At 74.0% G+C, this 54,955-nt stretch carries 54 protein-coding genes and 1 pseudogene (1 of these 55 running past the window's edge); 39 read left to right on the forward strand and 16 right to left on the reverse strand.

The features are described from left to right. From ACZ7JA_RS19870 to ACZ7JA_RS19885, 4 genes are all read left to right on the forward strand, one after another. Window positions 1-1,866, forward strand: partial view of an SDR family NAD(P)-dependent oxidoreductase gene (locus ACZ7JA_RS19870; protein WP_470809486.1) — the 3' end only. 12,261 nt of this gene lie to the left of the window's left edge; 1,866 of the gene's 14,127 nt are visible here — the last part of the coding sequence; its start codon lies off the left edge, out of view; its stop codon occupies window positions 1,864-1,866. A 33-nt stretch (window positions 1,867-1,899) separates the two neighbouring features. Continuing rightward, window positions 1,900-4,872 carry a thioester reductase domain-containing protein gene (locus ACZ7JA_RS19875; protein WP_470809488.1) on the forward strand — a complete coding sequence of 991 codons (2,973 nt, stop codon included), beginning with the start codon at window positions 1,900-1,902 and terminating at the stop codon, window positions 4,870-4,872. Beyond that, window positions 4,869-6,008, forward strand: coding sequence for an alpha/beta hydrolase (locus ACZ7JA_RS19880; RefSeq protein ID WP_470809490.1), 1,140 nt, complete (start codon window positions 4,869-4,871; stop codon window positions 6,006-6,008). The genes ACZ7JA_RS19875 and ACZ7JA_RS19880 overlap by 4 nt, the downstream gene beginning before the upstream one ends. A 96-nt stretch (window positions 6,009-6,104) precedes the next feature. Beyond that, window positions 6,105-6,956, forward strand: a complete 852-nt coding sequence (locus tag ACZ7JA_RS19885) for an alpha/beta fold hydrolase (RefSeq protein WP_351661021.1) — start codon at window positions 6,105-6,107, stop codon at window positions 6,954-6,956. A 36-nt stretch (window positions 6,957-6,992) separates the two neighbouring features. Here ACZ7JA_RS19885 and ACZ7JA_RS19890 read toward each other — a convergent pair whose 3' ends face one another. After that, a complete protein-coding gene (locus ACZ7JA_RS19890; protein WP_470809493.1) occupies window positions 6,993-7,514 on the reverse strand; it encodes a DUF4232 domain-containing protein in 522 nt (173 codons plus the stop codon). A gap of 130 nt (window positions 7,515-7,644) precedes the next feature. After that, complete coding sequence (locus ACZ7JA_RS19895; RefSeq protein ID WP_351661027.1) at window positions 7,645-9,294, reverse strand: alpha/beta hydrolase; 1,650 nt, start codon at window positions 9,292-9,294, stop codon at window positions 7,645-7,647. Window positions 9,295-9,603: 309 nt separating this feature from the next. Here ACZ7JA_RS19895 and ACZ7JA_RS19900 point away from each other — a divergent pair, with 309 nt between their 5' ends. After that, a complete protein-coding gene (locus ACZ7JA_RS19900) occupies window positions 9,604-10,266 on the forward strand; it encodes a chaplin (RefSeq protein WP_351661030.1) in 663 nt (220 codons plus the stop codon). Between the two features lie 211 nt (window positions 10,267-10,477). After that, the gene (locus ACZ7JA_RS19905; RefSeq protein WP_351661033.1) at window positions 10,478-11,332 is read left to right on the forward strand and encodes a GNAT family N-acetyltransferase; all 855 of its coding nucleotides are present in this window, start codon (window positions 10,478-10,480) and stop codon (window positions 11,330-11,332) included. 595 nt (window positions 11,333-11,927) lie between these two features. Here ACZ7JA_RS19905 and ACZ7JA_RS19910 read toward each other — a convergent pair. Continuing rightward, on the reverse strand, window positions 11,928-12,410 hold the full coding sequence (locus ACZ7JA_RS19910; protein ID WP_351661035.1) for a nucleoside deaminase: 483 nt from the start codon (window positions 12,408-12,410) through the stop codon (window positions 11,928-11,930). 115 nt (window positions 12,411-12,525) lie between these two features. On the opposite strand from ACZ7JA_RS19910, the gene ACZ7JA_RS19915 reads away from it, so the two are divergent. Next, window positions 12,526-13,308, forward strand: a complete 783-nt coding sequence (locus ACZ7JA_RS19915; RefSeq protein WP_389452689.1) for a GNAT family N-acetyltransferase — start codon at window positions 12,526-12,528, stop codon at window positions 13,306-13,308. 54 nt (window positions 13,309-13,362) lie between these two features. Here ACZ7JA_RS19915 and ACZ7JA_RS19920 read toward each other — a convergent pair whose 3' ends face one another. After that, window positions 13,363-13,626: a GlsB/YeaQ/YmgE family stress response membrane protein gene (locus ACZ7JA_RS19920; protein ID WP_351661041.1), complete on the reverse strand. Its 264-nt coding sequence runs from the start codon at window positions 13,624-13,626 to the stop codon at window positions 13,363-13,365. A 213-nt stretch (window positions 13,627-13,839) separates the two neighbouring features. Here ACZ7JA_RS19920 and ACZ7JA_RS19925 point away from each other — a divergent pair, with 213 nt between their 5' ends. The 9 genes and pseudogenes from ACZ7JA_RS19925 to ACZ7JA_RS19965 all read left to right on the forward strand — a co-directional run bounded on the left by ACZ7JA_RS19925 (window position 13,840) and on the right by ACZ7JA_RS19965 (window position 19,223). Continuing rightward, a complete protein-coding gene (locus tag ACZ7JA_RS19925; protein WP_470809497.1) occupies window positions 13,840-15,288 on the forward strand; it encodes a hydrolase in 1,449 nt (482 codons plus the stop codon). Window positions 15,289-15,400: 112 nt separating this feature from the next. Beyond that, entirely contained in the window at window positions 15,401-15,721 is a 321-nt protein-coding gene (locus tag ACZ7JA_RS19930) for a gas vesicle protein GvpO (RefSeq protein WP_351661046.1), read from the forward strand. Window positions 15,722-15,757: 36 nt separating this feature from the next. Further along, window positions 15,758-16,303: a gas vesicle protein GvpJ gene (gene gvpJ / locus ACZ7JA_RS19935; protein ID WP_351661049.1), complete on the forward strand. Its 546-nt coding sequence runs from the start codon at window positions 15,758-15,760 to the stop codon at window positions 16,301-16,303. 2 nt (window positions 16,304-16,305) lie between these two features. Beyond that, entirely contained in the window at window positions 16,306-17,052 is a 747-nt protein-coding gene (locus ACZ7JA_RS19940; protein ID WP_470809500.1) for a GvpL/GvpF family gas vesicle protein, read from the forward strand. A gap of 4 nt (window positions 17,053-17,056) precedes the next feature. Beyond that, a pseudogene (locus ACZ7JA_RS19945) lies at window positions 17,057-17,323 on the forward strand (gas vesicle protein GvpG); the annotation flags it as partial. 139 nt (window positions 17,324-17,462) lie between these two features. Beyond that, window positions 17,463-17,819, forward strand: coding sequence for a gas vesicle protein (locus tag ACZ7JA_RS19950; RefSeq protein WP_403679510.1), 357 nt, complete (start codon window positions 17,463-17,465; stop codon window positions 17,817-17,819). Continuing rightward, window positions 17,816-18,700, forward strand: a complete 885-nt coding sequence (locus tag ACZ7JA_RS19955) for a GvpL/GvpF family gas vesicle protein (protein ID WP_470809502.1) — start codon at window positions 17,816-17,818, stop codon at window positions 18,698-18,700. Before ACZ7JA_RS19950 ends, ACZ7JA_RS19955 begins: the two co-directional genes overlap by 4 nt. Then, window positions 18,697-18,939: a gas vesicle protein gene (locus ACZ7JA_RS19960; RefSeq protein ID WP_351661059.1), complete on the forward strand. Its 243-nt coding sequence runs from the start codon at window positions 18,697-18,699 to the stop codon at window positions 18,937-18,939. Before ACZ7JA_RS19955 ends, ACZ7JA_RS19960 begins: the two co-directional genes overlap by 4 nt. After that, entirely contained in the window at window positions 18,936-19,223 is a 288-nt protein-coding gene (locus tag ACZ7JA_RS19965) for a gas vesicle protein K (protein ID WP_351661062.1), read from the forward strand. Before ACZ7JA_RS19960 ends, ACZ7JA_RS19965 begins: the two co-directional genes overlap by 4 nt. Before the next feature lie 23 nt (window positions 19,224-19,246). Here ACZ7JA_RS19965 and ACZ7JA_RS19970 read toward each other — a convergent pair whose 3' ends face one another. Next, window positions 19,247-21,973: a glycoside hydrolase family 2 protein gene (locus tag ACZ7JA_RS19970; RefSeq protein ID WP_470809505.1), complete on the reverse strand. Its 2,727-nt coding sequence runs from the start codon at window positions 21,971-21,973 to the stop codon at window positions 19,247-19,249. A gap of 250 nt (window positions 21,974-22,223) precedes the next feature. Here ACZ7JA_RS19970 and ACZ7JA_RS19975 point away from each other — a divergent pair, with 250 nt between their 5' ends. Next, window positions 22,224-23,669 (forward strand): APC family permease, encoded by a 1,446-nt coding sequence (locus tag ACZ7JA_RS19975; protein WP_470809507.1) that lies wholly within the window; start codon window positions 22,224-22,226, stop codon window positions 23,667-23,669. A gap of 167 nt (window positions 23,670-23,836) precedes the next feature. Here the strand turns inward: ACZ7JA_RS19975 and ACZ7JA_RS19980 are convergent, their stop codons facing one another. From ACZ7JA_RS19980 to ACZ7JA_RS19990, 3 genes are all read right to left on the reverse strand, one after another. Then, window positions 23,837-24,274 carry an SPW repeat protein gene (locus tag ACZ7JA_RS19980; RefSeq protein ID WP_351661071.1) on the reverse strand — a complete coding sequence of 146 codons (438 nt, stop codon included), beginning with the start codon at window positions 24,272-24,274 and terminating at the stop codon, window positions 23,837-23,839. A gap of 148 nt (window positions 24,275-24,422) precedes the next feature. Next, complete coding sequence (locus ACZ7JA_RS19985) at window positions 24,423-25,799, reverse strand: cryptochrome/photolyase family protein (protein WP_470809509.1); 1,377 nt, start codon at window positions 25,797-25,799, stop codon at window positions 24,423-24,425. A gap of 84 nt (window positions 25,800-25,883) precedes the next feature. Further along, window positions 25,884-27,407, reverse strand: coding sequence for an SDR family oxidoreductase (locus ACZ7JA_RS19990; protein ID WP_470809511.1), 1,524 nt, complete (start codon window positions 27,405-27,407; stop codon window positions 25,884-25,886). Window positions 27,408-27,627: 220 nt separating this feature from the next. Between ACZ7JA_RS19990 and ACZ7JA_RS19995 the strand changes: the two genes are divergently transcribed. From ACZ7JA_RS19995 to ACZ7JA_RS20020, 6 genes are all read left to right on the forward strand, one after another. Beyond that, the gene (locus ACZ7JA_RS19995) at window positions 27,628-27,795 is read left to right on the forward strand and encodes a hypothetical protein (protein ID WP_389297359.1); all 168 of its coding nucleotides are present in this window, start codon (window positions 27,628-27,630) and stop codon (window positions 27,793-27,795) included. Window positions 27,796-28,064: 269 nt separating this feature from the next. Continuing rightward, the gene (locus tag ACZ7JA_RS20000; RefSeq protein WP_470809513.1) at window positions 28,065-28,970 is read left to right on the forward strand and encodes an aldo/keto reductase; all 906 of its coding nucleotides are present in this window, start codon (window positions 28,065-28,067) and stop codon (window positions 28,968-28,970) included. 174 nt (window positions 28,971-29,144) lie between these two features. Further along, window positions 29,145-29,516 carry a BlaI/MecI/CopY family transcriptional regulator gene (locus ACZ7JA_RS20005; protein WP_351661085.1) on the forward strand — a complete coding sequence of 124 codons (372 nt, stop codon included), beginning with the start codon at window positions 29,145-29,147 and terminating at the stop codon, window positions 29,514-29,516. After that, a complete protein-coding gene (locus tag ACZ7JA_RS20010) occupies window positions 29,513-30,454 on the forward strand; it encodes a M48 family metalloprotease (protein WP_470809515.1) in 942 nt (313 codons plus the stop codon). Before ACZ7JA_RS20005 ends, ACZ7JA_RS20010 begins: the two co-directional genes overlap by 4 nt. Before the next feature lie 121 nt (window positions 30,455-30,575). Continuing rightward, on the forward strand, window positions 30,576-30,983 hold the full coding sequence (locus ACZ7JA_RS20015; RefSeq protein ID WP_470809517.1) for a VOC family protein: 408 nt from the start codon (window positions 30,576-30,578) through the stop codon (window positions 30,981-30,983). Window positions 30,984-31,029: 46 nt separating this feature from the next. Further along, window positions 31,030-32,100 carry an adenosine deaminase gene (locus ACZ7JA_RS20020; RefSeq protein WP_351661094.1) on the forward strand — a complete coding sequence of 357 codons (1,071 nt, stop codon included), beginning with the start codon at window positions 31,030-31,032 and terminating at the stop codon, window positions 32,098-32,100. Here ACZ7JA_RS20020 and ACZ7JA_RS20025 read toward each other — a convergent pair. Then, window positions 32,082-32,597, reverse strand: a complete 516-nt coding sequence (locus ACZ7JA_RS20025) for a mycothiol transferase (RefSeq protein WP_351661097.1) — start codon at window positions 32,595-32,597, stop codon at window positions 32,082-32,084. The two genes, ACZ7JA_RS20020 and ACZ7JA_RS20025, sit on opposite strands and share 19 nt — an antisense overlap. A gap of 479 nt (window positions 32,598-33,076) precedes the next feature. Then, complete coding sequence (locus ACZ7JA_RS20030) at window positions 33,077-33,967, reverse strand: LysR family transcriptional regulator (RefSeq protein WP_470809520.1); 891 nt, start codon at window positions 33,965-33,967, stop codon at window positions 33,077-33,079. 111 nt (window positions 33,968-34,078) lie between these two features. Between ACZ7JA_RS20030 and mgrA the strand changes: the two genes are divergently transcribed. Further along, window positions 34,079-35,071 carry an L-glyceraldehyde 3-phosphate reductase gene (gene mgrA, locus ACZ7JA_RS20035; protein ID WP_389297372.1) on the forward strand — a complete coding sequence of 331 codons (993 nt, stop codon included), beginning with the start codon at window positions 34,079-34,081 and terminating at the stop codon, window positions 35,069-35,071. A gap of 142 nt (window positions 35,072-35,213) precedes the next feature. Here mgrA and ACZ7JA_RS20040 read toward each other — a convergent pair whose 3' ends face one another. Further along, entirely contained in the window at window positions 35,214-35,588 is a 375-nt protein-coding gene (locus ACZ7JA_RS20040; RefSeq protein ID WP_389452722.1) for a nuclear transport factor 2 family protein, read from the reverse strand. A gap of 311 nt (window positions 35,589-35,899) precedes the next feature. Between ACZ7JA_RS20040 and ACZ7JA_RS20045 the strand changes: the two genes are divergently transcribed. The 4 genes from ACZ7JA_RS20045 (at window position 35,900) to ACZ7JA_RS20060 (ending at window position 40,350) form a co-directional block, all read left to right on the forward strand. Continuing rightward, window positions 35,900-36,310: a hypothetical protein gene (locus ACZ7JA_RS20045; RefSeq protein ID WP_351661108.1), complete on the forward strand. Its 411-nt coding sequence runs from the start codon at window positions 35,900-35,902 to the stop codon at window positions 36,308-36,310. Between the two features lie 82 nt (window positions 36,311-36,392). Further along, entirely contained in the window at window positions 36,393-38,804 is a 2,412-nt protein-coding gene (locus ACZ7JA_RS20050) for an ABC transporter ATP-binding protein/permease (protein ID WP_470809523.1), read from the forward strand. After that, window positions 38,801-39,391: a hypothetical protein gene (locus ACZ7JA_RS20055; RefSeq protein WP_450744125.1), complete on the forward strand. Its 591-nt coding sequence runs from the start codon at window positions 38,801-38,803 to the stop codon at window positions 39,389-39,391. The genes ACZ7JA_RS20050 and ACZ7JA_RS20055 overlap by 4 nt, the downstream gene beginning before the upstream one ends. After that, the gene (locus tag ACZ7JA_RS20060; protein ID WP_470809525.1) at window positions 39,391-40,350 is read left to right on the forward strand and encodes a serine/threonine-protein kinase; all 960 of its coding nucleotides are present in this window, start codon (window positions 39,391-39,393) and stop codon (window positions 40,348-40,350) included. The genes ACZ7JA_RS20055 and ACZ7JA_RS20060 overlap by 1 nt, the downstream gene beginning before the upstream one ends. Window positions 40,351-40,360: 10 nt before the next feature. On the opposite strand, the gene ACZ7JA_RS20065 is transcribed toward ACZ7JA_RS20060, so the two are convergent. Continuing rightward, on the reverse strand, window positions 40,361-41,650 hold the full coding sequence (locus ACZ7JA_RS20065; protein WP_470809527.1) for a streptophobe family protein: 1,290 nt from the start codon (window positions 41,648-41,650) through the stop codon (window positions 40,361-40,363). 126 nt (window positions 41,651-41,776) lie between these two features. Between ACZ7JA_RS20065 and ACZ7JA_RS20070 the strand changes: the two genes are divergently transcribed. Both ACZ7JA_RS20070 and ACZ7JA_RS20075 read left to right on the forward strand, forming a co-directional pair. Continuing rightward, window positions 41,777-43,075, forward strand: coding sequence for a DUF6777 domain-containing protein (locus ACZ7JA_RS20070; protein WP_470809529.1), 1,299 nt, complete (start codon window positions 41,777-41,779; stop codon window positions 43,073-43,075). A gap of 123 nt (window positions 43,076-43,198) precedes the next feature. After that, entirely contained in the window at window positions 43,199-43,651 is a 453-nt protein-coding gene (locus tag ACZ7JA_RS20075; protein ID WP_351661122.1) for an ATP-binding protein, read from the forward strand. Window positions 43,652-43,739: 88 nt separating this feature from the next. Here the strand turns inward: ACZ7JA_RS20075 and ACZ7JA_RS20080 are convergent, their stop codons facing one another. Next, complete coding sequence (locus ACZ7JA_RS20080) at window positions 43,740-44,627, reverse strand: SigB/SigF/SigG family RNA polymerase sigma factor (protein ID WP_351661125.1); 888 nt, start codon at window positions 44,625-44,627, stop codon at window positions 43,740-43,742. Window positions 44,628-44,873: 246 nt separating this feature from the next. On the opposite strand from ACZ7JA_RS20080, the gene ACZ7JA_RS20085 reads away from it, so the two are divergent. From ACZ7JA_RS20085 to ACZ7JA_RS20100, 4 genes are all read left to right on the forward strand, one after another. Next, entirely contained in the window at window positions 44,874-45,284 is a 411-nt protein-coding gene (locus ACZ7JA_RS20085; RefSeq protein WP_351661128.1) for a helix-turn-helix domain-containing protein, read from the forward strand. A gap of 141 nt (window positions 45,285-45,425) precedes the next feature. Next, complete coding sequence (locus ACZ7JA_RS20090; protein WP_470809533.1) at window positions 45,426-45,908, forward strand: VOC family protein; 483 nt, start codon at window positions 45,426-45,428, stop codon at window positions 45,906-45,908. A 103-nt stretch (window positions 45,909-46,011) separates the two neighbouring features. Then, on the forward strand, window positions 46,012-46,806 hold the full coding sequence (locus ACZ7JA_RS20095) for a VOC family protein (protein WP_351661134.1): 795 nt from the start codon (window positions 46,012-46,014) through the stop codon (window positions 46,804-46,806). Between the two features lie 45 nt (window positions 46,807-46,851). Next, a complete protein-coding gene (locus ACZ7JA_RS20100) occupies window positions 46,852-47,556 on the forward strand; it encodes a ribonuclease H family protein (protein ID WP_351661137.1) in 705 nt (234 codons plus the stop codon). Window positions 47,557-47,587: 31 nt separating this feature from the next. Here the strand turns inward: ACZ7JA_RS20100 and melC2 are convergent, their stop codons facing one another. Further along, window positions 47,588-48,409: a tyrosinase MelC2 gene (gene melC2 / locus ACZ7JA_RS20105; RefSeq protein WP_351661140.1), complete on the reverse strand. Its 822-nt coding sequence runs from the start codon at window positions 48,407-48,409 to the stop codon at window positions 47,588-47,590. 35 nt (window positions 48,410-48,444) lie between these two features. Then, window positions 48,445-48,816 (reverse strand): apotyrosinase chaperone MelC1, encoded by a 372-nt coding sequence (gene melC1 / locus ACZ7JA_RS20110; protein ID WP_470809538.1) that lies wholly within the window; start codon window positions 48,814-48,816, stop codon window positions 48,445-48,447. Window positions 48,817-49,159: 343 nt separating this feature from the next. Here melC1 and ACZ7JA_RS20115 point away from each other — a divergent pair, with 343 nt between their 5' ends. From ACZ7JA_RS20115 to ACZ7JA_RS20135, 5 genes are all read left to right on the forward strand, one after another. Then, window positions 49,160-50,377: an FAD-dependent monooxygenase gene (locus ACZ7JA_RS20115; RefSeq protein WP_351661145.1), complete on the forward strand. Its 1,218-nt coding sequence runs from the start codon at window positions 49,160-49,162 to the stop codon at window positions 50,375-50,377. An 84-nt stretch (window positions 50,378-50,461) separates the two neighbouring features. Further along, a complete protein-coding gene (locus ACZ7JA_RS20120) occupies window positions 50,462-51,952 on the forward strand; it encodes an MFS transporter (protein WP_389297385.1) in 1,491 nt (496 codons plus the stop codon). After that, on the forward strand, window positions 51,949-52,581 hold the full coding sequence (locus ACZ7JA_RS20125; protein ID WP_470809541.1) for a TetR/AcrR family transcriptional regulator: 633 nt from the start codon (window positions 51,949-51,951) through the stop codon (window positions 52,579-52,581). The genes ACZ7JA_RS20120 and ACZ7JA_RS20125 overlap by 4 nt, the downstream gene beginning before the upstream one ends. Before the next feature lie 74 nt (window positions 52,582-52,655). Beyond that, complete coding sequence (locus tag ACZ7JA_RS20130; RefSeq protein ID WP_351661154.1) at window positions 52,656-53,639, forward strand: aldo/keto reductase; 984 nt, start codon at window positions 52,656-52,658, stop codon at window positions 53,637-53,639. Between the two features lie 52 nt (window positions 53,640-53,691). Continuing rightward, window positions 53,692-54,186 carry a DUF6328 family protein gene (locus tag ACZ7JA_RS20135; RefSeq protein WP_351661157.1) on the forward strand — a complete coding sequence of 165 codons (495 nt, stop codon included), beginning with the start codon at window positions 53,692-53,694 and terminating at the stop codon, window positions 54,184-54,186. A gap of 4 nt (window positions 54,187-54,190) precedes the next feature. Here ACZ7JA_RS20135 and ACZ7JA_RS20140 read toward each other — a convergent pair whose 3' ends face one another. Beyond that, window positions 54,191-54,847, reverse strand: coding sequence for a DUF2238 domain-containing protein (locus tag ACZ7JA_RS20140; RefSeq protein WP_389297388.1), 657 nt, complete (start codon window positions 54,845-54,847; stop codon window positions 54,191-54,193). Between the last annotated feature and the right edge of the window lie 108 nt (window positions 54,848-54,955).

Below are 54,955 nucleotides of genomic sequence, written 5' to 3' on the forward strand. Positions count from 1 at the left end.
GGCCTGCACCGGGCCAACGCGCCGCTCGTCGAGGTCTACTTCAACTACGTACGGTTCTCCGGTGAGTTGAAGAACCTCGAAGTGCTGCCGGCCGGCGTCGGGCACACCGACCTGGACCTGATGGTCACCATGACCCCGGACACGGGCACCGTCCGGCTCGACCACAACCTCGACATCCTGGACGCGGACACCGCGGCCCGCCTTGGCGAGGACTTCCTGCGGCTGCTCGACCGGACCACCGAGGACGCGGCCGAACGGGTGCGCGAACGGCGGCCCGAGCCGCCTGCCGAGGGACCGCGCCTCGCCCTGGCCGCCACCTTCGCCCTCGGCCACCTGCCGCTGATGTGCGAGGCGGCCCTGGAGGACGAGCGGGCGAGCACCGCCGAAGCGCCCTACCACCAGGTGCTGGCCGCCCTCCAGGACCCGTCGGGCGTCCTCGCCGACCCGGCCACCGCGGTGGCCGTAGTCCTGCTGCGCGCCGCCGACCTGGAACGCTTCGGACCGGTCGACGACACCCTCCTCGCCGAACTGCGCGCCGCCTACCCGGCCGCCCTGAAGTCCCTCGCCGAGCGCACCCGCAAGCCCCTCGTCGTGGGCATCCTGCCCGGCGCCGGCACCACGGAGCGGCTCCTCGGCTGGGAGCGCGGCATCGCCGCCGACCTGGCCGGGCTGCCGGGGATCGCGGTGCTCGGCCCCGACGAGTGGACCCGCCACCACACGGTCGCGCGGCCCTTCGACGAGCGCACCGAGCGGCTCGCCCATCTGCCCTTCACGCCCGAGTTCCAGGCCGCGGTCGCGCTGCGGCTCGCGGAGGTGGTGCGGGCCGTACGGCGGCCCGCGCCCAAGGTGATCGCCGTCGACGGCGACGAGACCCTGTGGGGCGGTGTGGCGGGCGAGAGCGGCCCCGACGCGGTGGACCTCACCGGCCCGCGCGCGCTGCTGGCCCGCAGGCTGCTGGCATGGCGGGCGGCGGGCGCGCTGCTGGTCCTGGTCAGCAACAACGACGAGGCCACCGTCCGCGCGGTCCTCGACCGGCCCGACGGCACGCTGAAGGCCGAGCACTTCAGCGTGATCTCGGCCGCCTGGGGACCCAAGCCCGCCCGTCTCGACGAGGCCGCCCGCACCCTCAACCTCGGCCTGGACAGCTTCCTGTTCCTGGACGACAACCCGGCCGAGATCGCCAGGATGCGGGCGGCGCTCCCGCAGGTGCTGTCGGTGACCTGCCCGCCCACCGCTGAACTCGGCTCGTTCCTCGACCGGTTGTGGCCCCTGGTCCCGGCCGCGGCCACGGCCGAGGACGCCCTCAGGGCCGGGTTCTACGAGGCGGAGCGCGCCAGGGACGCCGTCCGGGCGGGCGCCGGGTTCGAGGACTTCCTGGCCCGGCTCGACCTCGAGGTCGACATCCGCGAGCTGACCGGGGCGGACGTCGAACGCGGCGAACAACTCGTCCGGCGCACCAACCAGTTCACGCTGCGCGCCCGTTCCGCCGACGGCGGTGACCTCACCCGGTGGCGCGAGCGGGGCGAGGTGTGGACGGCGGCGGCCCGGGACCGGTTCGGCGACTACGGCCAGATCGCGCTGCTCGCGGTCGCCGCCGACGGCGACCGGCTCGACGTCCTCGCCTGGGCGATGAGCTGCCGCGCGCTCGGCCGGGGGGTCGAGGAACGGCTGCTCGCCTGGCTCGCCGACCGGGCCGGGGAACTGGGCTGCACCAAGGTCCGGCTCACGGCCGAGCGCACCCCGCGCAACGTGCCCGCCCGCCGGCTGCTCGCCGCACTCGGCGGCGGCGACCCGGACGACGCGCGGCTGGACGTCGTCGTCACGCCCGAGCACCTTCGGGCGTTCCGCTCCTGGGACCAGCAGTGAGCGACAAGAACAAGCACAACGCGAAGGGCTCTCATGCGTGACGTGAACGAGGCGATCGCCGAGTCGATCGAGCGGGGCGGCGGCGGACTCGGCGTGTCCGACCTGCTGGCCAAGGTGCGGGCGGCGGGCGCCGGGCCCGAACCCGCGCCGGCCCCGGCGCCGGACCTGGACGGCCTGACCGCCACCGTCGCCGCCGCGGCCGGCCGTCATCTGCCCGCCGGCCGGCTGGACCCCGACGCCGACTTCTTCGACGCCGGCGGCACCAGCGTGGACGCGGTGGAACTCATCGCCGAACTCGAGGGCGAGCTGGGCATCGAGGTCGACCTCGACGAGGTCTTCGCCGACGCCCGCCCCAGCAGCCTGGCCCGCCGCTGGCTCCCCCTCCTCAGCACCACCCCCGCAGGGACCTCCACCGGTTCCTCGACCGCCCCCGCCCCGGGCCCCGACGCCCTCGCGGACGCGCCGGGCTCGGCTTCCGGCGTCGCGGAGGCCCGCGCCGCTGCCGCGGGGTCCGCGACCGTATCCGTCGCGGGCACTGACGCTCCCGTTGCCGGGGTCGCCGCGCCCGGCTCGGCTTCCGGCGCCGAGGAGGCTTCCCGCGCCGGTGTCACCAGGCCCGCGGCCGCGCCCGTCGCGGAATCCGACGCCGCCACCGCCCACCTCGCGGCGCCGAGTTCGACCACCGGCGCCGCAGAGGCCTCCCGTCCCCCTGCCGCCGGTTCCGCGGCCGTGCCCGTCGCCGGACCCGACGCCCCCGTTGCCGGCCTCGCCGCATCGGCTCCGCCCTCCGGCGCCGCACAGGCCTCGTCCTCCGGCGCCGTACAGGCCTCGTCCTCCGGCGCCGCATCGGCTCCGCCCTCCGGCGCCGCACAGGCCTCGTCCTCCGGCGCCGCACAGGCCTCGTCCTCCGGCGCCGCACAGGCCTCGTCCTCCGGCGCCGCACAGGCCTCGTCCTCCGGCGCCGTACAGGCCTCGCGCGCCCCCGCCGCCGGACCCGCTGCCGCCGCCCCCGGCGCCGTCTCCGCCCGGGCGGGCGCTCTCCACGCCACCGCCCAGGCCCCCCATACCGCACGCTCGCTCGACGGCCCCGCGCCGGCCCGCACGGCCACCCACCTCCCCGTCCCCCTCCCGGCAGCCCGCACCCCGCACCGCGCCGACGGCGACCGGCACTCCCGTGCCCGTCCGGAGGACCTCGAGCAGATACTCGCCGACCTCGCCCTCGCCGACCGGCTGCCGTTCACCGACGTGCCCGAGCCGGTGCCGCCCCGCCGGGTCCTGCTGACCGGTGCGACCGGCTTCCTCGGCAGCCACATGCTGCTGGACCTGCTGCGGCACAGCGACGCCCACGTGTACTGCCTGGTCCGCGCGGACGACGAGGCGGCGGCCACCGAACGGCTCGGCGAGCAACTGCGCGGCTACCGGCTGCCGTGGTCGTCCGAGGTCCGCCGCCGGATCACCGTGCTGCCCGGCGACATCCGCCGCCCGCGCCTCGGCCTCACCGACGAGCTGTGGCACACCCTCGCCCACGAAATCGACAGCGTCGTCGGCGTCGCGGCCGCCGTGGACTTCCTGCGCGGCTACCAGTCGCTGCGCGGCAGCAACGTCCTCGGCGCGCTCACCCTCGCCGAACTCGCCGCGACCGGACGCCCCAAACCGCTGCACCACATCTCGTCGATCGCGGTGTTCAACGAGGTGGGCATCACCTCGATGGGCGAGGACGACCCGCTCGCCCACGTCGACCGGCTCGTCTCCGGCTACGACCAGTCGAAGTGGGCCGCCGAGGTCGCCCTGCGCCGGGCCCGCGACCACGGCCTCATCGTCACCGCGCTCCGCCCCGGCGGCATCGGCGGTCACACGAAGACCGGCGCCTACAACCCGCAGGACCTCAGCAGCGGCCTCATCTCCGCCTTCGGCCGCTACCGCACCGTGCCGGCGTTCCGCCACCTCAACGCCGCCCCGGTGGACTGGGTCAGCCGGGTCGCCGTCGCCGCCGTCTGCGAACCCGACGCGTGGGGCTTCGACTACAACCTCACCGGCGTTCCCAACAGCCTCGACGACGTCGTACGGGACATGGCCCTCGGCGGCATGCACGTGCGCGTCCAGGACTGGGACGAGTGGCGCACCCTCACCCTCGCCCGTCTGGAGGCCGAGCCCGTACCCGAACTCGGCTTCCTCTCCCGGGTGCTGCGCAGCCCCACCGCCCTGAAACTGTGCGAGGCCACCCTGAAGGGCCCGGCCGCCGAGGCCGAGCGCACCGACGCCCTGGTCGCCGCGCTGGGTCTCGCCCCCGCCGCCCGCTACGACGCCCAGGCCCAGCTGAAGACGTTCGAGAAGCTCGCCGGCGACGGCCTCGCCCGGCTGCCGCACAAGGACGACCAGCCCTACCTCTGGTTCTCCGAGACCACCGAGGGCACCGTCGGCCCGGTCGGCGCCGCCGTCTCGTCCCCCTGCTCGATGGCGCTCACCCTGTCCATCGCGAGCATGTACCAACTGGTGAAGGAGCGCCGGGTGGACGTCACCGGACAGGTTACCTGCCCCGCCCTGCACCCCGAACCGCTCACCGTCGAGCGCGGCGACCTGTGGGTGCGCCCCGAGGAGGGCATCCCGCAACAGCACGGCATGCGGCATCAACTCCTGCGCTACCGGCTCGGGTTGCGGGACGCGGACGGCGGCCGGTGGTGGCTGGAGGGCCGCAAGTACGCGCGCGCCCGCCGGGACCTGTGGCGGCAGACCCGTGCGCTCACCGTGGAGATCGGCCGCGAGGGGGAGGCGGCGAGCCTGCTCGGCGAGGTCGTGGTGCCCGCCGACTCCTACGTCCGCGACCAGATCGACGGCATCCGCGTCGACCCGCGCCTGACCGGCCAGGAGAAGCGGGCCGCGAAGCTCACCTGGCTCGCCTGGTTCGGCCTGGAGATGGGCCGCGGCCTGGTCGCCCCGTTCGCCCGGGCCGCCGCCGACCTGCTCGACCTGCGCCGGACCCCGACCCACACGGAGCACAACCGATGATCTTCAGGACCACCGCCGCCAAGGCGGCCCGCCCGGCGCTGCGCAAGGTCCGCACCGGCGTGGCGCCGCGCCCGCTGCGCCACCGCCTGGACCCGGCCCTCGTCGAGGAGGTCCCGTTCCACGCCGGCGACCGCGTCCGGCTCGGCCTGACCCGGATCGGCCCGGACGACCCGGGCCGCCCCGCCGTGCTGCTGCTGCACGGGCACACGGCCTCCGCCGACATGTTCCTGCTGCCCGAGACCCGCAACCTCGTCGACGTCCTGCTCGACGACGGCTACGAACCCTGGCTGCTGGACTGGCGGGGCAGCAGCAGGCTCCCGTACAACGAGACCGGGGGCCGCTACACGTACGACGACGTGGCGCTGTACGACATCCCCGACGCCGTCGCCCGTGTCCGTGAACGCATCGGCGACCGGCCGCTGTTCGTGGTCGCGCACTGCATCGGCTCGCTCACCCTGTCGATGAGCATGGCGGCCGGCCTGGTCCCGGGCCTGGCCGGGGTGGTGTCGCAGGGCGTCTTCCTCACGCCCAAGCTGGCCGGGCGGACCTCGCTGCGGATGTCCGTGGCCGGGGAGCTGCTGAAGAGCCGGATCGACCACATCCCGGTCGACATCCGCAAGGTCGGTCTGTGGTCGAAGTACACCCCGCTGTTCGCGCTCGCCTCCCGCAAGGCGGCCTGTCCGGACCCGACCTGCCAGATCCTGCACAACTCGGCCTGGGGGACCGGCGCCTCCCTCTTCGTGCACGAGAACCTCGACCCCGTCACCCACGACCGGCTCGCCGAACTGCTCGGTCCCGCCCCGCTGTGGATCCTGCCCCATCTGCGCCGGATCGAGCTGGCCCGCACCGTCGTCCGCTGGCACGACACCGACCACCGCTACCGGGCGCTGCCGCCCAACGCGCTGGACGCGGCCGCCCGCATCGACACCCCGGTGCTGCTGCTCTCGGGCAGCGAGAACGGGCTGTGGCTGGACTCCCAGAAGCTGTGCCACGAGGTGCTGTCCCGCCGGCAGCCGCAACTGGACGTGTCGTACACCGAGATCCCCGGTTACGGCCACCTCGACCCGTTCCTGGGCCGGGGCGCCGCGCTGGACGTCTTCGGGCACGTCCTGGAGTTCCTGGGCGCACACCGCTGATAATCACCCCCGCCGGCCGATGACGGCGGGCGGTGCCGCCGGTTACCGTACCCGTCAGTAACCGGACGTGTCCCGACCCGCTCCCCAGGAGGCCCCATGCCGCAGCTCGACGTCGCCGGCGCCGTACTGACGTACGACGACGAGGGCCCCCGCGACGGCGCGGCGGTGCCCCTCGTCTTCGTGCACGGCTGGACGGCCGACCGGCACCGCTGGGACCACCAGGTGGCGCACTTCTCGCCCGGCCGCCGGGTGATCAGGCTGGACCTGCGCGGGCACGGGGAGAGCACGGGCGCCGGCGTGCGGACGGTCGCGGAGCTGGCCGCGGACGTCCTGGCGCTGCTCGACCACCTCGGGGTGGAGCGGTTCGTGCTGGTGGGCCACTCCATGGGCGGCATGATCTCCCAGACCATCGCGCTGTCCCACCCCGAACGCGTGGAACGGATGGTGCTGGTCAACTCCATCGGCCGGATGACCTACAGCCGCGGCCGCGGGCTGCTCATGGCGGCCTCCACGCTGGCGCCGTACAAGCTGTTCATCACGGCCAACATCCAGCGGGCCTTCGCGCCGGGCCATCCGCGCGAGGAGGTCCGCGAGTACATCCGCGCGTCCGCGCAGACCCCGCGCGAGGTCGTCATGACGCTGTACGGCGCCATGCGCGCCTTCGACGTCCTCGACCGGGCCGGCGAGATCCGGACCCCCACCCTGATGGTGCACGGCTACCACGACATCCAGCTTCCCGTGCGGCAGATGCTGCGGCTGGCCAAGGCCTACCCGGACGCGGAGGTCCGCATCATCGACGCGGGCCACGAACTGCCCGTGGAGAAGCCGGCCGAACTCACCGCGGTCCTCGACCGGTTCCTGACCCCCGGGACCGAGGAGACCGGGCGGCCCGCGAGGACCCCGGGGCCCGGGGAGGGGGCGGAGCCCGAGGCGGCCCCGCGGCCGTAGCGCCGCCCCGGCGCGCCCGCGCGCCCGGACCGGGCCTCAGCCGACACCGAGGGCCCGGTCCGCGGCCGCCGCCGTCGGCTGCCACCACGTCGTCACCGGCTCCCACACCAGCACCTCGGTCCCGGTGCCCAGCCGGGCGGCGGTGAAGGAGCGGCCCCACTGCGAGGCGGACGCGGCCACCGTGACCGAGCCGGTCCGGCGGGCCTCGGGGTCCGCCAGGTCGGCGATCGTGCGCACGCCCGCGTAGGCCGTCCTGCCCGCCTTGAGCGCGTAGACGCCGCGGCCGCCCTCGGGCACCGGCAGCGCGGCCCCGTCCAGGTCGCCGAAGGTGATCGTGGGCACCCGGTCCACGACACAGGTGCGGCCCCCGCGGTTGGTCACGGCCACGCGCAGCACGGAAGGATCGGCGGACGCGGCCTTCGCCCGTACGGCCAGCACCCGTTCCGCACAGCGGACGGGCCCGGCCCGGCGGCCGGCCGCCTGGCTCTGCGGCGCGGCGCCCAGCAGCGCGACGGCGGCGCAGACGACGGGTACGGCGACGGTGGCTCGGATGCGCATGGCGGGTTCCCCCTGTCATGGTCGGTACGGGTGCGGCGGGCCGGGGCGCGCCTCGTCGGATGTGACGATCCGGGCGGCCGGGAGGTTGCGCCGCGGACGCCCCTGTCACCCGTTCGCTCCATGCCGGCTGTCAGCGGGCGGTGCCGGACGTGGAGGTCCAGCCCTTGTGGTCCGCCGGGCAGGAACTGCCGTCGGCCGGCAGGGAGCCGTACAGCAGGAAGTCGTCCACCTTGCGGTGCACGCACTTGGACGACGAGTAGCCGGTGTGCCCGTCGCCCCTGTTGTCCAGCACGACGGCCGCCGTGCCGAGCCGACGGGCCGTCTCCTCGGTCCAGCGGTACGGCGTCGCGGGGTCGCCGCGCGTGCCGACCAGCAGCATCCTGGCCGTGTCGACGTCCTTCACCCGGTCCCGGACGAAGTCCGTTCCCCTGGGACGGCCGTAGCACATGAGGAGCTGGGTGAGCTTGAACCGGCCGAAGACGGGAGAGGCCTGGTCGTAGGCGGCGCGCAGGCTCTTCAGGTCCTTGGTGACCTGGGCTCCGGTGGGCCGGTCGGGGTCGTCCGCGCAGTTGATCGCCAGCAGTGCGGCCGGCAGGTTGTCGGCCGGGATGTCACCGGAGTCCACGAGCCCGCCGTCCCGCTTGTCCACCGCCCGGTCCCCGGCCGGTCCGGGCCGGCGCATCGGCGGGGTGAAGCCGCCGCCCGGCCAGAAGGCGCCGGCGGAGAAGCTGAGCACGCCCCGGGTGTCACCGTCGTCGACCAGCGAGGAGAGCGCGCGCTCCAGGGTGGGCCACAGCTCCTGGCTGTACAGGGCGGAACCGATGGCGCCCGCCAGGTCCTGGCCGGAGAAGGCGCCGCCGAAGTCCGTGGGCACGGGGTCCTCGTCGAGCGAGCGCACCAGACGGACCACCTGGCTCCCGGCCATGCGCCGGTCCCGCCCGAACGGACAGGCGATGTCCGTCGTACACCAGTCCAGGAAGTCGTCCAGCGCCGTCTGCAGCCCCTCGGCGCCCGCGACACCCTGTTCGGACAGGGGTTCGGTGAGGGTGTCGACTCCGTCCAGGGTCATCCGGCCGACCCTGTGCGGGAACTGCGCCGCGTACACCGCGCCGAGCCGCGTTCCGTAGGAGAAGCCCAGGTAGTTGAGCTTCTTGTCGCCGAGGGCCTGGCGTATGACGTCCAGGTCGCGGGCGGCGTCCACGGTGCCTATGTGCCGCAGCACCGGACCGGAGTTCCGGGCGCACTGCTCGGCGGCCTGCCGCAGCCGCTCCAGCAGCGGCTGGGGCCGGGTGAGGTCGAGGTTCTGCCCCGTCGCCACCGAGGTCTGCTCGCCGCCCTCGCCGCAGCTCACGGGGGAGGACCGGCCGACGCCGCGCGGATCGAAGCTGACCACGTCGTAGCCCTTGGTCAGGTCCATGAACTGCTTGCCGCCCACCGCCAGCTCATGGACGCCGGAGCCGCCGGGGCCGCCGAAGTTCAGCAGCACCGAGCCCCGCGACGGGCCCGTGGCCCGGTAGCGGGCCAGCGCCACGTCGAGCGTGCCGGCGCCGGGGCGGGCGTAGTCGAGCGGGACGGTCACCTTCCCGCACTGCAGGTCCCGTGGCATGTCCGCGCCGTCGCAGGCCGCCCACGCCACCTTCTGCCCGTAGAAGCGGGACAGGCCGGGCCGCGAATCCTCGGCCGCCGCCATGGGCAGCCCGGACCCGAGCAGCGTCAGGGTCAGCGCGCCGGCGCCCGCGCACGTGCGCACACCGGGCCGGGTGGACAGCTTGGCCAGCATCGTTCGCCTCCCGGTGGGAGCACCCGACGGGGGGCCGGGCGGCGCCCTCGCTCACCATAAGCGGGGTCCGGAAGGGCCGCCTCCGGGCGAGCGGCACGACTGTCGATGATCTATTCTTCGCACTTTCTATGACGATCGGTAGCCATTCGAAACTTTACGTGCGACTCGAAAGACCATGTCGCTCAATGGGGTGAAAGACTGATACGCCATAACCCCGATGGTTCGGCTGCGTTCTATCCGGTGTGGGCAAGTGCCCGCGACGATGTCTAGAAAGCAGGGAAATCCATGAGACGGGCTACCCGAAACGGTGTGTTCGCTGTCGTCGCCGCCTCAGGCGCCATGGCCGTGGCGATGCCGGTGTCCGCTGCGTTCGCGGCCGACGGGGCCTCCGCCGACGGTGCGGCGACCGGCTCGCCCGGGGTGATCTCCGGCAACACCATCCAGGTTCCGGTGCACGTTCCGCTGAACGTGTGCGGCAACACCGTGAACGTCGTGGGGCTGCTCAACCCCTCTGCGGGCAACGCCTGCGAGAACGGCGGTCACGGGGACAAGAAGAGCGGCTCGCACAAGGCCGGCTCCTCCTCGTCCCACGGCGGCGCCTACGCGCACGGCGGCAGCAAGGACTCGCCGGGAGTCATCTCCGGGAACACCATCGAGCTCCCCGTGCACGTGCCGGTGAACGTCACCGGCAACTCGGTGAACGTGGTGGGCGTGGGCAACCCGGCGGTGGGCAACCACTCCAGCAACCACTCCTCGGAGACGCCGGAGACCACCACGCCGGAGCCGGAGACCACCACGCCGGTCAAGTCCCACCCGGTCCCGCACACCCAGCAGGCCGCCCCGGAGCCCTCCGTGGCCACCCTGGCCCACACCGGCGCGGACATGACGGCGCCCGCGGTCGCCGGCAGCGCGGCCCTGCTGCTCACCGGAACGGTCCTGTACCGCCGTTTCCGGCCGAGCCGCATGCGCTGACCCATCGGTAACGAGGCCCCACCGGACGCCGGCCCGGTGGGGCTCACCGCTGTCCGGGCCCCAACGGCGGCTGGCCGAAAGGCGGTTGCCGGCCCGGCGGCGCCGGCCCTCGGCATGGCGCGGGGCCGGGGTGATCGGGAAGGATGCCCGGTGCGCGGCCGAGCGCCGCGCCGCACGGCAGCCCCGAACCCCAGGACAGTGGAGCGCACCGATGACCGCACCGGCCCCGCAGGACCTCGTCGTCACCCAGGCCACGCTCGCCGACTGGCCGGTGATCAGCGGGTGGGCGGCGGCCGAGGGCTGGAACCCCGGGCTGTCGGACGGGCCCGCCTTCTTCGCCCAGGACCCCGACGGCTTCTTCCTCGGCCGGATCGACGGGGAGCCCGTCTCGGCCGTCTCCGTCGTCAACCAGGGCCCCGGCTACGCCTTCCTCGGCTGCTATCTCGTCCGCCCGGACCTGCGCGGCCGGGGTCACGGCCTGACGACCTGGAAGACCGCGCTGGCCCACGCCGGGAACCGTACCGTGGGCCTCGACGGAGTCGTCGCCCAGCAGGACAACTACCGCCAGTCCGGCTTCGAACTCGCCCACCGCACCGTGCGGTTCACCGGCGTCGCCACCGGCGCCGGATTGTCCGCCGGCGTCCGCCCCGCGAGCCCCGCCGACCTCCCCGCCATCACCGCCTACGACGCCCTGTGCACGCCCGCCGAGCGCCCCCGCTTCCTCGCCGAGTGGCTCACCGGCCCGGGCCACCGTGCCTTCGTCCGCCACGACGGCGAGCGGCTCACCGGCTACGGGGTGATCCGCCCCGGCCACGACACCCTGCGCATCGGCCCCCTCTTCGCCGACGGCGCGGACGACGCCCGGGCGCTGTTCGCCGCCCTCACCGCCGACGCCGCCGGCCGTGAGATCGCCGTTGACGTCCCCGAGCCGAACGCGGACGCGATCGCCCTCGTCGAGGGGGCCGGCTTCAGTCCTTCGTTCGAGACGGCCCGCATGTACACGGGCCCGGTCCGCGCCCACGCCAAGGAACGCGTGTTCGGCGTGACCACACTCGAACTCGGCTGACCCACAGCACACCCGCCCACCAGCCCCGGCACCCCAGCCGGGCGGACCCCGGCGTCATCGACTCGGCCCGCGTCGCTCGCACCGGTTCGGCGCAAGGCGCTGTCGGTTCGGTGCCCGGGTCACTCGGCACTCGTCCTCGCTGAGTTCCTCGTACCGGCCCCGGCCCGGGCGGCCCTGGCAGACGCGGCGCCGTACCAAGTGGCGCACCGGCCCGCGCGACGTGGCTCAGCGCCGCCCGCCCGGCTCACACCGGCTCGGCCCAGGGCGCTGTCGGTCAGGCGCCGGGTCACTCGGCACTCGTCCTCGGCGAGGTCCCGCGTACCGGCCCCGGCGGCCCTGGCTGACGCCGAGCCGTACTCAAGCGGCGCATCGTCGTCCCGCGCAGCAGGCGCCCGGCGCGCCGCCCGCGCCAGACCGCGCGGCGCCGCGCCCGGCCGATCCACTCCCGTCCGCACGCCGCAGCTCGGGCTGAAGCCGCGCCCTGCCAGCTCAGCAAGCACCGACCCTCACGGCACCCCGCCCGCCGCTTAGCCCCGACCCTCACGGCACCCCGCCCGCCGCTCAGCCCCGACCCTCACGGCACCCCGCCCGCCGCTCAGCCTCGCCCGGCGTGGAAGCGGCGGTGGAGGTCGTGCACCTCCTCGGTCAGTTCGGGTACCGGGCCCTCGACGGTCACCCCGGGGGCGACCTCACGCACCGGCAGCGGCCGTACCGGGGGTGCGGGTACGCCCAGTTCGGTCAGCCAGGCGCCGAGCTGCTCGGACGAGGCGACGTACACGATGCGGCCGAGCCCCACCCAGGCGTGCGCGGCCGCGCACATGGGGCAGTGCTCGCCCGAGGTGCAGACCGTCGCGGCCGCCCGTTCCGCCGGCGTCAGGTGGGCCGCCGACCAGCGGGCCAGTTCGAACTCCGGATGCCGTGTGCGGTCCCCGCCGGCCACCCGGTTGCGGTCCTCGGCGAGCACCGTGCCGTCCGCCGCGACGAGCACCGAGCCGAACGGCTCGTCCCCGGACTCCAGCGCCTCGCGCGCGAGTTCCACGCAACGGCGTAGATGGCTCAGCTCACTGTCCTTCACCATGCTCCCCGGCCTCCTCACCGACAGTTCCCGGCGTCGCAGGCTACGGGCCCCGCCGGCTCCCGGCGACCGGAAAACCCCGTTGCTCCGCAGGGGAGGCCGGTGCTGGAGTGGGGGCATGGATCTTGATCACGCCGCGGTGCTCGCCCTGTACGACCGGGAGATGCGGGAGGGCGCCCGCCCCGACGGGCCCGGGACCCGGGTCGAGCGGACCGGCGCCGTGGTGCGCCAGACCGGCGACGCGCACGGCTGGAACGGGGTTGTCTGGTCCGACCTCGACGAGGCGACGGCGGACCGTGTGATCGGCGAACAGATCGCCCACTTCACCGGCCTCGGCCTCGACTTCGAGTGGAAGCTCTACGCCCACGACCGGCCCGCGGACCTCGGCGCCCGCCTCGCCGCGGCCGGGTTCCGGGCCGAGCCCGAGGAGACACTGCTGATCGGCGAGACCGGCCGACTGGCCCTGGACGCCGGAACACCCGACGGGATCCGCATCGTCCAGGCGACCGACGCGGCCGGCGTCGAACTCGTCGTGCGGGTGCACGAGTCGGCCTTCGGTACCGACGGCAGCCGTCTGCGGCACCGGCTGCTGGCCCGGCTGGCCGCCGACCCGGACACGGTCGTCGCCGTGGTGGCGCTCGCCGGGGACGAGCCGGTCAGCTCCGCCCGCATGGAGCTGGTGCCCGGCGCCCGCTTCGCGGGCCTGTGGGGCGGCGGCACCGTCGAGGCCTGGCGGGGCCGGGGCGTCTACCGCGCCCTCGTCGCCCACCGGGCCCGCGTCGCCGCCGCCCACGGCTGCCGCTATCTCCAGGTCGACGCCTCACCGATGAGCCGCCCGATCCTGGAACGCGTCGGCTTCCACGCGCTCAGCACCACGACGCCCTACCTGTACGGAGGCTGACCGCTCGTCCGTACGGAGTCTGACCGCTCGTCCGTACGCAGGCCGACCGCGAGGTCAGCGGTGGGCCCGGGCCCGGTCCAGCGCGGCCACGCCCACGGCCGCCAGGGCGATCTGGATCAGCCACTCGATCCAGTCGGGCCCCTTGGTGTCCGCGACGCCGATCCCGGCGGCGATCGCCGAGCCCACCAGCGCGGCCACGATGCCGACCACGATGGTCCACAGGATGCCGATGTGCTGACGCCCCGGTACGACGAGCCGGCCCAGCACGCCGATGATGATGCCGATGACGATGGCACTGACGATGCCCGATATCTCCATGTCGACCCTCCGGTTCTCGCTTACGCCGATGTGCCGTCTGCCCGCTGCCGCCCGATGCACGCCGGCGCGGACATTGCCGGGACTTTCTGTTCACCCGACTGTTATGCCATGTACCTTTCAAGCGATCGACGCGTGTAGAACCCTCATGCGTGCTCTACGCGCGCAGACCAGGCGCCCCCACCGCCTCTCCCCACTCCCACGGAGGTTCGCCGGATGTTCGGATCGAGGAGATCCACCCGCACGCTCACCACCGCGCTCGCCGGACTCGGACTGCTCGTCAGCGCCGCGGCACTGCAGTTCGGGGTCGCTTCGGCCCCCGCACACGCGGCCACCACGCACCGCATCCTGTTCGACAACGCCCACGCCGAGACGGCGGGCAACGCGGACTGGATCATCTCCACCAGCCAGCCCGACCCGCTGGGCCAGGACTCCACCCCGTCCGCGGAGACCGACTGGACCGGAGCCCTGTCCTCCTGGGGCGTGTCCCTGCAGAAGGCCGGCGGCTACAGCCTGAAGACCCTCCCGTCCGGCTCCAGTCTGAGCTACGGCGGCTCGTCCGCCACCGACCTGTCGAACTTCGACACCCTGGTGCTGCCCGAGCCCAACACGCTGTTCACCACCGCCGAGAAGACGGCGATCATGAACTTCGTGAAGAACGGCGGCGGCCTGTTCATGATCTCCGACCACACCGGCGCCGACCGCAACAACGACGGTCAGGACGCGGTCGAGATCCTCAACGACCTGATGACCAACAACAGCGTCGACTCCACCGACCCGTTCGGCTTCTCCATCGACTCGCTGAGCATCGGCTCCGACTACCCCTCGGCGATCAGCGACAGCACCGACCCCGTCCTGCACGGCTCGTTCGGCACGGTCAGCAAGAGCCTGATCGCCAGCGGCACCACGGCCACCCTCAAGCCCGCCGACAACGCGAGCGTCAAGGGCCTGCTCTACCGCACCGGTTACTCCGGCAACACCGGCGCCTTCTTCCTGACCAGCACCTTCGGCAGCGGGCGGGTCGCCTTCTGGGGTGACAGCTCGCCCATCGACGACGGCACCGGCCAGTCCGGGAACACCCTGTACGACGGCTGGAACGACACCGGCGCCACCGACGCGGCCCTCGCGCTCAACGCCACGGCCTGGCTCGCCGGTTCCGGCACCACGGGAGGCGGTGGCGGCACCGGCGCCTGCACCGCCGCGCAGCTGCTCGGCAACAACGGCTTCGAGTCCGGCGCCACCTCCTGGACCAGCTCCAGCGGTGTCATCACCAACGACTCCGGCGAGCCCGCCCGCACCGGCTCCTACAAGGCATGGCTGAGCGGCTACGGCTCCGCCCACACCGACACGGTCGCGCAGACGGTGACCATCCCCGCCGGGTGCACGAACGCCGTCCTGAGCTTCTACCTCCACATCGACACCGCCGAGACCACCACCTCCACGGCCTACGACACCCTGAAGGCCCAGGTCCTCAACAGCGGCGGCACGGTGCTCTCCACCCTCGCCACGTACTCCAACCTGAACGCGGCGAACGGCTACGCCCAGCGCAGCTTCAGCCTCGCGGGCTACGCGGGCCAGACGGTCACGCTCAAGTTCACCGGCACCGAGGGCTCCACCCTGCAGACGTCGTTCGTCATCGACGACACCGCGCTCAACGTGAGCTGACGCCTCCGGCTCACGCGCTGGGCCCGGCACCTGGTGCCGGGCCCAGCGCGCCGTCTACCGGATGGCCCAGCCCCGCAAGCGCCCTGGGGCCGACGCGGTCACAGTGGGCAGCATGACAGAACCCGCTGGGCGACGCAGTGGCGGCACGGCCTCGACCACGGCGCGCAGGCGCGAACGCCGCGGCGCCCAGGAGGCCGCGCGGATCGCCGCCGACGAGCTGACCGAGCTGATCCGCCACCGCCTGGAGGGCGTCTCCGCGGTGTGCCGCAGCGAGGAGGGCGGCTGGCTCGTCAACGTCGACGTGCTGGAGCTGGCCCGCATCCCCGACACGACCAGTCTGCTCGCCACCTACGAGGTCGAGCTGGACCCGGCGGGCGAGCTCCTGCAGTACCGCCGGATCGCGCGCTACCGGCGCGGCGCCCAGGACCAGTGACCAGCCCGCCGGGCCCGCCTCCGGAAGGACCGCCGCATGATCACCTACGACGACGAGATAGTCTGCGCGCCCCGCGCCGGAACCCTCTACGACGTCCTCGAACTCATCCTCGACCGCGGCATGGTGATCGACGTCTTCGTGCGCGTCTCCCTGGTCGGGATCGAGATCCTCAAGGTGGACGCCCGGATCGTCGTCGCCAGCGTGGACACCTATCTGCGTTTCGCCGAGGCCTGCAACCGCCTCGACCTGGAGCACGACGTGCGCAGCAAGACCGTGCCCGAGCTGTTCGGCGGCGGGGCCGCCAGGACCGTGGCCAAGGCGGGTGCCAGGCGCACCGCCCGCTCGCTGACCTCGAAGGTGCGGGACTTCCTCGCCCCGGAGGAGTCCGAGGAGCCGGAGGAGCCGGAGGAGCCCGAGGAGTGGGAGGAGGAGCCCCGCAGGGCCCGCGCCGCCCGCGAGCCGGAACGCAAGCGGCCGGTGCGCCGGCCGCCGGAGGGGAGCCGCGGTGGTACGGCCCGCCGCCGCGACGAGGACGACGAGCGGCCCCGGCCGCGCTCCCGCCGCCCCGCCAGAGAGGACTGAACGTGACGGACACCGCCACCATCCGGAGCACGCTCTACGTGTACGGCATCGCGCACGCCGGCGTGCGGGTCCCGCGGACGCCGGGCGTGGGCGGGGCACCGGTACGGCTGCTCACCGAGGCCGGTCTGTGCGCCGCGGTCTCCGACCCGCCCGAACACGTCCGGGCGCGCCGCCGCGACCTGACGGCGCACCAGGCGGTGCTCGGCGAACTCATCGCCCAGGGACCCGTCCTGCCCATGCGGTTCGCGGTCGTCAGCCCCGATCCCGCCACCCTGCGGGCGCAACTGCGCGCCGACCGGGGCCATCTGTCGGCACAGCTCGACGCGGTGCGGGGCTGTGTGGAGATGAACGTCAAGGGCTCGGTCGTCTCCGGCTTCTTCGCCGACCTGGTGCGCCGCGACGAGAAGCTGCGTGACCTGGCCCGCCGGACGCGGCGCAGACCCGACTACGAGGCCAACGTGCGGCTGGGCGAGGCCCTCGCCCGCGGCGTCCGGCGCGAGGCGCGGCGCGCGGCGCACGAGGTCCTGGCCCGGCTGGCGCCGCTGGCGGTGCGGACGGCCCAGGGACAGCTCGACGACGAGCTGGTGCTGAGCGCCTCCTTCCTGCTGCGCTCCGCCGACGAGGAGGGGTTCCGGCAGGCGGTGGCCGAACAGGCGCGCGGCTTCGGGGACCGGCTGGCGCTGAGCGTGACCGGCCCCCTGCCGTGCTACAGCTTCGTCGAGACGCGCCCCGCGCCGGCCGGGCGGTGAGGCGATGGGCATCGTGAGCGGACTCCTGCTGCTGCCCCTGGCCCCCGTGCGCGGCACGGCGTGGATCGCCGACCACCTGCTGCACGAAGCCCGGCGCCAGACCCACGACCCGCGGGCGGTGCAGGCACGGCTGGCCCAGCTCAACCGGGATCTGGACGACGGCGTCGTCGACGAGGCGGCCTTCGAGAAGGAGGAGGAGCGGCTGCTCGCCCTCCTGGAGGATCCGGCGCGCCCCATGGGCCGAGAGCCGGGCCCCGCGAACTCCCCGAGGGGCGGCACCGGCGCGCGACGGCGCGTCGCCGGCCGGCCGCCGGCCGAACCGCGCCGCGGAGGCTCCGCGGCAGCGCACCGGCGCGACCGTCCCTACTGACCCAAGTCACCCGGCACCGCCCACATCCCTGGAGCTCTTCGTGACCGACGTCTCCGCCTGGCACTCCGACCCGGCGCCGCCGGACTGCGTGCCCGCGACCACCAACCTCGCGGATCTGCTCGAACGGATCCTCGACAAGGGCATCGTGATCGCCGGCGACATCAAGATCGACCTCCTCGACATCGAGCTGCTCACCATCCGGCTGCGGCTGTTCATCGCCTCGGTCGACACCGCCCGGCGGGCGGGCATCGACTGGTGGGAGACCGATCCGGCGCTGTCCTCGCGGGCCGCCCACGACGTGCTGGCCGAGGAGAACGAGCGGCTGCGCGCGCGACTCGACGCCCTGGAGGGCGCCGGGGCCGGGGCGCTCGGCACCTCCGGGGAGGAGCCGCGGTGAACCGTCCTGCGGCGCCGGCCGCCGTCCCCGCCGGCCGGCAGAGCACGCCCACCACCCTCACCTGCGTGTTCGCCGTGACCCGCACCCCGCCGCCCGCCGACGTCCTGACCGCGGCCCACGGCTACGACGAGGGCGGACCCCTGCGCCTGGTGGCCGCCGGGCCCCTCTGGCTGGTGGCCCAGGACGTGCCCGCCGCCTCCTTCGACGCCGCCTCGCTGGGGGAGCGGCTGAACCGTCCGGAGGAACTGGAGCGCTGCGCCCGCGCCCATCACCGGGGCGTGGCGGCGGCCGCCCGGCCGGGCCCCGTGGTGCCCCTGCCGATGGCGACCCTGTACCTCGGTGACCTCAACGCGGTCCGCGCCGTGTCCGATCGGGAGGCGGAGCTGTGCGCGCTGCTCGACCGGCTGCGCGGCCGCACGGAGTGGGCGGTCAAGGTGCACGCCGCCGAGGCGTCCGCCTCCGGTGCGGCGGGCTCCGCCGCCGAGGAGGCCCCGGCCGGCGGCCGCGCCTACCTCAGCCGGGTCAGCGCCCGACGGCGGACCCGGTCCGAGGCGCAGGAGCGAGCCCTGGCCGCGGCCCACGAGGCAGACCGGGAGCTGCGGCGGCACGCCGTCGCCGCGACCCGGCACCGGCCGCAGAGCGAGCAGCTGACCGGCCGCAGCACCCCGCAGCTGCTGAACGCCGCCTATCTCGTGGACGACGCGGGACGCGAGGAGTTCGCCGGGGCCCTGGCCCGGCTCACCGCCGGCTGGATCGGCACGGGGATCGAGATCACCGCGTCGGGGCCCTGGATCCCGTACTCCTTCGCACGGCTCGACCAGGAGTGGGACGGCACGGCGGACCCCGAAGGGGCCGCCCCTCGGCACGAGGGCCGCCCATGACCGCGACCGCGAACCGCGAACCCGCCCCCGTGCCCTGGGAGGCGCCCGAACCGTACGCGCCGATCGGGGTGCCCCTGGTCGACCTGCTGGACCGTGTGCTGGCGACCGGGGTCGTGATCAGTGGCGACCTGGTCCTCGCGGTCGCGGACGTGCCACTGGTCCGGATCTCGCTGCACGCCCTCCTCGCGTCGGTCAGCGACCGGGTGCCGGCGCCCTGGCCGGACAGCGGGCCGCTGTGACCGCGCCACGCGCCCGCGCCCTGGACCTGGACCCCGAGGCGGTGGCGAACGACCTGGCCGCGCTGGTCCTGGCCGTGGTGGAGCTGCTGCGCCAGCTCATGGAACGCCAGGCGGTGCGCCGTTTCGACGAGGGGACGCTGAGCGCCGAGCAGGAGGACCGCCTGGGGACCGCGCTGATGCTGCTCGACCGGCGGATGGACGAGCTGTGCGCCCAGCACGGTCTGAGCCGGGCCGACCTCAACCTCGACCTGGGTCCGCTCGGCCCGCTGCTGGCCGATCCCTGACCCGGCGCCGTGTCGGGACCGGGTCAGCCGGCCAGGAGGGTCCGCTCCGGGGTGTTCCAGCCGGACACCCGCACGTGCGGGGCCGAGCCGTGCAGATCGGCGGTCCGGTAGGTGGCGGTCAGCGTCACCGACTCGCCCGGCCAGAGACCGGCCTCGTTGTCCGACCAGCGCACCGGGAGCACCGGCCGGCCCCGGTCGTCGACCAGATGCACGTCCGTGAACAGGGACGGCGTCTTCCCGCTCCCGGCGTGCCGCAGCGTCACCGTCGTCGTGGACATGTCCCCGGACGACCGTGTCGCCGCCGTCGCCTCCACCGGGGCCTGGGCCATCGAGGCGAGCCCCTTGAGGTCGGCGTAGCGGCTGGTCGGGGTGTAGTACCAGTCGGTGTGCGCCCAGTCGAGCGTGTCCGGTGCGGTGGAGAGCCAGTAGACGTTGCGGCTCACCTCCCGCCCGTCCTCGTCGGTCAGCGTCAGCCGCAGCAGGTACGTGGCGGGCAGGCCGCTCACCGACGCGGGCAGGGTGAGGGCGGTGCGGCGCGCGCCGTCGCCGTCCACCGACACGCCGGCGACGGACCTGTCGTAGCGCTGCGTGCCGTCGGGGTCGAACAGGGTGGCCCGTGCGGTGAGCCGGCCCGCCGGCTCGTGCCTGCCGTTCACGACGACGACCGAGCGGTCGTCGTAGGAGTACTGGACGTGCAGCGGCTCGTTCGCCTTCTTCGCGCCGAAGTAGGCGCCGCCCTGGTCCAGGTAACGGTCCGTCAGCTGCCAGTGCAGGGACGTCCAGCCGCTGTTGAACATCCAGTAGATCACCCCGGTGGCGGGCTTGTCCGCGTCGGTGGCGTTGCGCGCGTAGGCCTCGTACTGGGCGCGGACGTTCTCGTACTGGGCGAGCTGCGCCTTGCGGACGTAGTCGGTCAGGTCCTTCGGGGCGCCGTAGCGGCCGGTGAGGGCGGCGTCGTAGATCTTCAGGGTGCCGAAGACGGACGACGGTGAGCGGTGGTACTGCCGGGCGCCCGGGTCCTTCCAGAGGGTTTCGAGTTCGGCCGGCGTCATCATCCGGCGCAGGGTGTCGAGGGTCGGGATGTCCGGGCCCGCGCTGGTCTCGGAGTTGAAGCCGGTGGCTCCGCCCTCGCGCTTGGCGTACCAGTAGCCGGGCGGGACCCAGTCGTACGGCCCGGTCATCTTCATCCCCGAGCGGCCGAGCTGCGGCGAGGACTTCTCGGAGGCGGCCGGGATCACCGGGACGGACCAGTCGGCGGCCTTCAGGGCGTCCAGGTAGTTCCGCTCGATCGTCGCGTCGGGGGCCGCGTCGCTGCCGATCAGGAAGGAGATCACGCTCGGGTGGCCGCGCAGCCGTGCGGCCTCGGCGGCCATGGAGGCCTTGGCGACCCGGTGGTCCGCGTCGGTCCACTTCTCGCCGGAGCCGTCCTCGTTGACGTTCCCCTCCCACTTGTCGCAGCACTCCCAGCCGGGCAGCGCGAGCAGGCCGTAGCGGTCGGCGAGGTCGAAGAACTCGTCCGGCTCGATGTGGCCCTCCAGCCGGAGGGTGTTGAGCCCGAGGTCGCGGGCGTACTCGAGCCGGTCCGCCGCGTAGCCGGGGTCCCAGCGCAGGAACTCGTCCGGGGACCAGCCACCGCCCTTGATCAGCAGCTTGCGGCCGTTGATCCGGTACTGGCGGGCGCCGTCGGCGTCGAGGGGGGCCTGCACGTCACGGACGCCGAAGGTCTCGTGGGCGGTGTCCGAGGCCGTGCCGGCGACCGACGCGGTGAGGTCCAGGTCGTACAGGGGCTGCTCACCCAAGCCGGCCGGCCACCACACGCGCGGGGACGCGAGGCGCAGACCGGGGACGTCGGCGGGGGAGAAGGCGACGGTCTTCGTCTCGTGCGGGGCGAGTGCCACGTCCCGGGTGAAGGCCGTCCCGGCGACCCGCCCGGTCACCTGGGCGGTGACCGCCTCGTCGGAGTCGTTGCGGGCCTGGGCCTTCACGGTCAGGTCGGCGGTGGCGAGGGACGGCACCTCCAGCCTCGTCACCACGTGCGCGTCGCGCAGCGCCACCGGGCCGCCCCGGCGCACCAGGACGTCGCGGACGATGCCCATGTTCCGGTCGGGCGGCGGCTGCAGCCAGTCGAGCCAGCCCATGGTGAGGTCGGCGTCCGGGTTGTTGGGCCGGATCCGGAACGCGACCGTGTTGGCCCCGGGCCGCACCAGCGGGGTGATGTCCAGCTCGTGCCGGGTGTAGGCGCCGGTCACGTCCGCCGCCCCGGCCACCGCGTGGCCGTTGACGTAGACGTCGGCGGCCGACACGACCCCGCTGAAGTCCAGGTGGGTGCGGCGGGCGGTGTCCTCGACGGTGAAGTCGGACCGGTACCACCAGGGGACGTCGAAGTCCTTCCGCGGGATCTTCGACAGGTTGGTGGAGTGGAAGGGGTCGGGATACACGCCGTCGGCGAGCAGGGCGGCCAGGACCGTCGACCGGGGGCCGGCCGGATGCCAGCCCGTGGTCCGGTAGCCGGGGGACGAGACGGCCGCCGCCGGGTCGCCCACCTTCGCCGTCGACTGGACGGCGAACCCGGCGAGCGGGGTGGCGGAGCCGGCCGCGGAGGGCACGCGGGTCACGGCGGCCGGCCGTCCGCGGTGCGCCGGGCCCCTGTCCTCCGTCGCGGCCCGGGCGCTGGTGGACAGCGCGGCGAGCAGGCTCAGGAGCGCGGCTGCCGTGGCCGGCCGGCGTCCGGGGGCGGGTCGAGCGAACACGGCGATCTCCAGCCTTGTGTCGTCAGGAGCCCGGCAAAGTCAGGAAACTTTACTAACCTGGCTCGAGCTGTCGCGCGGCGCGGGCCGCGTCGTCGACCGTAGGCCCCGCCCGCCCCGACCAGCGGCACGAACCGCTCGGCTGTCGCCCGTCCGGCGTCGTGGGGCGGCACAACTTCATCCGCCGGCCGGCCCGGCCGGGCGAACCGCCGCCGCGCGCCGGTCCGCGCGCCCGTCGCGTCAGGAGTCCCCCATGTCCGGTAGTCCGCCACCCGCGGGCGGCTTCGTCCGCCGTGTCGGTCCCTTCCAGGCCACGGCCATCAACATGAGCCAGATGTGCGGCATCGGCCCGTTCGTGACCATCCCGCTGATGGTGAGCGCGTTCGGCGGCCCCCAGGCCGTCGTCGGCTTCGTCGCGGGCGCCGTGCTCGCGCTGTGCGACGGGCTGGTCTGGGCCGAGCTGGGCGCCGCCATGCCCGGTTCCGGCGGCAGTTACGTCTACCTGCGCCACGCGTTCCGGCACCGCACCGGCCGTCTGATGCCGTTCCTGTTCGTGTGGACCGCGATGCTGTTCGTCCCACTGATCATGTCCACCGGCGTGGTCGGCTTCGTCCAGTACCTGGGCTACCTCGCCCCCGGCCTCGGCCGGACCTCGGGCGACCTCGTCGGCCTCGGCGTGATCGCCCTGGTCGTGCTCCTGCTCTGGCGCGGCATCGAGCACATCGCCCGCATCACCGCCGTGATGTGGACCGTGATGATCGCCTCGGTGCTCCTGGTGATCGTCGCCGCGGCCACCGACTTCAGCCCGCACCTGGCCTTCACCCATCCGGCGCACGCCCTCGACGTCACCTCGGACCGCTTCTGGCCGGGCTTCGCCGCGGGTCTGACCATCGGCATCTACGACTACCTCGGCTACAACACCACCGCCTACATGGGCGCCGAGATCAAGGACCCCGGCCGGACCCTGCCGCGCTCCATCGTCCTGTCGATCCTCGGCATCATGGCGATCTACCTGCTGCTCCAGATCGGCACCCTCGGCGTCGTCGACTGGCACCGCATGACCGACCCGCACGACATCGCCTCCACCTCGGTGGCCTCCGCCGTGCTGGAGCGGACCTGGGGCAGGGGAGCCGCCGACACCGTCACCGTGCTGATCCTGATCACGGCCTTCGCCTCGGTCTTCACCGGCCTGCTGGGCGGCTCCCGGGTGCCGTACGACGCGGCCAGGGACCGGGTGTTCTTCCGGCCGTACGAGAAACTGCACGCCCGCCACCGGTTCCCGGTGCTGGGGCTCGCGACCATGGGCGTGATCACCGCGGTCGGCTTCCTGATCGGCCGGCACACCGACCTCGCGACCCTGATCCAGCTGCTCACCACGGTCATGGTGATCGTCCAGGCGCTGGCGCAGATCGTGGCCCTCGTCGTGCTGCGCAGAAGCCGGCCCGCCCTGCGCCGTCCCTACCGGATGTGGCTCTACCCGCTGCCCGCCGCCGTGGCCTTCACCGGCTGGTGCGTGATCTACGGCTACGCGGACGAGAACTCCCCGGGCCGCCACCCGATCGAGTGGTCCCTGGCCTGGCTGGCCCTCGGCTGCGTCGCCTTCCTGATCTGGGCCCGGCGGGAGCGGGCATGGCCCTTCGGGCCGAAGGAGAGCTCCCAGGAGCGGGCGGACGGACACGAGACCGTCGAGGTCGGCTGAGCCCCCGGCCGGCCGCGGAGCCGCCGACGGCACGGGGAGGCCGGTCCGCCCGGGCGGACCGGCCCCGAATTCTTCGTGTCCTTCACTTTCTTCGCCTGGTCCTCCTTCCTCGCGTCCGTACTCAGGAGCCCTTCTCCCAACGGCCGGTCTCTCGGTGGCCGGCCTCTCTACGTTCGTGGGGCGCTCTTCTGCGCCGTCCCGGCGCACATCAGCCCGAGGACCACGGTCAGCGCGCCGATGACGATGTTGTTCACGATCACGCCTGCGTCCGGGCCGCTGCCCACGATCCACGGAGCGATGATCATCCAGACGCCCATGGCGCACATGGCCCAGCTCAGGCCGTACATCCGTGCCGGAGCCGTCGTGAAGCCCAGGGCCAGCAGCCCGATCGCGATGCCCATGATCAGGTTGTGGGTCGCGAGCGCGGGCTGGCTCGCCGTGTAGTGCAGGATCCACGGGGACGCCGCGCAGTACAGGCCGAGCAGGAACACCGGCCCGTCCACGAGCGCCACGTCGCGGCCGCCGAGCATGCGGGCGTAGCGCGTCCGCATCTCGGAGATGTCGGGGTGGGTCGCCATGTCACCCCTGTGCGAGACGTCGGCCATGTCCCGCCTCCTTCGTGACTCGCCGGCCCGTGCGTGCCCGGCCGGGACGTGCGGTAAGCGCCGCTTCTCCGCATTCTGCCCTTGTTTCCCCCTTATGTGTAGGCCCTGACCGAGCGGACCCCGGGAAATGGGGAGAGGCGGCCGCGGCTCAGCCCTCGCGACCGCGCGCCCGTTTGAACCGGGTCAGCCCCTCGGCCAGGCCGACGATCGGGTCCGGGTACTCCAGCGCCGACCGCTCCGGTCCCGCCAGCTTCCACGGCTCGTGCACCAACGGAGCCCGCACCGCCGCCAGTTCGGGCACCCAGTGGCGCACGTACGCGCCGTCCGGGTCGTACCGCTTGCCCTGGGTGACCGGGTTGAGGACGCGGTTGGGCCGGGTGTCGGTGCCGGTGCCGGCCATCCACTGCCAGTTGAGCTGGTTGTTGGCCACGTCCCCGTCGACCAGCAGATCCAGGAAGTGCCGGGCGCCCACCCGCCAGTCCACGTACAGCGTCTTGGCCAGGAAGCTCGCGGCCAGCAGCCGGCCGCGGTTGTGCATCCAGCCCTCGTACCTGAGCTGACGCATCGCGGCGTCGACGATCGGATAACCGGTACGCCCCTCCCGCCACGCCTCGATGTCCCCGCCCGCCGTCCGCTCGGTGCGCCAGCGGTCCTGCTTGGTGCGGTAGTCGGCGCTCGAGGCGGCCGGCCGGGCCGCCAGCACCTGGCGGTGGAAGTCACGCCAGGCGAGCTGCCGGACGAACGCCTCGGCGCCCGGGCCGCCCACCCTGCGGGCGCGGTGCACCAGCTCCACCGGCGAGAGCGTGCCGAAGTGCAGGTGCGGGGAGAGCCGGCTGGTCGCGTCGCCGGCCAGATCGTCGTGCCGGTCCTCGTACCGCGCCACACCACGGCGCAGCCACACGGTGACCAGCTTGCGGCCGAGCACCTCCCCGCCCTCGGCCAGCCCCTCGGACACCCCCGTCAGCCGCGCGCGCGACGGAAGCTCCTCGGACCCGACGCCGTCCGGCACCCGGATCGCCCGGGGCGCGCCGAGCGCGTCGCGCAGCCCCGCCTGCGACCACTGCCGGAAGTACGGCGTGAACACCGTGAAGTGGTCCGAGGAGGCCGGCGTCACCGCGCCCGGCGTCAGCGCCGTGGTCACCGTGTCGTGGACGTGCAGCCGGCGCCCGTCGGCCTCCAGGGCCCGGCGCAGCCGCTCCTCCCGGCGGTGCGCGTAGCCGCTGACGTCGGCGGCCATGTGCACCTCGTCCGCGTCGGCCTCGGTGACCACCTTGCACACCTCCTCGACCAGGTCGCCGGAGCGGAGCACCAGCCGGCCGCCCCGCTCGCGCAGGCCCGCGTCCAGATCGCGCAGGCAGTCGGCGAGGAACGCCAGCCGGTTGGGCGCCGCGTACCCGGCCTCGTCCACTCCCCGGTCGCGCACGAAGAGCGGGACCACGTGCCGGGTGCCGTCCAGCGCCGCCCGCAGCGGCGGATGGTCGTGCAGACGCAGGTCGGCGGTGAACAGGACGACCGAGACGTTCATGGTGCGGCTCCGGGGCGTCGGGCGGGAGAGCGGGCGCTGGACGGTGGTTCCTTCCGGTCCACGGCGCCCGGCGGATGCGGTGCGTCAGCGCGCGGCCGCCCGCTCCCTCCGCCGGGGGAGCGGCGTGGTGGTGGCGGCGGCGCGGGCGATGTTGCGGGCCATGCCGCCGAACACCACGGCGTGGAACGGGGAGACGCCCCACCAGTAGGCCTGGCCGAGCAGCCCGTGCGGATGGAACAGCGCGCGCTGCCGGTACCGGCAGCGTCCGGCGCCGTCGGGTTCCACGTACATCTCCAGCCAGGCCAGTCCCGGCAGCCGCATCTCCGCCCGCAGCCGCAGCAGGCGCCCGGGCACGATCTCCTCCACCCGCCAGAAGTCGAGCGAGTCCCCGACCCGCAGCCGCTGCGCGTCCCGCCGGCCGCGGCGCAGTCCGACGCCGCCCGCCAGCCGGTCCAGCCAGCCGCGCAGCGCCCAGGCGAGCGGGAAGGAGTACCAGCCGTTCTCCCCGCCCACCCCCTCGACGACCCGCCACAGCGCCTCGGGCGGAGCGTCCACCTCGGTCTCGCGGACGTCCGTGTACAGGCTGCCGCCGGCCCAGTCGGGGTCGGTGGGCAGCGGGTCGCTCGGCGCGCCGGGCACCGCGGCGGACGTCCAGCGGGTGACCACCTGGGCGTCGCGGACCCGCTGCAGCGCCAGCCGTACGGCCGTGTCGAAGGGCAGCGGCCGCCCGGGCGGGTACGGCAGGTACCCCTCGATGTCGCGCTCGTGGCAGACCACCTCGTGGCGCAGCGACTCCGCAAGCGGCCGGGCGATGGAGGCGGGCACCGGCGTGACGAGCCCGACCCAGTGGCTGGACAGCGTCGGGGTGAGGACGGGCACGGGCAGGATCACCCGGCGCGGCAGCCCCGCGATCTCCGCGTAGCGGACCATCATCTCCCGGTACGTGAGGACGTCGGGGCCGCCGATGTCGAAGGTCCGGTTCACGTCCGCGGGCAGTTCGGCGCTGCCGACCAGCAGGCGCAGCACGTCCCGTACGGCTATGGGCTGGATGCGGGTGTGCACCCAGCTCGGCGTGACCATGACGGGCAGCCGCTCGGTGAGGTAGCGCAGCATCTCGAACGAGGCCGAGCCGGAGCCGATGATCACGGCCGCGCGCAGCACGGCGGTGGGCACTCCGCAGTCCATGAGGATGCGGCCGACCTCGGCGCGGGACCGCAGGTGCGGGGAGAGTTCGTGCTCGGGCACGCCCTGGGGGGTCAGTCCGCCCAGGTAGACGATGCGCTTCACGCCGGCCGCCCGGGCCTGTTCGCCGAAGATCCGGGCCGCCTCGCGGTCGGTCTCCTCGAAGCCCTCGCCGGTGACGAGGGCGTGGACCAGGTAGTAGGCCACGTCGACGTCCCGCATGGCCTCCGCGACGGAGTCCGCGTCGGTGACGTCGCCGTGCGCCACCTCGATGTCGCCGGCCCAGGGATGGTCGCGCAGCTTGCCGGGGGAGCGGGCGAGGCAGCGGACCCGGTATCCGGCGGCGAGGAGCTCCGGGACGAGGCGGCCGCCGATGTACCCCGTGCCGCCCGTCACCAGGCAGCGCTTCACGTCGTCGCCGTCCATCCGTCTCCGCCCTTCGTGCCGCTGACCGGGGTCCTGCCGAGTTCCCCTTTGTCCGTCTCTTCGACGCGCGCGTGCCGGACGGATGCGGGACGTGTCCGGCGTGCGCGCGGCACGGACGTCGGAGATGTCCGGGACATGACCGCGGCCGTCCCGGGCAGGCGGAGAGTACGGGCCGGGAGAACGGTCCGGGCCGGTCCCGACGCTGGAGGTGTGAGCCGCCATGAGCGCGAAGGTGTTGGAGCGATTCCCCGCGGGAGCCCCGCGCGGATCGTGGCCCGCGGAGGAGTACGCGGCCGCGCGCCGCGCCCAGGGCGAGGCCGCCACCGTGGTGATGGATCTGAAGTCGGACGCCTTCCTCGTCGTGGTGCAGGGCCAGGACGAGGACTGACCGCTACGGCCGGCGACACGGCCGTCCCGGCGGATGTGGCGCGGCGGGCGCCCGCTCCGTTCGCCGGACCGCGGGTTCACGACATGGGAACCGCGGGAGGGTGGGGGCCTCCGTCACGCTGGGGCTGCCGGCCGCCTGGACCGTACGCGACGCCGGGAAGCGGTCACGGTGCCGCGCTCGACGCCGACGCGCGTGCCGGTGCCGCGCGAGCGGGTCCGTCGGGGCATATCGCCGATGCCCGGCGGCGCGCCGCGTGCGAGACTCCGCCGATGACCTCCGAAACGATCACCGCGGAAGCCTCCGGCACCCTCCGTCTCGGCGACCTGCCCGTCCACCGTGTCGGCCTCGGCGCGATGCGGCTGACGGGCAGCGCCGCCTTCCACCTCGGCACCCCGAGCGTGCGGGAACGCTCCCTCGCCGTGCTGCGCAAGGCCGTCGAACTCGGTGTCAACCACATCGACACGGCCGCCTTCTACTTCTCGTCCCTGCGCTCCGCCAACGAACTGATCAACACCGCGCTGTCCCCGTACCCCGGCGACCTGGTCATCGTCACCAAGGTCGGCCCGCACCGCGACGAGCAGGGCGAGTGGACCGCCGCGGCCCGCCCCGACGAGCTGCGCGGCCACGTGGAGGAGAACCTGCGCCAGCTCGGCCGGGACCACCTCGACGTCGTCAACTACCGCCGTCAGAATCAGGATTCGATAGCCGAGCACTTCGGCGCCCTCGCCGAGCTGCGGGAGGCCGGGCTGATCCGGCACCTCGGCGTCTCCGGCGTCGAACCGCGGCACCTGACCGAGGCCCTGGAGATCGCGCCGGTGGTGTGCGTGCAGAACCGGTACGCCCTGGACCGGCCCGAGCCCGTCGACGACGAGGTGCTGCGCCTGTGCGGCGAGCACGGCATCGCCTTCGTCCCCTTCTACGCCGTCGCGGGCGCGGCCGGGCAGCACGGCGCGACCACCGCCCACGACGACGCCGTCCTGTCCGTCGCCCGGGAGCACGATGTGAGCCCCGCCCAGATCCGCATCGCCTGGACCCTGCACCAGGGCCCGCACGTCCTCGCCATCCCCGGCACCGGCGACCCCGCCCACCTCGTCCAGAACGTCGCCGCCGGCGCACTGCGCCTCACCGGCGAGCAGCTCGCCCGCCTCGACGGGGCCCGCTCCCAGGCCGGCTGACCGCCGGCCGCCACAGCGCCGGGGGCCAGGCGCGAGCCGGGGGCATGCACGCGAAGGCCGCCACGCAGCGCGGGCCGTCGGAGGCCCCGCACGGGCGGCGCCGGACCCCGGCCGACTACACTGACGTAGCCGGTCCGCCGGGCCGTGGACGAGGACGGGGTGAGGAACGATCCGATGACCGACGCCAGGGACGCGCGCAGGCCGGCCGGCGAGCTCGAAGCGAGCGTGATGGCCGCCCTCTGGGCAGCCGGCACGCCGCAGACGCCCGGCGAGGTCCAGCACGGCCTCGGCGGCGGTCTCGCCCGTACGACGGTCACGACGATCCTGACCCGGCTGCACGACAAGGGCATCGTCGACCGGCGGCGCCAGGGGCGCGGCTACGCCTACTTCCCGGTCCAGGACGCCCAGGGCCTCACCGCCCGCCGGATGCACACCGAACTCGACCGGGACAGCGACCGCGAGACCGTCCTCGCCCGCTTCGTCGCCCAGCTCAGCCCGGGCGACGAGCGCATCCTGCGGGACCTGCTCGAACCCGGCGACCAATGACCGCCCCGCTCCTTCTCCTGGCCGTGCTGCCGCTGCTGCTGCCGTTCGCCCTGCCGGCCCTGGCCCGCCGGGCGCTCGACCGGCTGGCGCCGGTGGCCGCGCTGTGGGCGGTCACCGCGTGCGCGGTCGTGCTGGCCGGCTGCTCGCTGGGCACGCTCGGCGTCTTCCTGCTGACGGGCCTGCTCAAGGTGCCGCTGTTCGCCGCGCTCGGTGAGCTGATACACCCCCTGCGCACCGCCTCGGACCTCGTGGTCCTGCCCGCCGCCGCGGTCTCCGTCGGAGCCCTCGCGGTGTGCGCCTCGACCCTGGCCCGCTCCGTCCTGCGCCAGACCCGCGCGTTCCGGACGGCCCGCACCGAGGCCGGGCGCGGGCCCGCCGCGGGCGACCTGTGCGTGGTGGAGTCCGCCCGCCCGGACGCCTACGCCCTGCCCGGCCGCCCGCACCGCATCGTCGTCACCACCGCCATGCTGCGCTCCCTCGACGGTCCGGAACGCGAGGCGCTGTTCGCGCACGAGCGGGCGCACAACGAGGGCGGCCACCACTACTTCCTCGCCGCGGCCGAGGTCGCCGCGCACTGCCACCCCGCCCTCCGCCCGGTTCGCGACAGCATCCGGCTCGCCGCCGAGCGCGCCGCCGACGAGGCCGCCGCCGCCCGGGTCGGGGACCGGCGGCTGACCGCCCGTGCCATCGCCCGCGCCGCCCTCGCGGCCCAGGGCGACCACTCCCGGCGGCCCGCCTTCGCCGCCGCCGCGACGGCGGGCCCCGTCCCGCTGCGGGTCCGGGCCCTGCTGGTCGGCGCGCGCCCTCCCCACCGGGCCGGCCGTTCGATCGCCGCCCTGCTCCTCGTGTGCGCCGCCGCCTCCTGCGTGGCGTCCGCGGCCGGACTGGCCGACGTCCACCACCGGGTCGAGGTCGCGCAGGGCGACCAGAGCCCGTAACCCGACCGCCGGACCACGGGCCGCCGGCACGCCTCCGCCCGAAGCCCCGGGACAGTGACTGGCGCTCGCGGGGTTTTACGTATAACCTCACCCGCCAGTCCACCCCCACCGGAAGGCCCCGATGCGACGCGTTGCCCTGGTCACCCTCGTCGTGGACGACTACGACGAGGCCATCCGCTTCTACACCGGCGCCCTCGGGTTCCGGCTGGCCGAGGACGAGCCCCGGCCGGACGGCTCCCGCTGGGTCGTCGTGGAGCCGGACGCGCGCGGTGAGGGCACGGCGGACCACGGTACCGGCCTGCTGCTGGCCCGCGCCAAGGGCGAGGAGCAGCGCGCCCGGGTGGGGGACCAGACCGGCGGCCGCGTCGGGTTCTTCCTGCACACCGACGACTTCGCCCGCGACCACGCCCGGATGGCCGCCGCCGGCGTGACCTTCCTGGAGGAGCCGCGGCACGAGCCGTACGGCACGGTCGCCGTCTTCCAGGACCTGTACGGCAACCGCTGGGACCTGCTCCAGCCCGTCGGCTGACCTTCCTCCCGCCACTCGGAACCACCCGCCCAAGGAAAGAACCGCCATGACCGCTACGCGCGTAGACACCGACGTCATCCGCCGCCTGCCCAAGGCCGTCCTGCACGACCACCTCGACGGCGGCCTGCGCCCCGCCACCGTCGTGGAACTCGCCGCCGCGGTCGGCCACACCCTGCCCACCACCGACCCCGACGAGCTGGCCGCCTGGTACTACGAGGCCGCCAACTCCGGCGACCTGGTCCGCTACATAGCCACCTTCGAGCACACCCTCGCGGTCATGCAGAACCGCGAGGGCCTGCTGCGGGTCGCCGAGGAGTACGTCCTCGACCTCGCCGCCGACGGCGTCGTCTACGCCGAGGTGCGCTACGCCCCCGAGCTGAACACCGCGGGCGGGCTGTCGATGCGCGAGGTCGTGGAGACGGTGCAGGAGGGCCTCGCCGCCGGCATGGCCAAGGCGGCCGCCGCCGGCACCCCGGTGCGCGTCGGCACCCTGCTCTGCGGCATGCGGATGTTCGACCGGGTCCGCGAGGCCGCCGACCTGGCCGTCGCCTACCGCGACGCCGGTGTCGTCGGCTTCGACATCGCCGGGGCCGAGGACGGCTTCCCGCCCGCCGACCACCTGGCCGCCTTCGAGCACCTGCGCCGCGAGAGCGTGCCGTTCACCATCCACGCCGGCGAGGCGCACGGCCTGCCCAGCATCCACCAGGCCCTCCAGGTGTGCGGGGCCCAGCGCATCGGCCACGGCGTGCGCATCACCGAGGACATCGTGGACGGCAAGCTCGGCAGGCTGGCCGGCTGGGTGCGCGACCGGCGGATCCCGCTGGAGATGTGCCCGACCTCCAACCTCCAGACCGGCTGCGCCGCCTCGATCGCCGAGCACCCCATCACCGCGCTGAAGGACCTCGGCTTCCGGGTCACCCTCAACACCGACAACCGGCTGGTGTCGGGCACGACGATGACCCGGGAGATGTCGCTGCTGGTCGAGGAGGCCGGCTGGACGGTGGAGGACCTGCGCACGGTCACCGTGAACGCCGTCAAGAGCGCGTTCATCCCGTTCGACGAGCGCCGGGCGCTCATCGACGACGTGGTCCTGCCGGGTTACGCGGCCGCGCTCTGAGCGAGCCCCCGCAGGTAGGCGGCCTGTCCGACGTGCTGGAGATCGTCGGACAGGACGCTCACCAGGCGGGCGCCCAGGGTGACCGGCGGATCCCAGCGCTCGTCCACGATCCGTTCCAGGTCCTTCGCGGCGAGGCCGCGCAGGGCGCCCAGGGTCTGCTCGTGGACGGCGTCGTAGTACCCGGTGAGCAGCTCGGCGGACTCGACCCGCACCTTCGCGACCTGGTCGGGGTCGTGCCCGTAGCCGGTGTCGTGGCGGGGCAGGTCGAGGCCGAGGCGCTTCTCCCAGCCCTGGGACAGCCAGACCTGGTCGAGGCCGAAGGCGTCGGCGACGTGGTCGTCCTGCACCCGGGTGAGGTGCCAGACGAGCCAGGCGGCGGAGTTGGCGCCGGGCGCCGGACGGAAGTGCAGCTCGTCGGGCCCCAGTCCCTTCAGGGCGGCGTGGACTTCTTCCTGGATGCGGCCGTAGCCGTCGATGAGGATGTCCTTGGCATGCATGACGTCCACCCTCGCGCATCAGGCCCGCCCGCGCGCCCGCAACGGCCCGGCCGGTGTCGTCGCCAGGCCCTTGCCACCCGGACCGCCGGACTCTTGCCACACGGGCCGCCGGACTCCTGCCGCGCGGGTCGACGGCGCCTCACCGCCCGGGCCGCGGCGGCGTCCCCGCCCGAGCCGTGGGTCCGTTCCCGCCCGGGCCGTGTGCTCGTTCTCTCCCAGGACCGCCGGGCCGTTCGCGCCAGGGCCGCAGGTCTGTTTCCGCGAAGCCGCTTGGCCGTCCCCGCCCGAGCCGCGGGACTGTCCGGCCTTGAGTCCGCGGGTCCGTTCCTCGCAGGCCGCCGGCCCGCAGTCGCCCCCGGGCGCCGGACCCTTCCCGCCCGGGCTGCGTGTCGGTTCCCGTGCCGCCGTGCCCGTTCCCCTCTGTGCCCCCGGGCCGTCCCCGCACCGGCCGGCGTCTCCGTTCGCGCCGGGCCGCCCCGTCAGACAGCCGTGCCGTCCGTGTCCAGGAGCGCTACCAGGGCCCGGGCCGCCGGGCTGGTGGCTCGCTCCGGGGGCAGCAGGGCGACCGTCTCGTACTCCGCCTCGACCGGCCCCTTCACCGGCAGCGCCGTCAGCGAGGGGCGCTTGTGCCGGAAGTGGCGTGGCACGACGGCGATGCCGAGGTTCTCGTCGACCAGGTCCAGCAGGCTGTGCACGTCGTTGACCTCCAGCGCGACCGTGCGCCGGACCCCGGCCGCGGTGAAGGCGGCGTCGGTGCTGCGGCGCGGGCCCCAGTCCGGGTGGAAGTCCACGAACACCTCGCCGGCCAGGTCGTCCGGCGCGAGTACCGCGCCGGCCGCGGCGAGCCGGTGGCTCGGATGGCACAGCACCGTCATGGGCTCGCTGGTCAGGGACACCGAGCGGAGCTGGTCGGTGTCCGCCTGGGTGCGGTAGGCGAAGGCCAGGTCCAGCCGCCCGGCGGCCACCTCCTCGGCCAGTGCCCCCGAGCCCGCCTGCCGCAGCCGGATCTCCACGTCCGGGTGCCGGCGCCGGAAGGCCGCCAGCAGTCCCGCCACGTGCACCCCGGCGATGCACTGCTCGGTGCCGAGCGCCAGCGTGCCGCGCAGCACGCCCTGCACCGCGGCCACCGCCTCGTGCGCCGAGCGCACCTGCGCCAGGATCCGCTCGGCCTCCACCAGCAGCGCACGCCCCGCCTCGGTGAGCGTCACGCGCCGGGTGGTCCGCACGAACAACGGCGCCCGCAACTCCCGCTCCAGCGCCCGGATCGAGGCCGACAGGCCGGACTGGGACACCATGAGGCGCTCGGCTGCCCGGGTGAAGTGCTGGTCCTCGGCGACCGCGACGAAGTGCTGGAGATGGCGCAGTTCCATGATTGAGAAGCCTATCCGCTGAATTCCATCGGATTCTCCTGTTGGACCGCTGCCCGGCGTTCGGTGGAGAGTGGAAGTGGTAGATCTTGTGCCCACCCCTCTGGAGTCGCGTTGTACACCGCACACCCCGACCGCTACGCGGACATGCCCTACCGGCGCGCCGGACGCAGCGGCCTCAAGCTCCCCGCGCTGTCGCTCGGCCTGTGGCACAACTTCGGGCCCGGCCGGCCCGCCGAGACCCAGCGCGCCATCCTGCGCCGCGCCTTCGACCTCGGCGTCACCCACTTCGACCTGGCCAACAACTACGGACCCCCGCCGGGAGCCGCCGAGTCCGCGCTCGGCGAGGCCCTGAAGGCCGACTTCACGCCCTACCGCGACGAGCTGGTGATCTCCACCAAGGCCGGCTACCTGATGTGGCCCGGCCCGTACGGCGAATGGGGCTCGCGCAAGTACCTGCTGTCCTCGCTCGACCAGAGCCTGAAGCGCATGGGCCTGGACTACGTCGACATCTTCTACTCGCACCGCTTCGACCCGGACACTCCGCTGGAGGAGACGATGGGCGCCCTGCACACGGCGGTGCGGCAGGGCAAGGCGCTCTACGTCGGCGTCTCCAACTACTCCGCCGAGCAGACCCGCGAGGCCGCCCGGATCCTCGCCGATCTCGGCACCCCGCTCCTCGTCCACCAGCCGCGCTACTCGATGCTCGACCGGCGGCCCGAGGAGGAGGGCGTGCTGGACGCCCTGGACGAGCTCCAGGCCGGCTCGGTCGTCTACTCCCCGCTGGAGCAGGGCCTGCTCACCGGGCGCTACCTCGACGGCATCCCGGAGGACTCCCGGGCCGCGAGCGACAGCCCCTTCCTGAACTCGGACGCCGTCACCGAGGACCTGGTCGGCCGGCTGCGCGCCCTGAACGGGATCGCCGGGTCCCGCGGGCAGACCCTGGCCCAGATGGCCCTGGCCTGGGTGCTGCGCGGCGGCCGGGTCACCTCCGCGCTGGTCGGCGCGAGCAGCCCGCAGCAGCTCGAGGACAGTGTCGGAGCGGTGCGCGCCCTCGACTTCGACGACGAGGAACTGGCGCGCATCGACGCCGTTCTGAAGGGCTGAGAAAAGCGCGAAGGGCGGCCGGACGAGTTGCGTCCGGCCGCCCTTTCGCCGTGCCGCGGCCCGCGATATCCGCGCGGGGCCGCGGTGCGTTCCGGGAATTCCGAACAGGGAATTCCGTTTGACGTGGTCGCCGGTCCCGGCCTCAGGCCGCCGGAGGCATGCGGTCGAGGAAACCCAGCACCTGCCGGATACGGCCGTCGCCGTCCAGAGTGATCACGTCGAAACCGGCGACCGGCGCCGAGCCGTCCTGCTCGTTCACCAGTTCCCAGCCGAAACGCGCGATGTCGTGGTGGCCGTCCACCGCGCCGTGGGGACGGAACACGAAACCGGGGAACTGCTCGTGGACCGCCGCGATCACGGCCGCGACGCCCTCGTGGCCGCGCACCTCGGCCAGCGGGTCGGTGTAGCCGCCGTCCTCGGTCCAGGCCGCGGCGACCGCCTTCCGCAGCGCCTCCGGCTCGACGGCGTTCCAGGCCTCGAAGTAACGGGCGACGGCGCTCTCGTAGTTCACGGACATGGTGAATCAGCCTCCATCGAGGTCGTAACCGCTGGTCGGGAACCGGATACGGGATTCGCCGATCCGGTGTGACCACCATGCCCGAGCGGCGCGGGGAGGGTCGATTACCTCCCGGGTAATGACGCGCCCCCGGATACCCGGGGTATTTCGGCCAGAGTGGGCGGTGAATATGCCAGGAGACTGGCCGGAAAGTCATGGTGACAGTGTTTCGGGAGTGGCGATACTCGAATAGCAGGGGCACTTCACCGCACAGGAGCCGCACCGAGAGCGAGGGCCGGCCGGCACACCAGCGAGGCGACGGGGGAGTGATCGTGCACGACGAATTCCTGTGCCATGTCACCGCGTACGGCATGTGCGGCGGGCAGCGTATCGGCGTCCCGCTCGGCACCTACCGCGCGCCCACGCTGGCGCTGGCCCTGTGGTGGCTGCGCGACCGGGCGTCCTGGATCGCCGAGCGGCTGGATCCGAGCCCGCAGGACGCCGCCTTCCCCGCGGCCGCGCTCGTCCCGGTCGCGGACACGGTGGCCGACGTCCCCGCCCTGCTGCGCGCCTGGTGCGCCGACGACGCCCGGCAGGCGCTGATCGCGGACGAGCTGGCGGGCGGACGGCTGGTGCGGATCGCCGCCAGCGACGACACCACCGAGTACGAACTGCTCGCCGAGTCGGTGGACGCCCTGCGCATGCAGCGCACCCTCCCGGCGCTCGTCGTCCCCGTCGCCTGACACGTGCCAAGGCGCCCGTCGCGCGCCGCCGGCCGCCTCACCGGCCGGGCGCGAGAAAGGGCGGATCGGTACAATTCTGGGCATGGCGGAGCGGCCAATCGCCCCGGCGGCGCCCGAACTCGTGCTCGAGACCGACGCGGGCTCCACGGTGATGAACCCGGGCCAGGACTACCACGTCGGGCGCGATCCGCTGAGCGACATCGTGTTCGACGACGACCGGGTCTCGTGGCACCACGCGGTGCTCCGCTGCGACCACGACCGCTGGACCCTGCGGGACGCGCAGAGCACCAACGGCACCTACGCCGACGGCCGGCGCATAGAGGAGTGGGACGTCCGCCCCGGCAGCGTCATACGCTTCGGCAACCCCTCCGACGGCCCCCGCGCCGTCCCCCTGGCCCCGCCCGAGCCCGCCGGCGCCGAGCCGGTGGAGCCCGCCGGGGCCGTGCAGCCTGCCGGGGCCGCCGAGCCCGCCGCGCACGGCCCCTCGGTCGTCTCCCACCCCGAGCTGACCGGTACCTACCGGGCCCCGAGCAGCGTCCGGCCGCTGCCCGTCCGCACCATCCGCATCGGCCGGGCCGAGGACAACGACCTCGTCGTCGACGACCTGACCGTCTCCCGCCACCACGCCGAACTGCGCGCCCACGCCGACGGCAGCTACGAGATCGCCGACCTCGGCAGCCACAACGGCACGTATCTGAACGGCGCCCCCGTCACCCAGGCCCCGGTCGGCCCCGGCGACCTCGTCGGCATCGGCCACATCACCTACTGCCTCGTCGACGACGAACTGCAGGAGTACGTCGACACCGGCGAGGTCTCGCTCGACGTCCAGGACCTCACCGTGACCGTGGACGGCGGCGGCAAGGTCATCCTCGACCACGTCTCCTTCCCGGTGGGGGAGAAGTGCCTGCTCGCCGTCGTCGGGCCGAGCGGCTCCGGCAAGTCCACGCTGCTCGGCGCCCTCACCGGACAGCGCCCCGCCGACCACGGCACGGTCCTGTACGACGGCCGCGACCTCTACCACGACCACGCCGAGCTGTGCCGGCGCATCGGCCTGGTCCCGCAGGACGACATCCTGCACCCCCAGCTCACCGTGCGCGCCGCCCTGTCCTACGCGGCCGAGCTGCGCTTCCCCGGCGACACCGCGCGCGCCGAACGGCAGGCCCGGGTGGACGAGGTGATCCGGGAGCTGGGCCTCGGGACACGGGCCGGCCAGCCCGTGCACAGCCTCTCCGGCGGCCAGCGCAAACGGGTCAGCGTGGCCCTGGAGCTGCTGACCAAACCGTCCCTGCTCTTCCTCGACGAACCGACCTCCGGACTCGACCCCGGCATGGACCGGTCGGTGATGCACATGCTGCGCGGCCTCGCCGACGACGGCCGCACCGTCATCGTCGTCACGCACAGCGTGCTCAGCCTCGACGTCTGCGACCGCCTGCTGGTGCTCGCCCCCGGCGGCCGGACCGCCTACTACGGCCGGCCCGAGGACGCCCTCGCCTTCTTCGGCTTCGAGCAGTGGCCGGAGGCCTTCGAGGCCTTCGACCGCGACCAGGACCGCGACTGGGCGGGGGAGTACCGCGACTCCCCGTTCCACCGGTACTACGTCACCGAGGCCGGCACCCAGCCCCGGCTGCCGTCCGCCGCCCCGGCCGTACCCGTGCCACCGCCGCTCCCGCGCGGCTGGGGCGCCCAGCTCGGCACCCTGGTGCGCCGGTACACCGCCGTCCTGGCCGCCGACCGCACCTTCCTCGCCGTGATGATCGCGCTGCCGTTCGTGATGGGCGCCATGGCCCGGGCCCTGGCCGGCGGCAGGCTCACCCGGGACACCGCGATGAACGCGCTGCTCATCCTGTGCGTCGGCGCCGTGCTCACCGGAGCCGCCAACGCGGTGCGCGAACTCGTCAAGGAACGCGCGGTCTACCGGCGCGAACGCGCCGTCGGCCTGTCCAGATCGGCCTATCTGATGTCCAAGGTGGTGGTGCTCGGCACGGTCACGGTCGTCCAGGCCGTCGTCCTCACCCTGGTCGCCCTGCTCGGCGTCGACCTCAACGCCCCCGGCGGCCGGGGCGTCCTGCTGCCACCGCTCGCCGAGATCACCCTCGCCGTCGCCCTGCTGGCCTTCACGGCCATGACGCTGGGCCTGCTGGTGTCCGCACTGGTGCGCAAGGAGGAGGTGACGATGCCGCTGCTGGTGCTGCTCGCCATCGTCCAGGTCGTCTTCTGCGGCGCGCTGCTCCCGCTGCACGGTGTGCCCGGACTGGAGGAGCTGTCCTGGCTGGTGCCCGCCCGCTGGGCGCTCGGCGCCATGGCCGGCTCGATCGGGCTGGCCCGGACCGTGCCGGGCACCGTCACCGCCGACCCGCTGTTCCGGCACTCGGCCGGGATCTGGCTGCTCGACATGGGCATGCTGCTGGCGCTCTCCGTCGTCTACGGCCTGCTGGTCCTCCCGCTGCTGCGCCGGCAGGAACCCGCCGTGATGCGCGGACGGGCGGCCCGATGAGCGGACAGCACGCCCCCGCGTTCCGGCCGACCCACGTCGTGCCGCCCGACGGCATGCCGGCCTGGGAGGCGCCCGACCCGGCCCGCCCCACCGTGTCCCTCGACCGGCTGCTGCCCGTCGAAGTCGTCGAACGGCTCGGCGACTGGGCGCACATCCGCTGCGCCAACGGCTGGACCGCCTGGGTCGACGGCCGGCACCTGGTCGCCGTGCCCCGGGACCCGCCCGCCGCCGAGGACCCGCCCGCCGGCACCACCGACCCGCTCCCGCTGCTGGCCCGCGCCGAACGCGCCCTGGCCGGCTACCGGGCGGCCGTGCGCGAGCTGGCGGACGGCGGCCTGGACGGCCGGGCCTTCGAGGACCGCACCCGGGAGCTGCGCATCGGGATCGTGGTCGACGGCGAGTCGATGTGGGTCTACGACCCCGACGCGGGCCGCTGGATGTACGCCGACGGACGCCGGCTGCACACCTACGCCACCGAGCACCCGGCCTCCACCGGCACGCCCGACCACGCCACCGAGGGCCCGGCCCCCGCCGGCACGCCCGACCACGCCCCCACCCGGTACGCCGCCCCCCGGGGTGAGCCCTGATGGCCGGCCGGACCGGCCTGTCCTCGGGGCGGCCCCCGGAACTCGTCGGGCACCGGGTGGCCGGCTACCTGCTGGAGAGCGTGATCGGCCGCGGCGGCATGGCCGTCGTGTACCGAGCCCGCGACCTGCGTCTGGACCGCACCGTCGCGATCAAGCTGCTCGCCCCGGAACTCGCCCGCAACGACACCTTCCGCAAGCGCTTCACCCACGAATCCCGGGTGGCCGCCGCCCTCGACCACCCGCACATCGTCCCCGTCTTCGAGGCCGGCGAGGCGGACGGCGTCCTGTACATCGCCATGCGCTACGTCCCCGGCAGCGACCTGCGCCAGCTGCTCGACGAGCGCGGACCGCTGCCCTTCGCCGACGCCGTGCGCATCGCCGCCCAGGTAGCCTCCGCGCTGGACGCCGCCCACGAACACGGCCTGGTCCACCGGGACGTCAAGCCCGGGAACGTCCTGATCGCGCGCGGCACCGACAGCGACCATCCGGAGCACGTCTACCTCACCGACTTCGGACTGACCAAGAAGTCGCTGTCGCTGACCGGGTTCACCCACGTCGGCCAGTTCGTCGGCACCCTCGACTACGTGGCCCCCGAGCAGATCTCCGGCCGGCCCGTCGACGGCCGCTGCGACGTCTACGGCCTCGCCTGCGTCGTCCAGGAGACCCTGACCGGACGCCCGCCCTTCCAGCGCGAGGACGACATGGCCCTGCTGTGGGCCCACCAGTACGCGGAACCGGCCCCGCCGAGCACCGTCCGCCCCGGTCTGCCCCGAGCCGTCGACGCGGTCTTCGCCCGGGCCCTCGCCAAGAGTCCGGAAGCCCGCTACGACACCTGCCTCGACTTCGTGGCCGCCCTGCGCGCCGCCCCGGCCGCCACGGCGCCGGACCACCCGGCGCGGACCGAGCCCGGGCCGCCGCCAGCGTGGGCCGAACCGGTCTTCCGCCGTACCCGGCCCTAGGGAGCGGGTCCTAGGGGGTGCCGGGCCCGGCTGCGTGGACGTCGACCCGGCCCCGCCGGCGCACCGGTCGGGCCGCCAGCGCGCCCAGGAAGCCGACGACCAGCCCCCACAGCGCGCCCAGGCCCACCGCCTGCCACAGCCGGGGCCTGAGGAACAGCTCCCCGGACAGGCCGCCGCCCAGGTCCCCGATGCCGAGCAGCGACAGACCGTAGTGCGCCGAGATCCTGCACAGCAGGCAGACCATCAGCACCGTCAGCGCCAGGGCGACGGCCAGCCGCACCGCGTGCCGCCAGGCAGCGACCCATGCCGGGGACCGCGCCGCCATCAGGAACGCCACCGCCGACGTCAGCACCACCTGGGCGACCAGCAGCCACCACATCCCGCCGTCCTGCTCGGTGAGCGTGCGCAGGTTCAGCGTGGCGATGTCCGGCGTGCGCAGGACGCGGTCCAGCACCTCGGGCATCGGCAGCCCGAACGGGCCGTCCACCCGGCCGTGCCAGGTGGCGCCCTGGCCGAGGGTGAGAGCGAGCCAGGCCAGGTTGGGCAGACCGAGCAGGATCACCGCGAACGTCTCGGCGGGGTGCCCGCGGGTCGCCGCCGCCACCAGGGCCACGACGAGGCCGACGGCGACGTAGCCGAGCAGCAGCAGGATCATGGCGTGCGCGGCCGGGCGCACCGGCTCGCGCAGCCGCAGCAGCCGCCCGGGCAGCGGCGCGCCGGGCGCCACCAGCAGGGCTAGCAGCAGCACCCCGGCCAGCCACAGCAGCCCGAACAGCACGGTCAGCGGCACATCGGTGGTGAACCCCACCGTCGGCGCCCCGCCGAACAGGCCGGCGAGATCGCTGAGCGTGCCGTTGCCCACGTCGACGGCGAAGGTCTGGCGGGCGGCGAGACCGAGGCCGATCAGCGCGAGCAGCCACAGCAGCCCCAGCCGGGCGGCCCAGCCGGCCAGTTCCCGGGCCGAGGCGACCGCCCGGTGCCGCAGCGGCCGCAGGAAGCCCGCGCCGATCACCAGGGCACCGGCCAGGGTCACGGAGAGCGGCATCACGGTGAGGCCGGCCCTGGTCCGCGCCAGCGGACCGGCGTCGCCGGTGAGTTCGAGCGTGCCGCCGACCGCGGTCACCACGGTCGCGGCGACCACCCGGGCGAACGCGCCGTCGGGCAGTCCCGTGGCGCCGGCCGCCCACAGCCCGAGCGCCGCGAGGGCGAACATCACCGCAAGCCCCGACAGCACGGTCGCCGCCGCCCGCGTCCAGCCGTGGCGGGCGGCGGGCCGTGCGGCGACGGTCACAGGGGTCACCCTTGCCAGGCTAGGCAGAGCCCGGGCGCCCCGCCCGCCGGATGAGCCGTCCGGCGTCGGCTTGCGAGCGCCGGGGGACCCGAGCACACAATCTGATATGAGCCGTGATCGCGACGGGATGAACCGGTGAGCGTCGGGCCTCCGTCCTCCGGCCGCCCGACCGGGCCCCCCTCCGGCCCACTGTCCGGACCCTCCCAGCCGCCCACGGGACCGCCCCCACCGCCGCCGGGCGGCGGCTCCGGCCCAGGGGGTGGGGGAGGGGAACCGCACCGGCCGTGGTGGAAGTCCGCTCCGCGGGTGGCCGCGTTCACCGCGGCCGTGGTCGCGGTGGCCGTCCTCGCGGTGGTCCTCACCCGGCCCGGCACCGGCTCCTCCGCCAAGGGCGGCGAGGTCTTCCTGCAGCCCGCGAGCCAGACCGGCCCCGACCCGTTCACGGAGTCGACCGTACGGAAGGCGGGCACGCCGACCTCAGCGCCGAGCACACCCTCGCCGGGCACCGCGACGGCGCCCTCCACGCCCGCCAACGCGGTGCGCGGGGTGGACGGCGGCGCCCCCGGGCTCTACAGCGGGGTCAGGAACAGCCCGAGCTGCGACGTGGAGAAGCAGATCAGCGCCCTGCGGGCCGACCCGGCGCGCAACCGCGCCTACGCAGCGGCGGCCGGCGTCCAGCCGTCCGGCGTCCCCGCCTTCCTGCGGTCGCTCACCCCGGTCACGCTGCGCGCCGACACCCGCGTCACCAACCACGGCTACCGCGACGGCCGCGCCACCGGCTTCCAGGCGGTCCTCCAGGCCGGCACCGCCGTCCTGGTCGACGGCCACGGCGTGCCCCGCGCCCGATGCGCCTGCGGCAACCCCCTCACCCCACCGGTCGCGCAACGCGGCGCCGTGCGGCTGACCGGCGACCGCTGGCCCTCCTACCGGCCGTCGGACGTCGTCGTGGTGACACCCGCCCCGGCGGCCGTCAAGGCCTTCGTGATCTACGACGCCCGCAGCGGCGACTGGTTCCGCCGTGAGCCCGGCGACGACACCGGCAGCCATGACGAGCACACCGAGCCCCCGAAGGACACGCGGCCGTGGGTCCCGCCGGCCGGCTGCGCGTCACCCGGAGCGACGGGCGCCTCGGGCCGGCCCTGCCCGCCGACGTCGACCCCGGGCAACCCCTCCGGCTCGCCCTCGTCTTCCCCGGCCCCGTCCGGCTCGGGTTCGCGGCCGCCGTCGTCGCAGTCCCCCTCGCAGCCGCCGTCGTCCCAGTCGCCGCCGACCGGGGAGCCGTCGTCCGGACCGTCGACCGAGCCGCCCACGACGGGGGCGCCGCCCTCGGAGCCCCCGTCGGGGACCCCGCCCTCCGCGCCCTCCGCGCCCGGCTCCGAACCGGCCGGGACCGAGAGCAAGGGGCCGCCCGGCGGGACCCGGTCGGCCGCATGACCGGCGGGCATGACAGGCTGTGCGCGGTGGGCGAACGCACCGGGGGACTGCCGCGCCCGGCTCTGGGTACGAGGACAGGTGCAACAGTGACCGGCCGGATCGGGCCTTCCGAGAGAGACACGCATGACCGAGCACCTGGGCGGGGCAGTGATACCGACTGGTTTCGACGTTCCCGTGGAGCCGCTGAGACGCGCGGCGCACTACACCGGCGAACCCGGATGCATCGCCGAGGCCCGTGCCTTCGCGGCCCAGTTCCTGGAGCAGCTCAGGCACGAGTGGTGCGCGGGCATCGACGGCCGGACCGACGGTGAGCTGCTCCTCGTTGTGAGCGAACTGGTCACCAACGCCGACCGGCACAGCAGCGGCCCGTACATCCTGGAGCTGGAAGGCACGGACGCGTCGGTCACCGTCGCGGTCTACGACAGCAGCGCGACCCTGCCCCGCCGTTACCCGAAGAACCCCGAGCGCGTCGGCCGGCACGGGCTGGAGATCGTGCACGCGGTGGCGGCCCAGGTCACCGTGGAGCGCGTACCGGTCGGGAAGCGCGTGTGCGCGCGGGTCGAACTGAAGCGGTGAACCCTCCGGCCCTCTGAGCCGGTTCCGGCGGGCGGAAGACACACGTGAGCCCGGGCGCTCGGCGCCCGGGCTCACGTCGTGGTGCGGCTCAGGCGCAGCCGAGCTCGCCCAGCATGCCCTGGCGCAGCCGGGTGATGATCCGCTTGATCAGCCGGGAGACGTGCATCTGGGAGCAGCCCAGCCGCTCCCCGATCTCCGCCTGGGTCGCCTCCTCGACGAACCGCATATGGATGATCTGCCGGTCGCGGTCGCTCAGCTCGTGCATGAGCGGGGCCAGCGCGTGGAAGTCCTCGACGAGCCGCAGGCCCTCCTCCTCCACGCCGATGAAGTCGGCGAGGACCGCCTCGCCGTCTTCGGGGCCGTCCCCGGTGAGCGCGGCGTCCAGGGAGGCGGAGTTGTAGCCGTTGGAGGCGAGCTGGGCCTCGACCACCTGGCTCTCGGTGATGTTCATCAGGGTGGCCAGCTCGGCGACCGTGGGGTCCCGGTCCAGCCGGCTCGACAGCTCCTCGCGGGCCCGCGCCAGCTCCACGCGCATCTCCTGGAGCCGCCGCGGCACGTGCACCGCCCAGGTGGTGTCGCGGAAGAACCGCTTGATCTCGCCCACGATGTACGGCAGCGCGAAGGAGGTGAACTCGACCTCGCGCGCCAGCTCGAACCGGTCGATGGCCTTGATCAGGCCGACCATGCCGGTCTGGACGATGTCCTCCATGTCGTCACCGCGGTTGCGGAAGCGGCCCGCCGCGAACCGCACCAGCGACATGTTCATCTCGATGAGGGTGTTGCGCGCGTACTGGTACTCGTGCGTGCCCTCCTCCAGCTCCGTCAGCCGGCGGAAGAACTGGCGGGACAGCTCCCGGGCGTCACGCGGCGCGACCGAGGCCGGGTCCACGATGCCGGGCAGTGCCTCCTCCTGCGCCCTCCCCTGCTCGGTCCTCTCGAGGACCTCTGCCTCCGACCGGATCCCGGCGGTTTTCATTACCTCTCCCCACGTCAGTCACGGTTCGAGCCTGCCGCATCGGACTGTGGTCCGATCCCTGATGCATGGTGCGTGTCCCCCGCGTACCCGGAAATCCGGGCACGCATGCCTGCTCACGGTGGTGCTCACGCGGCGGGTACCCCCGTTGTTCCGATGCATGCCCGCGAAAGTCACACCGATTTTCGCGCGTGGGGGAATCGGCGCGCGGCCCGGCGCCGGCGGCCTTGGCGAGCCTAGGCTGAGCGGGTGACCGACCAGGTGAGCGAAGAAGCCCGTGTGATCCCCCTGCGCCGTGCGCCCGGCCACCCGGACGCCGCCGCACCGGTTCCCGCCCGCCCCGGCGCGCCGGAACCGGCGGCCGCTGAGCCCCTGTGGCGCGATCTGGTCGGGGACGTGCTGCGCCGCGAACGGCAGGCCCAGGAGCGCACGCTGAGGGACGTCGCCGACGCGGCCCGGATCTCCCTGCCCTACCTGTCCGAGATCGAGCGCGGCCGCAAGGAGGCGTCCTCCGAGGTCCTCGCGGCGGCCGCCCGCGCCCTCGGGCTTGGCCTCGGCGACCTCCTGTCTCGCACCGGGTCGGAACTGGCCCGCCGGACCGGCACGGCGTCCCGCGCCGTACGCCGGGCGCCGTACGACGGGCTCTGCCTGGCGGCCTGACCGGTCCCGGGGCCGGCCGGTCACCCGCGCCCGGCCCCGCCGGCAGAGGGGCGGATCGTCCGGCCGCCCACCGATGAGTTTCCGGCGGAGCGCCGGTCGGTACAGGTGACCGTGTTCCACGCTCGCTCCCTGGAGGTACTCATGAACACCGACGGATTCCACACCTGTCTCTGGTTCGACGGCCAGGCCGAGGAGGCGGCGCAGTTCTACGTCTCCGTGTTCAAGAACTCCAGCGTCGGCCGGCTCAGCCGCTACCCGGAGGGCAGCCCGGGACAGGCCGGATCGGTGATGAGCGTGGAGTTCACGGCCAACGGACAGAAGTTCGTCGCCCTGAACGGCGGCCCCCAGTTCACGTTCAACGAGGCGATCTCGTTCCAGATCCACTGCTCCGACCAGCAGGAGATCGACCACTACTGGAGCCGGCTCACCGACAACGGCGGCGAGGGCGGCCCCTGCGGCTGGCTCAAGGACCGCTACGGCGTCTCCTGGCAGGTGGTCTACGACCGGCTGATCGACATGGTCTCCGACCCGGAGACGGACAGGGCCGAGCGGGCCACCCGCGCCATGATGGGCATGGGCAAACTGGACGTCGCCGCGCTGGAGCGGGCGTACGCGGGGGAGTAGCGCCGTCGGTGTCCCGCGCCCGGCGCGCGCGCCGGGCGCGGGATGACTAGCGTTCTGCACAGGGGCGGACCGACGGATCAGCCGAGCGGAGAGGGCCGCGACCATGGCCGTGCAACCCGAGGGAACGCCCTGCTGGGCCGACGCGATGTTCGGCGACCTGGAGAGCGCGAAGAACTTCTACGGCGAGGTCCTCGGCTGGACCTTCGGCCAGTCGTCGCCGGAGTACGGCAACTACACCCAGGCCTACGCCGACGACCAGGCGGTGGCCGCCGTGGTGCCGCCCATGCCGGGCCAGGAGGGCCAGCCGCAGTGGTGCCTGTACTTCGCCTCGCCGGACGCCGCCGCCACCGCGGAGCGGATCCGGGACAACGGCGGCGAGGTGCTGATGGAGCCGATGCAGGTCGGCGAGTTCGGCACCATGTGCCTGGCCCGCGAGCCGAGCGGGGCGGTGTTCGGCGTGTGGCAGGCGGGCAGCCACGAGGGCTTCGACGCCACGGCGGTGCCCGGCGCCTACTGCTGGGCGGAGGTCTTCACCCGCGACCCCGACCGCACGGACGCCTTCCTCACCGCCGTCTTCCCGTACCGGGCGAAGCGGATCGCGGACGACGCGATCGACTTCCGCATGTTCGACATCGGCGAGGAGACGGTCCTCGGCCGGATGCGGATGACCGACGACTTCCCGCCGGAGGTGCCGTCGTACATCAACGTGTACTGGACCGTCGACGACTGCGACGCGGCCGTGGCCCGGGCGGCCAAGCTCGGCGCCGTCCTCCACTTCGGGCCCATGACCAGCCCCTTCGGCCGGTTCGCGGCGCTCAGCGACCCGCAGGGCGCCAACTTCTCGGTGATCGACGTCAAGACCACCGAGGGCGAGATGCCGCAGATCGCCGAGGAGTGACCGCGGCCGGGCGGGACCGTGTCCGGCGGCCGCCGCGGCCGTGGCATGATCGGCCGTATGCGTGAACGTGTGGTGGCCGCGTGCGACGGGGCTTCGAAGGGAAACCCGGGACCGGCCGGATGGGCGTGGGTGGTCTCCGACGACGAGCGGACCGCGGCCCGCTGGGAGTCCGGCCCGCTCGGCCGGGCCACCAACAACGTCGCCGAGCTGACCGCTCTGGAGCGGCTGCTCGCCTCCGTCGACCCGGACGTGCCGCTCGAGGTCCGGATGGACTCCCAGTACGCGATGAAGGCCGTCACCACCTGGCTGCCCGGCTGGAAGCGCAACGGCTGGAAGACCGCGGCCGGCAAGCCCGTCGCCAACCAGGACCTCGTGGTGCGCATCGACGCGCTGCTCGACGGCCGGTCGGTCGAGTTCCGCTACGTCCCCGCCCACCAGGTGGACGGCGACCCGCTCAACGACTTCGCCGACCGCGCCGCCAGCCAGGCCGCCATCGTCCAGGAGGCCGCCGGCAGCGCGCTCGGCTCGCCGGAGCCCCCGCCCTCGCCCGACACGCCGTCGGCCGGCGCGGCGCGCAGGAAGGCGCCGCGCCGCACCGGCGGCGGGGCGGCGTCCCGTCCCTCCGCCCGCACCATCAAGGCGAAGTTCCCCGGCCGCTGCCTGTGCGGGCGCTCCTACGCGGCCGGGGAGTCCATCGCCAAGAACACGCAGGGCTGGGGCCACCCGGAGTGCCGCACCGCGGACGCCTGACCGGCGGGCCGCCGGCGGCCAGCGCCGGGCCTCAGCGGTCGAACGTGTAGAACCGCGTGTGGTCCAGCAGGTCCGCCGGGCGCACGTCGTTCCAGGGCTTCATCGTCTCGTTCAGATCGACGACGTCCGGCGTCCCGCCCCCCGGCACGTACCCCGAGTCCGGGTGCCGGCGCTGCCACTGGGCCCACAGCTTGTCGATGTAGGCGTGGTGCAGCCAGAACACCGGGTCGTTGGGGGAGACCCCGGTGGCCATCTGGCCGCCGACCCACACGTGCACCCTGTTGTGCAGGTTCACCCCGCGCCAGCCCTCCAGGTGGTTGCGGAAGCCGTCCGCGGCGCTGTTGTACGGCGCCGCGTCGTACACCGGCATCGCCAGCACCGACTCGACCTCGGCGGGCGTGGGCAGTTCGCGCACGCCGGAGCCGAGCGAGCGGCGCAGGAACGTACGGCCGTCCACCCGCACGCTGATCGGCCAGTCGCCGCCGGACGCGGCGAACGGGCCGTCCATCACCCGGCCGTCCGAGCCGCGCCCGGTACCGCCCAGGAAGTCCGGCGCCCACAGCGAGGCGCGCACCGTGCGGTCGGTGCTCCAGTCCCAGTAGGGCAGCGCCACCGAGGGGTCGACCGACTGCAGCGCCCGTTCGAAGTCCAGCAGGAACCTGCGGTGCCAGGGCAGGAAGGACGGGGAGCGGTGGCCGGTCCGCTCGCCGGTGTCGGTGTCGGACATGATGAAGCCGTTGTGCGTGCGGACGAACTCGTCGTAGCGTCCGCTGCGCTTGAGTTCGAGGACGGCGCCGGTGAACCGGCGCTTCTCGTCGGCGGTCAGATCGGCCTGGTTCTTGCGTACGGTCATGTGCGTGGTGCTCCGGAAGGTCCGTGCGGGGGCGGTCAGTTGGCGGGGAAGGGCAGCAGCGGGGCGCCCTGCAGCTCGTCCACCGCGGCCCGGGCGGCGGCACGCGGGGTGGGCACCGGGTCGTAGTGGCTGACCACGCTGATCCAGGTGCCGTCGGCGTTGCGCATCACATGCAGCTCCACACCGTCGACGAACACGGCGTAGCCGCCGCCGTGTTCGTGGTGACCGTCGCCGTCCGACGGGCGGCCCTGTATCCGGCGGCCCCGGTAGACCTCGTCGAAGGAGTCCGGCGCGCCGTGGTGGTGCTCGGCGGCCGGCGCGGCGGGCGCGGCGAGGGCGACGGCCGAGGCCGTGGCGGCGAGGGCGGCCGCCGTGGTGAGCGCGCGGCGCCGGGTGAGTTCGGGCATGCGGGTCCTCCTGCGGGGGGGCGAGTGGTGTCTCCGCATGCCTACCGGGACCTTCGGGGCAGGGGGAAATCATCCGGAACCGGTTGGCTGCGATCCGGACAATTGCCCACATGGCGTGCAAGGTTGAACCAAGATGATCTTGCCGTAGGGGTGGCCCGTGCCGACGTGGAACGGGCAATTCCTTGCCGGTGCGGACGGGATCGCGGTGATCCTTCCCGTAGGCGGGTCGCCCGGGTGGCGCGGGTCACCGCGCCGGACTGACGCGATCCGCAAACCCGCCCCCACGCCTGACTCCCTGCTACCCTGCGGTGTCGTCCGAGCACGTTGAGTAGCCGACAGGGGTGTGCGCGTGAAGGTCGTCTGTGTCGGAGGCGGGCCCGCCGGCCTGTACCTCGCCATCCTGCTCAAGCGGCAGCACCCGTCCCACGACGTCACCGTCCACGAACGCGACCCCGAGGGCTCGACCTACGGCTGGGGCGTCACGTACTGGCGCGGACTGCTCGACCGGCTGCACGCCCACGACCCCGAGTCCGCCCGGGCGATCGAGGAGAGCTCGGTGCGCTGGAACCAGGGCGTGGCGCACATCCGCGGCCAGGTGGCCCGGCAGCCCGGCGACGAGGGGCACGGCATCGGGCGCCACCGGCTGCTCGAGATCCTCGCCGGCCGCGCCCGCTCCCTCGGCGTACGCCTGGAGTTCGGCAGCGAGGTCCCGGCGGCCGGCCTGCCGGAGGCGGACCTGGTCGTGGCGGCCGACGGCGTCCACAGCGCGCTGCGCACCCGGCACGCCGGCCACTTCGGCACCCGGCTCGAAGAGGGCCGCAACCGCTACGCCTGGCTCGGCACCACCAAGGTCTTCGACGCCTTCACGTTCGCCTTCGTGGAGACCGGGCACGGCTGGATCTGGGCCTACGGCTACAAGTACGGCGACGACCACAGCACCTGCGTCGTGGAGTGCGCCCCGGACACCCTCGCCGGGCTCGGCCTGGACCGCGCGGACCGGGGCGAGGGGCTCGTGCTGCTGGAGAAGCTCTTCGCCGGCGTGCTCGACGGCCACCCCCTCATCGACCGCTCACCGGCGGGCGGCGGTGCGCCCTGGCCGGCCTTCCGCACCCTGACCAACCGCACATGGCACCACGGCAACCTCGTCCTGCTCGGCGACGCCGCCCACACCACCCACTACTCCATCGGCGCGGGCACCACCCTCGCCCTGGAGGACGCCATGTGCCTCGCCGGCTCCCTGCGCCGGCACGCCTCCCTGCCCGAGGCCCTGACCGCCTACGAACGGCAGCGCAGGTCCGAACTGCTCTCGGCGCAGAGCGCGGCCCGCTACAGCGCCCAGTGGTACGAGAACCTGCCGCGCTACGTCGAACTGCCCCCGCACCGGATGTTCGCCCTGCTCGGCCAGCGCCACTCCCCGCTGCTGCCCCACGTCCCGCCGCAGCTCTACTACGGCATCGACAAGGCGGCCGGCCAACTGGAGGTGCTGCGCAGGCTCAAGCGCTGGCTGGGTCCCCGGGCGGCGCGCGCCCTGCACGCCCGCTCGGCCGCCGAACGGCGCTGAGCCGGAGACGCTGGTGAATGGCCATTCACCCGATAGGGTGAATTGTTATTCACCAACGTCTTCACGCTGCCCGCAGGAGCGCCGATGGACCAGCCAGCACCGACGTCCCCGCCAGGCGCCGAGGCCGCACCGCCCCGGCTGCGGGACCGGCTCACCATTCCCGTGCTGGCCTCGGGCGGCATCCTCATGGCCGTCATGCAGACGGTCGTCGTCCCCCTGCTGCCGGACCTGCCGCGGCTCACCGGGGCGTCGGCGGCAAGCGTCTCCTGGATGGTCACCGCGACGCTGCTCTCCGGAGCGGTGCTCACGCCCGTGCTCGGCCGGGCCGGCGACATGTACGGCAAGCGGCGGGTGCTCATCGGCGCGCTCGCCCTGATGACCGCCGGCTCCGTGATGTGCGCCTTGTCCTCCGACATCCGCGTGCTCATCGCGGCCCGCGCGCTCCAGGGCGCCGCCGCCTCCGTCGTCCCGCTGTCCATCAGCATCCTGCGCGACGAACTGCCGCCGGAGCGCCGCGGCTCGGCGGTGGCGCTGATGAGCTCCACCGTCGGCATCGGCGCCGCGCTCGGCCTGCCGCTGGCCGCGCTCGTGGTGCAGTACGCCGACTGGCACACCATGTTCTGGCTCACCAGCCTGCTCGGCGCGCTCGGCGTGACGGCGACCTGGTGGGCGGTCAGGGAGTCCCCGGTGCGCGAGCCGGGCCGCTTCGACGTCCTCGGCGCGCTGGGCCTGGCCGTCGCCCTGGTGAGCCTGCTGCTGGGCGTGTCGCAGGGCGGCCAGTGGGGCTGGGGCAGCCCCCGCGTCCTCGGCCTGTTCCTCGCCGCCGCCGTGGTGCTCGCCCTGTGGTGGTGGCATCAGCTGCGCACCGAGCGGCCCCTGGTGGACCTGCGTCTGGTCACCCGCCCCCGGGTGGGCCTGTCCCACGTGGCGGCCATGCTGACCGGATTCGCCTTCTACGCGAACTCGCTGGTGACCGCCCAGCTCGTGCAGGCGCCCGAGGCCACCGGGTACGGCCTCGGCCTGTCGATCGTCGCCACCGGCCTGTGCCTGCTGCCGGGCGGCGTCACCATGCTGCTCTTCTCGCCGCTGTCCGCCCGCATCTCGGCCTCCCGCGGCCCGCGCGTCACCCTCGCCCTCGGCGCCGCCGTCATCGCCTGCGGCTACGCGCTGCGCATCGCCGACAGCCGCGACCTGTGGATGATCATCCTCGGCGCCACGGTGGTGGCGACCGGCACCACCCTCGCCTACTCCGCGCTGCCGACCCTCATCCTGCGCGCGGTCCCGGCCGCCCAGACGGCATCCGCCAACGGCGTCAACGTCCTGATGCGGACCATCGGCCAGGCCACCTCCAGCGCCGCCGTCGCCGCCGTGCTCGTCCACCACACCAGCCTCGTCGGCTCTCTGCCCGTACCCACCCTGCACGGCTACCTGCTGGCGTTCGCGATGGCCGGCGCCGTCGCCCTGGTCGCCTGCGCCGCGGCCCTGTCCATACCCGGCGACGGGCCCGCCGGCGGCGTCCGGCGCGCTCGCGGGGGCACCCGGGGCGCCCGCGACGAGGCGATGGAGGGAGCATGAGTGCCGTGAGCACTCCATCCGGCCCCCGGGCGGCCGCGCCGGCCGACCGCGAAACCGCCCCCGCGCGGCGCGACGCCGAAGCCACCCGGACGGCCATCCTGAAAGCCGCCCGGTACCTCCTGGCCCGCCACGCCCACGCCGACATCACGCTCAGGGCGGTCGCCGAACGGGCCGGGGTCAGCCCGCCGCTGATCCTGAAGTACTTCGGCAACAAGGACGCCCTCTTCGCCCGCGTGATGTCCTTCGACACCGACGCCGACGACCTGCTCGACGCACCCCTGGACGAGCTGGGCCGGCACATGGTCCGGCACGTTCTGGCCAGCCAGCGCGACCGCGGCGCCGACCCGCTGGTGCGGATCGCCTTCGCCCCCCTGCACGGCGAGCACGGCGAGGTCCTGCGCGCCAACTTCCGCGCCCAGGTGACCGAACGCCTCGCCGCCCGGCTCACCGGCCCCGACCGGGGACTGCGCGCCGAACTCGCCGTCGCGGGCCTGCTCGGCCTGGGCGTGATGTACGGCGTGGCCCGCGGCCCGCACCTGCGCGGGACCGACCTCGACGCCATCGCCGACCGCTACGGCCCCCTCGTACAGGTGCAGTTGACCCCGCTGCCGGACGCCCCGCGGCCCTGAGGCGCCCGGCAGCCGCCCGCCGCCGGAACCACCCGGTCCGGCGGCCCGGGAGACCGGATGACAGACTGGGCGGTATGGACGAACGCGTGATGGACAGGTCGGGACAGTGGGCGTCGGTCGTCGGACTCGGCACCTGGCAGCTCGGCGCGGACTGGGGCGAGGTCGACGACAAGGAGGCCCTGTCCGTCCTGGAGGCGGCGGCCGAGTCCGGCGTCACCTTCTTCGACACGGCCGACGTGTACGGCGACGGGCGCAGCGAGGAGACCATCGCCACCTTCCTGCGCAGCCGGCCCGACCTGCATGTGCTCGTGGCCACCAAGATGGGCCGCCGGGTCGAGCAGACCCCGGAGAACTACGTACTGGACAACTTCCGCGCCTGGAACGACCGGTCCCGCCGCAACCTCGGCGTCGACCGCATCGACCTGGTCCAGCTCCACTGCCCGCCGACCCCCGTCTACTCCTCCGACGCGGTGTTCGACGCGCTCGACACCCTGGTGGCCGAGGAGCGCGTCGCGGCGTACGGCGTGAGCGTGGAGACCTGCGCCGAGGCGCTGACCGCGATCGCCCGGCCGAACGTGGCGAGCGTGCAGATCATCCTCAACCCGTTCCGCATGAAGCCCCTCCTCGAGGTGCTCCCGGCGGCCCGGGAGGCGGGCGTCGGCATCATCGCGCGGGTGCCGCTCGCCTCCGGCCTGCTGTCCGGCAAGTACACCAAGGACACGGTCTTCGCCGCCGACGACCACCGCACCTACAACCGGCACGGCGAGGCCTTCGACCAGGGCGAGACCTTCTCCGGCGTCGACTACGCCACCGGCGTCGAGGCGGCCGCCGAGTTCGCCGCGCTCGCCCCCGAGGGCTTCACCCCGGCCCAGCTCGCCCTGCGCTGGATCATCGAGCAGCCCGGGGTGACCACGGTCATCCCCGGCGCCCGCAACCCGGAGCAGGCCCGCGCCAACGCGGCCGCGGCCAAGCTGCCGGCGCTGTCCGCCGAGACGCACGCGGCGATCCGCGAACTGTACGAGCGCCGCGTCCGGGAGCAGGTCGAACACCGCTGGTAGTCCCCGCGAAACCGTCCGTTTGAACGAACGTTCCCCCGGTTAAACGGATCGCATGACGCAGGAGGGACGGCGTACGGGCCGTGACGAGACCCAGGAGGAGCGGGCCGACCGGATGTGGGGTGAACTCATCCAGGAGGTCCGCGTGGCCCAGACGGGCGTGCAGATCCTTTTCGGATTCCTGCTGACCGTCGTCTTCCAGCCGAAGTACGCCACGCTGGCCCCCACCGACCAGCTCATCTACATCGTGACCGTGGTCCTGGGCGCCTGCGCGACCGGCGCCCTCATCGGCCCGGTGTCGCTGCACCGCCTGGTCTCCGGGCGCCGGGTCAAGCCCCAGGCGGTGCGCATCGCCTCGCGGCTGACCTTCGTCGGCCTGGTCCTGCTGCTCGCCACGATGACCTCCTCGCTGCTGCTCATCCTGCGGGTCGCCACGCACAACGGCTACGTCCCCTACCTGGTGACCGCCGTGGTCATCTGGTACCTGGTGTGCTGGTACGGGCTGCCCCTGTGGGCGCGCCGCCGGCACACCGGCCGCAGCGACGACTGACCGGTCAGCCGGCGGTGCGTGCCGCCAGAGCCGCCAGGCGGCGGTCGTGCGCCCTGCTGAGCAGCAGCAGGGAGAGCACCGCCCCGATCAGCGCGCAGAACATGTCCCACTGGGTGTCCCAGACATCGCCCTGGGTGGCGAGGAACGCGTCCGCGCCGTGTCCGCCGATCTCGGCGGCCGCCCACTCCAGCAGCTCGAAGCAGGCGCTGAAGGCGAGGCAGGCGCACACGGTGAGCGGGGCCAGCCAGCGGCTGCCGCGCAGCGGCGACGTGCGGACGAGCAGTTCACGCACCAGCACGGCCGGGACGAAGCCCTGCATCAGGTGCCCGAAGCGGTCGTACGGGTTGCGGGACAGGCCGAAGGCGTCGCGCACCCAGTCGCCCAACGGCACCTGCGCGTACGTGTAGTGGCCGCCGACGGCGAGCACCAGCGCGTGCGCGGCGAGCAGCCCGCACAGCAGCCCGGTCAGCGGGAAGCGCCGCCACAGCAGCACCACCAGGGGCAGCCCGGCCAGCGCCCAGAACGTCTCGAGAAACCAGGTGGTGCGGTCGCGCACGTCCCACGCCGACACGGCGAGGCCCACCGCCACCACGCCCGCGAACAGGGCGGGCGGCACGCGACGGGGGGCGGGGAGGAGCGGGGCGGGGCGCACTGCGGTCATGGCGGGGCTCCTTGCCGGAGGACTCGGTGACGTCGAAGGAGCCCCATCGTGCGGCCGGCGGGCCTGCGCGGACATGAGTACGGCTACTCAGGGCGCCCCGCGCACACG

The organism is Streptomyces sp. NPDC038135 (assembly GCF_055601245.1).

Coding starts and splice junctions, on each gene's coding strand:
- ACZ7JA_RS19895 (WP_351661027.1), bottom strand. CDS start 9,294: ATGCTGGCCAAGCTGTCCACCCGGCCCGGTGTGCGCACGTGCGCGGGC.
- ACZ7JA_RS19880 (WP_470809490.1), top strand. CDS start 4,869: ATGATCTTCAGGACCACCGCCGCCAAGGCGGCCCGCCCGGCGCTGCGC.
- melC2 (WP_351661140.1), bottom strand. CDS start 48,409: ATGACCGTACGCAAGAACCAGGCCGATCTGACCGCCGACGAGAAGCGC.
- ACZ7JA_RS20030 (WP_470809520.1), bottom strand. CDS start 33,967: ATGGAACTGCGCCATCTCCAGCACTTCGTCGCGGTCGCCGAGGACCAG.
- ACZ7JA_RS19960 (WP_351661059.1), top strand. CDS start 18,697: ATGACCGCGACCGCGAACCGCGAACCCGCCCCCGTGCCCTGGGAGGCG.
- ACZ7JA_RS20075 (WP_351661122.1), top strand. CDS start 43,199: ATGACCGAGCACCTGGGCGGGGCAGTGATACCGACTGGTTTCGACGTT.
- ACZ7JA_RS19875 (WP_470809488.1), top strand. CDS start 1,900: ATGCGTGACGTGAACGAGGCGATCGCCGAGTCGATCGAGCGGGGCGGC.
- ACZ7JA_RS20000 (WP_470809513.1), top strand. CDS start 28,065: ATGACCTCCGAAACGATCACCGCGGAAGCCTCCGGCACCCTCCGTCTC.
- ACZ7JA_RS20020 (WP_351661094.1), top strand. CDS start 31,030: ATGACCGCTACGCGCGTAGACACCGACGTCATCCGCCGCCTGCCCAAG.
- ACZ7JA_RS20040 (WP_389452722.1), bottom strand. CDS start 35,588: ATGTCCGTGAACTACGAGAGCGCCGTCGCCCGTTACTTCGAGGCCTGG.
- ACZ7JA_RS19930 (WP_351661046.1), top strand. CDS start 15,401: ATGACAGAACCCGCTGGGCGACGCAGTGGCGGCACGGCCTCGACCACG.
- ACZ7JA_RS19885 (WP_351661021.1), top strand. CDS start 6,105: ATGCCGCAGCTCGACGTCGCCGGCGCCGTACTGACGTACGACGACGAG.
- ACZ7JA_RS20050 (WP_470809523.1), top strand. CDS start 36,393: ATGGCGGAGCGGCCAATCGCCCCGGCGGCGCCCGAACTCGTGCTCGAG.
- ACZ7JA_RS20140 (WP_389297388.1), bottom strand. CDS start 54,847: ATGACCGCAGTGCGCCCCGCCCCGCTCCTCCCCGCCCCCCGTCGCGTG.
- ACZ7JA_RS19920 (WP_351661041.1), bottom strand. CDS start 13,626: ATGGAGATATCGGGCATCGTCAGTGCCATCGTCATCGGCATCATCATC.
- ACZ7JA_RS20025 (WP_351661097.1), bottom strand. CDS start 32,597: ATGCATGCCAAGGACATCCTCATCGACGGCTACGGCCGCATCCAGGAA.
- ACZ7JA_RS20010 (WP_470809515.1), top strand. CDS start 29,513: ATGACCGCCCCGCTCCTTCTCCTGGCCGTGCTGCCGCTGCTGCTGCCG.
- ACZ7JA_RS20095 (WP_351661134.1), top strand. CDS start 46,012: ATGGCCGTGCAACCCGAGGGAACGCCCTGCTGGGCCGACGCGATGTTC.
- ACZ7JA_RS19910 (WP_351661035.1), bottom strand. CDS start 12,410: ATGGTGAAGGACAGTGAGCTGAGCCATCTACGCCGTTGCGTGGAACTC.
- ACZ7JA_RS20120 (WP_389297385.1), top strand. CDS start 50,462: ATGGACCAGCCAGCACCGACGTCCCCGCCAGGCGCCGAGGCCGCACCG.
- ACZ7JA_RS20015 (WP_470809517.1), top strand. CDS start 30,576: ATGCGACGCGTTGCCCTGGTCACCCTCGTCGTGGACGACTACGACGAG.
- ACZ7JA_RS19890 (WP_470809493.1), bottom strand. CDS start 7,514: ATGCGCATCCGAGCCACCGTCGCCGTACCCGTCGTCTGCGCCGCCGTC.
- ACZ7JA_RS19985 (WP_470809509.1), bottom strand. CDS start 25,799: ATGAACGTCTCGGTCGTCCTGTTCACCGCCGACCTGCGTCTGCACGAC.
- ACZ7JA_RS20055 (WP_450744125.1), top strand. CDS start 38,801: ATGAGCGGACAGCACGCCCCCGCGTTCCGGCCGACCCACGTCGTGCCG.
- ACZ7JA_RS20135 (WP_351661157.1), top strand. CDS start 53,692: ATGACGCAGGAGGGACGGCGTACGGGCCGTGACGAGACCCAGGAGGAG.
- ACZ7JA_RS19975 (WP_470809507.1), top strand. CDS start 22,224: ATGTCCGGTAGTCCGCCACCCGCGGGCGGCTTCGTCCGCCGTGTCGGT.
- ACZ7JA_RS19995 (WP_389297359.1), top strand. CDS start 27,628: ATGAGCGCGAAGGTGTTGGAGCGATTCCCCGCGGGAGCCCCGCGCGGA.
- ACZ7JA_RS19915 (WP_389452689.1), top strand. CDS start 12,526: ATGGATCTTGATCACGCCGCGGTGCTCGCCCTGTACGACCGGGAGATG.
- ACZ7JA_RS20130 (WP_351661154.1), top strand. CDS start 52,656: ATGGACGAACGCGTGATGGACAGGTCGGGACAGTGGGCGTCGGTCGTC.
- ACZ7JA_RS20090 (WP_470809533.1), top strand. CDS start 45,426: ATGAACACCGACGGATTCCACACCTGTCTCTGGTTCGACGGCCAGGCC.
- ACZ7JA_RS19905 (WP_351661033.1), top strand. CDS start 10,478: ATGACCGCACCGGCCCCGCAGGACCTCGTCGTCACCCAGGCCACGCTC.
- ACZ7JA_RS20100 (WP_351661137.1), top strand. CDS start 46,852: ATGATCGGCCGTATGCGTGAACGTGTGGTGGCCGCGTGCGACGGGGCT.
- ACZ7JA_RS19925 (WP_470809497.1), top strand. CDS start 13,840: ATGTTCGGATCGAGGAGATCCACCCGCACGCTCACCACCGCGCTCGCC.
- ACZ7JA_RS19990 (WP_470809511.1), bottom strand. CDS start 27,407: ATGGACGGCGACGACGTGAAGCGCTGCCTGGTGACGGGCGGCACGGGG.
- ACZ7JA_RS20125 (WP_470809541.1), top strand. CDS start 51,949: ATGAGTGCCGTGAGCACTCCATCCGGCCCCCGGGCGGCCGCGCCGGCC.
- ACZ7JA_RS20080 (WP_351661125.1), bottom strand. CDS start 44,627: ATGAAAACCGCCGGGATCCGGTCGGAGGCAGAGGTCCTCGAGAGGACC.
- ACZ7JA_RS20005 (WP_351661085.1), top strand. CDS start 29,145: ATGACCGACGCCAGGGACGCGCGCAGGCCGGCCGGCGAGCTCGAAGCG.
- melC1 (WP_470809538.1), bottom strand. CDS start 48,816: ATGCCCGAACTCACCCGGCGCCGCGCGCTCACCACGGCGGCCGCCCTC.
- ACZ7JA_RS19980 (WP_351661071.1), bottom strand. CDS start 24,274: ATGGCCGACGTCTCGCACAGGGGTGACATGGCGACCCACCCCGACATC.
- gvpJ (WP_351661049.1), top strand. CDS start 15,758: ATGATCACCTACGACGACGAGATAGTCTGCGCGCCCCGCGCCGGAACC.
- ACZ7JA_RS20060 (WP_470809525.1), top strand. CDS start 39,391: ATGGCCGGCCGGACCGGCCTGTCCTCGGGGCGGCCCCCGGAACTCGTC.